This window comes from Mycolicibacterium vinylchloridicum (genome assembly GCF_013404075.1).
GTDB lineage: Bacteria > Actinomycetota > Actinomycetes > Mycobacteriales > Mycobacteriaceae > Mycobacterium > Mycobacterium vinylchloridicum.
Map to the genome: position 1 here is coordinate 54,998 of NZ_JACBJQ010000018.1, position 56,055 is coordinate 111,052.

Genomic DNA, 56,055 nt, shown 5'->3' on the forward strand with positions numbered 1-56,055 from the left:
ACCGGCCTGCATGACACAGCCCCAGATCACATCGTCGACGAGAGCCGGGTCGACACCGGCCCGCTCGACCAGGCCGTTGAGCACCTGGGCCGACAACTCGGCGGGGTGCACCCCGGACAGTGCGCCATTGCGCTTACCGACTGGCGAACGTACCGCTTCGACAATTACCGCTTCAGCCATCGGCCTAACTCCTTTACGACGGGGTGATCTTTGGATCAAAACACACGTCGTTCGACGACCATCAAGCGGGTCAACCAACCGTTCGGTCAGTCGCGCCCCGACGTGACGTGCACCGGCAGAGTGTCGTCCCACGGCTGCCGGTTCACCATGTCGGCGACATTGACATAGCCGGACTCGAACTCGCCGGTCGCGGCGTCGACGAGGCGGTACTCCTGGCGCTGCTTGTGCAGGGGCTGGCCGTCGAGCAGCACCACCCGCACCTCGCCCGGTTCGAATCCGCAGCGCTTGTGCATCGCGGCGATCAGCTGTTCGTTGTGCATGTGCCCGTCGCCGAAGTTCCAGCCGATCGCCATGCTGCAGATCCGCTCGCCGTCGGTGATCGAGTAGTCGTCCTCGTTCTCGCCTGCCATCGCCCGGTGCGCCAGGGTGAACAGGGCCTTGCCGTGGGTGTTGAACGCGCGGAATGCGTATCCCATGAACAGCGGGATCTGCGCGGCTTCCTTGCTGCCATAGAACTTTTCGAGCTGGGCGGCCGGCATGTTGGCGATCGTCACCAGGTTCTGCTCGATCTTGGCCTCGGCCGACGGCTTGACACACCACAGCGTGGTGTCCCAGTTCCCGGCGTAATAGCGCATACCGGGCAGGAAGGACACCTTGCGCGGCACCGTGTTTCCGAGAAAGACGGTGGTCGCCAATGCCAGGAACAGCAGGATCGGCCACGGCGTGGTGAGGTCGGTGATCCCGATCTGGGCGTGCGCAACGAACAGCGACAGCACCGAGAAGATCATGAAGACGTTCCACTCCAGCGGCACACCCATCGGGATGGCCGACAGGATGCCGAGATGGAAGCAGACCATCACGATTGCTGCGATCGTGGTCGGCCACCCGCCGTGAGAAAAGAACAGCGCCAACGGAATCAGCATCTCGATGGCCGTGCTGATGTGCGCCAGTATGTGCGACATCGGGCCGGGCCGAAGGTCGTCGGGGAACTTCTTGAAGAACATCCGCTTGAGGAACCGGGGCCGCACCACCGGGCTGTTGGACATCATCGTGGAGATGACGAACGGGAAGTGCCGGGTCAGCTTGGAGGTCGCCGCACCGATCCAGATCGCCATGCAGACCAGCTTGGCGGCGATGATGATGTCGACACCCGAGAACAGGAAGGCCACCGCGAACGCGCCGTACACCTCGCCGCGGGCGGCCAGGAAGATCACCTTGTCGCGCAGCCCGGCAAGCGCCAGCAGCGCCACGATCGTCGCAATCTGCCATGTCGGCAGCAGACCGACTTCGGTGCCCAGCTCCGGAATCGGGCCGGTGCCGTCGGAGAACAACGCGACGAGAATCATCACGATCAACGCCGCATAGAGCGCGATGTCGACCGGTCCGCGGTTGTCCCCCTTTGTCAGCGGCACCAGGTTGGGCCACGGTGGCAGCCGGATCGTGTTGGGGCGCAACCAGTAGATGATCGAACCCATCGGCGGCCAGAAGCGGTTGTTCAACGGGCCGAAGCCGCAACCGAGACCGACGACCTCGAAGAGCATCGTGTAGAGCACGGCCTTCTCGTAGACGATCGGCTCCGACCACCACGACCCGATGTCGCCCAGCCCGCCGATGCCCGCGGTGGCCCAGCCGAACAGTGCGCCGACCACGACGTAGAGCAGGATTTTGATGACGTAGAACAGGTGCAGAGCGATCGGCGTGCCGAAGCCGACCTCGGCCCAGTGCCGTGCCATCGGTTTGATCTTCTCCGCGCGGGTGCCTTTGCTCCACGTCTCGAAGTCGATGACGGGCACTTCCTGCTTCAGAAATCCCATGGCAAAAGACTAGAACGTGTTCTAGTCAGATGGGTGCGAATTCCCGCGCTGCGGGACTTGCCCCGCGATGTCGCCGTTCCGGCGACTCGGCAACCTGGTCAGCAGCTTCGCGACTCCCGTTCAACTGGCACATGTTTCGTGCAACGTTCACCAGTGATCTGCTGGCCGGCCTCGATCGTCACGGCTGCCGAATCGAAACCGACGAAGCTCCAACGGTCTCATCGAGCAGGTCTAGCACCGCCTGCCACGCCCGTGTCGCGTGCAAAGCGTGATGGCCCACGCCGGGCACGGTTGCCAGGACGTGGGTGGTGCCGCCGGTCGATGAGCCGTCAGGATGCGTCGGTGCGGCCCAAAAAGCGTGCTGCGCTCCACCGTAAACGTTGACGCGCCAATCAACTCCGGCCGCCTGAAGCGCACTGGTGAACGCGAACAGTTGATCGGGAGTGCAAATTGGATCTTCGGAGCCGGTGCACAGTAAGTAGGCTCCGCCTACGTTGATCCAGTCTTCGGCGTGGGCGGCCGGCAACCCCGGATGGATCGCGGCGAGCGCCTTGAAGGGCACTCTCGCGCGGGCGAGTTCCAGCACGATCCGGCCACCGGCACCGTATCCGAGCGCTGCGAGCCGGTCGTGGTCGGCGCCGGGGACAGCAAGCAGAACGTCGAGCGCAGCACGGCCAATGGCGTGCATACGGGTGGGGTCAGCCATCAGGGGCATGATCCGCGCCAACATCGCGTCCGGCTCGCCGAAGTACGTCCGGCCGGCGTGGTAATCCATCGCGAGCGCGATGTAGCCGTGCTTGGCGAGGTCGTCGGCGCGGCCGCGTTGGTAGTCATCGAGACCGATTCCGTCGTGTCCGACGAGCACTGCCGGCCAGGGACCGTCGCCGTCCGGCCGTGCCAGGTGAGCCACCATCGTCAGTCCGTCGACGTCGTAGGTGACTTCGCGCGTGGAGATCATGCGGTCCACGCTAGCCATGCCGGTTTGGGCGAAGGTGTCGATCAGCCTTTGGCCGGTGGGCGGTAGAAGATCGCCAGCTGCCCGATGCCACCGCCCAGGCCGAGCACCAGCGCGACGAGCAGTCCGCACCAGCCGTGCAGCCACGGGTAGATCCCGGTGTCTGAGAACAGCGCGTAGTCCAGGCTGTACTTGCCGGCTCCGGTCGCGGCGAGCGCCACGGCCGCCGCCGCCAGCACCAGGTTGTACTCCCAGCCTTCCTTGACGATGAAGAAGCCGTTGTGGCGGTGCACGGTCCAGGCCGCCACCAGCATCAGCGCCACGAAACCGGCGGCCGGGACCGGCGTCAGCAGCCCCACGGCCAGCCCGATGCCGGCAGCCATCTCGGTGCTCGCCGCCACCCGCGCGTGGAAGGTGCCCGGCTTCATTCCGATGCTCTCGAACCACCCGGCGGTGCCCTTGATCCGGCCGCCGCCGAAGAACTTGTTGTAGCCGTGGGCGGCCATGGTCAGGCCGAGCACCACACGCAGGATGAGAAGTCCGACATCGTAGGCAGCAGTCATGGGAGTAAACCTAGAGCATCAACCCCAGCGCTGGGCAGGTGCTCAGCCCACGTAGCCGATGACCGGGTTGGTGTAGCTCAGCGCGCCGCTCTCCATCCAGTGCATCAGCGGCTGGTAGTCGCTGTTGGGCGGCTGCGGCATGTAGCCCCGGCTGGTGGCGCCCTCGACCGGCTGATTGAACTGACGCATCCGAAGTACGTTGGCCCACAAGTAATCCTGGATCTGCGACATGCTCGTCAGATCCTTTTCCTTCTTGAAGATCTTCATGATCTTGTCTTTGTCGTCACCACTGTCGATCAGGTCTTCGACGATGTCGTCGAACTCGTCTTTGCCGATCGTGTACAGGTTGTCGCCGGTGACGGTCTGCGCACTGAGGTAGCCCTGCTCGGCGACGATCGCGACCTGGGTCTCCTTCAGCGCTTCCTGCGCGTTCGGGACGTAGCCCAGGTCGATCGAGCTGAGCTGCGAGTAGGGATTGATGACGTAGAGGCCGCCCCAGCGGTGGTGGCCGTCGACGATCCACACTCCGTTGTCCGCGGTGAGGATCACGCTCTTGGCCAGCACGGTGCCGCCGGCCAGATAGTCCTCGAGCAAATCGGGGTCCTGAAGCGGATCCTCCAGCGCCTTCTGCGCGTCGATCTCGTTCTGCGTCGGGATCAGACTGCTCACCGCCGCGGTGATCGGGGTGACGGTGATGGCCTCGTTCGGGATTCCACGGGTCGATCCGCCGGTGGTGATCAGATTCAAAAGCGGTGTGTTGCAGGTCGATTGGCACTGATCACCGGTGACCGGGTCGGTCTTGAGGTAGGTGTTGAACAGGTTGACGAAGCCGTCCTGATCCTCGGTGTAGGCGGCGATCAGGATCTGCTGCAGCTGGCCGACGGCGACCATATCGGGCAGCGGAACCCCGTCGGTCGTCATCCGCTCGGTGTTCTCGGCGCTGTTCAGGATCTTCTTGGCCGTGCCGGCCAGCCCGCCGTTGCTCATCCAGTTGTTGACGTAATACGCGATCTCGTCGGCGGTGGCTTCGCGGCCGAGCGCCACCTGGACGATCTCCTGGACCTTCACCGAGCGGAAGGCGTTGGCCTTGATGAACTGCACGGCGATCATCTGAGTGGGCTGGCCGGACTGCAGCCGCTGGACATAGATGGCCGCCTGTGCGGCGTCGGTGGGGGTGCCCAGGATGCTGCGGTACAGCAATTGGACGTAGGTGCCGGCGGTGCCGCCGGCCTCCCGATAGAACTCCCGGGTGCTGGCGATCTGCGCGACCACCAGTGGCTCGGGCAGACCCATTCGGAGTTCCATGGTGCCCATCGCCAATTCGCGGTCGGTGGGCGCACGTCCGAGCAGTTCGAGGTAGTAGCTCGTGACCTGCTGCCGGCGGAAGGCCGTCGACCGGTAGAGGCTACCGACCACCGCGGCCTGCCCCTTCGCGTCGAACAGGGCGGTGTAGCGCTGCAACTGATCGGCAGTCGGGTCGGCACGCAGGATCTCGCGGAACAGGCCGGTGACGATCTCGGTGGACGTGCCGGGGTCCGACGCGGCAACCACTCGCACGACCCGTCGTGATGACGCCACGGGCCGAGCTGTCACCGCCACCCGCTGCCGGGTGGCCGTGGGACGCACAGAAGCCCGCGGCCGCCCCGCGGCCGGGTGATGCGTGGTGCCACGCGCCGACGACGCGGTGGATGTGGCCGATCCGCTGCCCTCGTCGGCCGAGGCGATCGCCGGTACCGCAAGCATCGCCGCACCGACACCGGCGGCCACCGCACCGGCCTGGAGCAGGCGAACCATCGTCCATTCGGTCATGGCAAAAGAACTATCACCCAGGGCAATTAGACGTACCAGGTGTCAACTGGGCTTCATATGGGCGACAGCACATGTTCAGCCCGGCAGTGCGGCGCACAGCCGGGCCCAGTAGTCGTCGACGTCGACGTTGTCCGGATCGGCATGCACGCTGAGCGTGATGACGTCGCCGAGACCGTGCACGCCGTGGGTCAGGCTCATCATCGGCGACAGCCCCGAGAAGCCGGCGGCGAGCAAGACCGGGAAGCCGCCGAAGGACAGATCCGCGGGCCCGCGGTTCACGCTGGAGACCACGGTATTGCCGGTGACGGTCGCGCCGCGCGCCTCGGGGTCGAAGTGCCCCACCCCCCAACGCAATAGCGCCGCGGGGATGGCCGCGGACGCGGCGGCCGACGCCCGCATCGCAGGGTGGTCGCCGCGGCGGCGTTGCGCGGCCAGCTCGGCGCCGATCAGCTCGGCCCGCCGGGCTGGGTCCACATCCGGGTGCAAGCCGATGCCGACATTGCGAAAGTTGTTGTGTGCACCGGAATCCTGTGCACCGGCCATCGTGACTTCGGCGCCCAGCGTCGACGTATCCTCGCCGCGTGCGGCGAGATACCCGGCCAGCGCGTCGGAGACCGCCACCAGCACTCCGATCGTGACGGTGGGCACCAGCTGGTCGCGCCGCAGCACCACGGTGCGCACCACCGATGTGGCTCGGGGCCGCTGGTTGATGCTGAGCAACGGGCGCCCCGGCGGCGGTGGCGGCACCCGCCCGGCCTCGGTGTCGCGCACCAGCATGCGATGGGCGCGCGCCGCGGCCAGTCCGCGCAGGGGCAGGAACCCGCGCCGAGCGGCAACCGGCACCGGCACCGGTTTCTGGCGGCCCAGCAGCGCACCCCCCAACGCCGTGCCCCGGCTCCCGTCGGCGAATGCGTGGCCGGTCTGCACCACCACCACCGAGCCGACCCCGCTGCAGCCGGGAATGCCGGTCACCCGCGGGAAAATATGTGCGCGCCAGGTCATTCGGCGAAGATCGAGGGTGTCGTCGCGGAGCCGAGCCGCGGCGTCCAGGCAGGCCTGCCAGGCCAGTCCCCCGCCGTGGTGAATGGCGAGCTGGTCGGCATCCACCTCGGCGGGGCACCACCGGGGATATCGCCATGCGCCGGTATCCACCGCCCGCAATCGCAACTCGTCGCACGCCAGCGCCCGGCGTCGCAACTCGTCGAGTGCGGCGTCCAGCGAATCGGGCGCGCCGTCGAAGGCATACAGCACGAGTTGATCGTTGGGCACAACGGCCGACATCCAGAACATCTGCGCGTCAACCGCGGTCATCGATCTGCTGGCAGCCATGCCGACCATTGTCCTAGGCTGGCGTGGTGCTGCCGCCTCCTGGTCCCCACCGCGCCGCGCTGATCACCGGAGCCTCGTCGGGCATCGGCGCCGAGATCGCCAGGCAGCTCTCCCGCCGCGGTCATCACGTCGTGCTGGTGGCCCGCCGCACAGAACAGCTGGCGGAGCTGGCCGAACAGCTCAACGGCCCCAGTTCGGTTGTCGGAGCGGATCTTTCGAACCCGGCTGACCGAGCGGCGCTGCCCGACCGGGTGTCCGCCCTCGGACTCGAGATCGACATCCTGGTCAACAATGCCGGAGTTGCCACCGCGGGCCCGGTGGCCGCGGCGGACCCGGCCGCCGAGGTGACCGTGGTCGAGGTGGATGTGGCCGCGGTGGTGGATCTGTGCACCCGGTTCGTGGCAGGCATGGTGGCCCGCCGGCGCGGAGCGGTGCTCAACGTCGCATCGGTCGGCGCCTACGGGCCACTGCCGGGTCAGGCTGTCTACGGCGCGGCCAAGGCCTTCGTCCTGTCCTATACCTGGGCGTTGCGTGAAGAACTCAAGCCCAGCGGCATAACCGTCACCGCCGTGTGCCCAGGCCCGGTCGACACCGGCTTCGCCGACGCCCTCGGGTTGTCCATGGCGGAAGTCGGGGCCGCGCTGCCCAAACCGTTGTGGCTGCCTGCCGATGCCGTCGCCAAGATCGCCGTGGACGGACTGGCCGCCGGCAAGCCCGTCGTGGTGCCGGGCCGGCTCAACCGTGCCGCTGCGGTCGCCAACTACCTGACGCCGCGGCGGCTGCTGCTACCGGTGCTGGCCCGCAGCCACCCCAGCCTCAAGAAGAAGTAGCCGCCAGAAAGTCCACGATCCGCTTGCCGACCGCGTCGGGCTGTTCGAGTTGCAGAAAATGCCCGGCGTGCTCGACGACCGCCACCTCGCTTCCCGGCGGCAGGACGTCGCGTACCCATGGCGTGAATTCCGCTGTCATACAACCGTCGTCGTTGCCGTGCAGGTACAGCGTCGGGAGCACCGGCGGCTCGAGCCACAACGGCTGCAATGCGGCGTAGCGGGCCGGCGGGCGGGTATTGCGGATCATGGCCCGATAGGTCCCCAGCGCGGCGCGCCAGCGGTCCGGGGAGCCGATCGCGGCGTCGACGTGACGCAGATCCTCGGCCGCGTTGTAGCCCGGCGACCATCGCCGCCACAACAGCGGCACGATCCACGACGACGAGCGTTCGGGCAGGACCGGCAGCTGGAAGTAACTGATGTACCAGCTGCGCAGGAACTGCCTCGCCCCGAGCCGCGCCAGGCGGCCCTTGTTGGCCAGCGGCCTGCCGGCCCGCGGCCGCATCGCCGCCGACGGTGGCACCGACATGACGACGGCCTTGACGAACGGGGTGTCCGGCATCGCGGCCAGGCCGGTGGCGGCGATCGCACCCCAGTCGTGGCCGATCACGACGTCGGCATCGGTAGGCCCGCACGCGGCGCGCACCTGCAGTGCGTCGTCCATGACCGCGCCGATGTGATAACTGCCGTCGGCGGGGATCGACGACGGCACATAGCCGCGCATGAACGGGGCGATGACGCGGTAGCCCGCGGCCACCAGGTGCGGCGCGAGTTTCCGGAATCCGTAGGCGGTATCGGGAAAGCCATGCAGACACAAGGCAATCGGACCGTCGTCTGGTCCCCAGCTCAGTGCGCGCAGCTGTACCGCCGGTGCCGAGACGTCAATCCAGCGTGGCTCGCCCATCGACCCCCCTGTTCGCTAGACCGGATCGAATCCCGAGATGAGCCAGCGGCCACCGACCTTGTCCAGCGTCACCCGCACGCTGGAGGTGGTGTTGGTGGGTGGATCGGTCCCCATGACGACGGTCTGGTTCACGAACAGCAGCACCACCGCGTGTTCGCCCTTGGGCGACACCGACACCGATGCGGCCGCCGGCACCTGGGCCACCGCGGAGATCTTCTTCTCCTTGGCGCCGGGGATGACGACGTTGTTCACCAGCTGGGTGTAGGCGTCCAGGAAGCTTCCGGTCAGCCGGTCGCGCGCGGCGCCGAGATCCTTGTCGACGGTCTCGGCCTTGTAGCTCAGCAGAGCGACGGTTGAGTCCTTGGCGGTCTGCACCGATTCGGTGCGGGCACGGTCGGCATCCCGCGTCGACCAGGCCTGCCAGCCGAAGTACCCGGCCGCCGCGGCCAGAAGCACCGCGACGACCGACACGACCGCCAGGGCCACCACCGCGCCCAGCCCGCCGCGGCGCTGGGTCTCGGCTGCGGGCGCGGCTTCCGACGTCTCGTCAGCCTCACTCTTGGTGAGGTCGATCGCCGGGGCTTCCTCCGCGGAGCTCTTGGTGATGTCGACCGCAGCGGTCTCGGGTGTATCGGTCTTGTCGTCGGTCACGGTACGAACTCCACTTTCGAGACCTTCGCTTCATCGGCGCCGGTCTTCTTGACCGTCAAGCGCATCCGCCAAGCGCGAGGTGGTTGGTTGGGCGCGCCGGCATTGGAGGTCGTGACGGTGACGGCCACCAGCACCTGACCCTCGGTGCCCGACACCGACTCCAGCCCGGCCTCGGTCACCTGACCGTCAGATTTCGACTGGGCCTGCTTGACCACCTCGATGAACGGCTGAGACCGCTTGGCGAAGTCGTCGTAGAACGAATCGGTGGCCGAGTCGAGGATGCGCTGCACATCCTTGTCGGCCTCGTCGAAGTGGATGGTGGTCAGGTTGATCGCGCCCTGCCGGCCGACTCCCACCAGGAGCTCGCGCAACTGGGTGGCCTGCTTGGCCTCGTACCAGCGGTAGCCGAGCCACCCCGTCAGACCGCCGAGGATGACCGCCACGATCGTCACGGCGATCAGCGCCACGACGACGCCCTTGGACCGCCCGGACTTGGCCTCCGGTGCGACGAGCGGCACGTCCTGCGAAGTCTCGGTGGTCTCCTCGACCTCGTCCACCTCGTCTGGCGTAGCGACCTCACCCTCGGGTGCGGCAGGCTCGTCAGCCATAGTTCTCCCTCTGCGGTACTACGGGCCGAATCACCCGCACTGGGGCGAAAGGCTACCGGTAGGCCCTGTGAGGCCCGTCACGGGTTCGCTACGGCAGCCTCCAGATCGGCGATGACGATCTTGCGCATGCCGAGCATGGCGCCGGTCGCGGCGGTGGCCCGGGCCGGGTCGGGATCTCCCAGCAGCTCATAGAGCCGGGTGGGCACCACCTGCCAGCTCAGGCCGAAGCGGTCCTTGAGCCAGCCGCACTGGGATTCCTGGCCGCCGGCCACCAGAGCCTCCCAGTAGTAGTCGACTTCGGCCTGGTCGGCGCACTCGATCACAAACGACACGGCTTCGGTGAAGGAGAACACCGGCCCGCCGTTGATCCCGACGAACCGGGTGCCGTCGAGGTTGAACCCGGCCGACACCACCTCGCCGGGGGTGCCGGGACCGGCTTCGGTGTAGCGATTGACGTGTTCGACGGACGAGTTCGGAAAGACGCCGGTGTAGAAGCGCATCGCCTCCTCGAGGTCGTTGTCGAACCACAGCGACGGGGTGATGGTGGGCACGGTCGTCTCCTCATATTCCTGGGGGCACATGTCACTGCTGGGGCTGACCAGCCGGGGTGGCGAAACTCATCGCTAGCACCGCTAGGTAACGTGCTGTTCAGGTTCGGTCGAGAGGATGCCCGTGAGCAGCACGAACAATGGTCAGACAGTGGAGTTCCGCGGCGACAACGGCCTCACCCTGATAGCCGACGAATGGAACCGCGGCGCCCCGGAGGCCGCCGACCGGCCGACGATCCTGATGCTGCACGGCGGCGGCCAGAATCGGTTCTCCTGGAAGAACACCGGCCAGGTGCTGGCCGACCACGGCTTCCACGTGGTCGCGCTGGACGCTCGCGGCCACGGCGACAGTGACCGGGCGCCCAACGCCGAGTACACGGTCGACGCGCTGTCCACCGATGTTCTGCAGGTGCTCGAGCAGATCGGCCGGCCGGTGGTGTTGATCGGAGCCAGCATGGGCGGGCTGACTTCCATCCTGGTCGCCGAGCACGCCGGACCGGCCACAGTGACCAAGCTGGTGCTGGTCGATGTGGTGCCCCGCTTCGAGAAGGGCGGCAGTGCCCGGATCCGCGATTTCATGTTCAGCCATGTGCACGGCTTCGAGAACTTGGAGCAGGCCGCCGACGCCATCTCCGAGTACCTACCGCACCGCAAGCGGCCGAAGAACCTCGACGGCCTCAAGAAGAATCTGCGGCTGCGTGACGGGCGCTGGTTCTGGCATTGGGATCCGGCGTTCCTGACCGCGCCCGACGACGATCCGTTCATCCGGGTGGAGCGCATCGAGCAGGCCGCGATCGACCTCACCATCCCGATCCTGCTGATCCGCGGCAAGCTGTCCGATGTCGTCAGCGAAGAAGGGGTGCAGGACTTCCTCGCCAAGGTGCCTGCGGCGGAGTTCGTCGAGCTGGCCGATGCCGGCCACACCGCAGCCGGTGACGACAACGACGCGTTCAGCGACGCCGTCGTCGCGTTCGTCACCCGCTAAACCGGCGTGACCAGCTCACCGCTGGTCAGAAACTCCTCCAGATTGCGCATCACCAAAGTCGCCATGGCCGTTCGGGTTCGGGCGGTCGCACTGCCCACATGCGGCAGGAGCACGACGTTGTCCAGGTCCAACAGCTCGGCGGGAGATCGGCCATCGCAGCGGGGTGTGCGCCGCGGTCAGTTGCTTTTCCATTGACGGTTCGAGCTTGCCGACGACGAGGATGGCCATGGCGGGAGTCAATCAGACGGCTCGCCATCTTCGCGACGGATGATCCTGCCCAGGTCGTCGCGATCGGTCAGGTTGAGCTTGAGGTAGATCCGGTACAGGTGACCCTCCACGGTGCGCGTCGACACGACGAGACGCTCGGCGATCTGGCGGTTGGACAGGCCGCGAGCAACCAGGTGGGCGATCTCACGTTCCCGTGCACTCAACGGCAGTCGTTGCGAACTGACGCACAGCGCAGGGGTTTTCAGTCCACCACAGGCCGTGCGCAGCCGATCGGCCGCGGCGGCGGCTTCCAGCGAGTTCCGGTGCTGCCCGGCCGCCTCGAACAGGGCGGCAGCCTGGGCCGCCGCGTCGGCCGCCGACAGCATAGCCCCGATCCGCTCGAACTCCTGGGATGCCGAAAACACTTCTGCCCCATTGGCATTCATCAGTCCGGCGGCGTGCGCAGCATCGACTGCGGCCAGCGGCCCGCCGATTGCCGACGCCACCTCGACCACCCGGGGCAGACAGCTCTTGTCGCCGAAGCGGGCCGCGGCATGCAGAGCCATCAGCTCGATCGCGCGTTGGCCTGACGCGGCGGCCAGATCGGCGGCTTCCAGCGCCGCGGTGATCGCACCGGAGACATGCCCCATCGCGGCCGCCAGCCATGCCTCCGCGTTCCGGACGTGCGGTTCGAACATCGTCGCGCCCCGGCTGACGATCTCGCGCAGTTCAGTCACCAGAGGTGCGGCGGCAGCATCGTAGCCGAGGCCGCAGTAGCACTGCACCAGAAGCAATCTGGCGGGCAAATTCCACGAAGCAGCCGACTCGCCGCTCAGCGCGGCCAAGGTCTCCTCCAGCCGTGCCATCGCGACCCGCAGCTGGCCACGGCCCAGCTCCACCGTGCCGGCCAAGACATTCGCCATCGCGCGGGCGCGGTACTGGCTCGGCGAGGTGATGCGCACGACATCACCCGAACGAGCCTCTGCCGCATCGAAATCGCCGGCCATGGTCAACGCCCGGACCTCGGCCAAAGTCAGCAGGAACCGCAGCAGGGCATCGATCTTGTCGTACACCTCACGGCCTCGGGCCGCCACGCGCGCCGCATCAGCGGTACACCCTTTGAGAGCGGCCGCCATGCCGCCCCCGAAGACGGCCCATCCCACGGCCATCGGTGGTGCGGCAGGGTCGGCAAGCACCTGGTCGGCGAGCGAGGCGGCCTCCTCCAACCGGTTGTCGAGCACCATCAGCGCGGCCGCCAGTCCGTCGACGACCAGCCGGAGCTTCGGGTGGGTGATGCGCTGTTGCAGCATCCCGAGGATCTCCGCGGCGGCCTCGCTGTCTCCAATCGACCACTGCAGGTTCCAAATTCGCGAGATGCCCCAGCGCGCGAGCTCGAACTCGGTGAGGGTGTCGGGGTCGAACGAGGCCAGGATCTCCTCGGACTCCGGTGCCCTGCCCTGCCACACCAACGTTCGGGCCAGCAGTTCACTGGCCACCAGCCCGCCACCCTGCGCGACCGCGACGCGGGCCAGCCGTTCAGCCAGCGTGATGTTCATCAACGAGATCGCATCTTCTGCTGCCCGCGAAAGGAATTCGGCGTCGACCTTGGTATCGGCATGCAGGGCGAGTTCGGCACGGCGCAGCCGCCCCGCCGCCGCCTGCGGCGGGTGCAGGTCCATTGCGGCCACCACCTCGGTGCGCAGCCGCCGGCTCGCGACTTGCCCGAGGTTGCGCCGGATGACCTCACCGATCACCGAATGGGTGAAGTGAACGTCGCTGTCGTCGACGATGCGAACCAGGCCGCGCCGCTCGACACGCTCCAACGTCTCGGTGCTGACGAGTTCGGCCATCACCGCCAAGCTCGCCGGCTCGGACACCGCGAGCAGGTGCAGCGCTCGCTGTTCGTCCTGCGGCAGCCGGTCGAGCCGGCTGCTGAGCAGCGGAGCCAGCTTGGCGGCGACGGCAGCCTCACCGCGCAGCTGCCACACATCGTTGACCCGCCGCAGGGTTCCGGCCTCGAGCGCGCCCTCGACGAGGTGCCTCACGAACAGCGCGTTGCCGCTGGAGGCCTCCCACATCAGGTCGGCCGACAGCTGCTCGAGGTGCCCGCCGAGCGCGGTCTCGACGAGTTCGACCGCCTCGTCCTTGGTGAACGGAACGACATCCAGCCTGGCGAGATAGCCGTCCTTCCACAGCGCGGTGATCGTCTCGGGAATCGGTTCACCGTTCCGGGCGGTCGCCACGATGCGTACTGTTCCCTCGACCGCGAGCTGGTGCAGCAGGGTCGCCGAAAGGTGATCGACGAGGTGCACATCGTCGATCCCGATGACCGCGAGTTTGTCGCGGCGAACGGTGTGAAAGGCCGCGGCCAACATGGCCACCGGGTCGGTCGGCATCGGGCTGCCGAGCAGGTGGGCAAACACGCCCAACGGAACTTCCCGGGCGGACTCGGTGCCGGCTACCCACACCGCTCTGGTGCGCGATGCCTGGGTGGCCATCCGGGCCAGCGTGGTTTTCCCGACGCCCGCGTCGCCGAGCAGCAATGTGCCGCACGTCCCCGGCCGACCGTGCAGCGTCGCCTGGATCGCAGCAAGTTCCTTACCCCGCCTCAGGACGGGCCAGGTCCGGCTCTCCCCCACGGCCGCAGTTTACGCAGGTACCGGCCCTGAACTAGCGCATTCGGTCAACGTTTCACCACGATGGCCAGCACCGGTTCGCCGGCCACCACGGTGAACGGAACAGCGACCGGAAAGTCGTCGGTGAGCGAGCCGATCTCGCAGCGGCCGATGATGGTGGCCAGCGCCAGGGTGGCCTCCAACATGGCGAAGTGATCACCGATGCAGGATCGCGGTCCCGCCCCGAACGGCAGGTACTGGTACCGCTCGATCTGTTTGGCCCGATCCGGTCCGAAGCGCTCGGGGTCGAAGGTCAACGGATCGGGCCACAGGGCCGGATCCCGTTGCACCGCCCAGATTCCGAACGCGACGAGAGATCCCGCCTCGACCCGGTACCCGTCGACGTCGATGTCACGTATTGCGGACCGGGTGAGCGCCGCGCCGGGCGGGCACAGCCGAAGAGCTTCGTGGAGTACCTGGGTGGTGTAGGTGAGCCGGGGAACGTCCTCGGGCGTCGGGCCGTCCGGCCCCAGCGCGTACACCTCGGCGCGCACCCGATCTTGCAGGTGACGATGCCGGCCCAACTGCCACAACGCATAGGTCAGCGTCGTCGCGGTGGTGTCGTGGCCGGCCAGCATGAACACGATCAGCTCGTCACAGATCTCGTCATCCGACAGCGACCGCCCGGTGTCGGGATCGACCGCCTCCATCAACGCCCGGACCAGCGGCGCGTCGCGACCCGGGTCACGCCGGCAGGCCGTCAAAATGTCGCGGGCCAGCGCGTGCAGAGTCTTGCTGGCATTGCGGGCCCGCCGGCGCGCGGGTGTCGGCAGCCAGCTCGGCGCGCGGAGCGGACTCATGGCCCGGTCGGCGACGTAGGACAGCGCGACCTGCAGCGGTTGTGCGATCTGCTCGCTGCGCTCGTCGAGGTCGATCCCCAGAACCGAGCGGCCCAGCGCCCGAAGTGTCAGCAGCCGGCACTGGCCGTCCAGGTCGATCTGCGCGCAGTCGTCCCAACTGTCGCAGATCGCTCGGGCGGCGTCGGCCATGTGGCCGCCGAACTCGAGGACGTGCTTCTTGGTGAAGACGTGCTGCAGACTGCGCCGGCGAGGCAGCCACTCGGCGTGCGGGAGGCTGAACAGATTGCCGCCCAACAACTTACGGAGCTCCAGGTGGACGCTGGCCGTCTTGTCGACGAACGCGTCTCGCCGGCCGAGCATGTCGCGCCCGCCACGCGGAGACGCCACCACCACCATCGGCGGCATCAGCCATTTCGGCCCGAACTCCACGCGGCTCACCGGCCCACCCGCATCACGCAGCTGCTCGATGCCGGTGTGGAAGTTACGCAGCGCATGCATCTTCTGGCGATAGGACAACGGATTCTCGGGCGCCAGGGGCAAGGCGCTGACGTCGGTGGTTTCGTGGGTAGCGACCATGACGTCAGCATCCGACCGCATACGAGGCGGCTTTAGAGTGATCGGCTACTCGATGTGCGGCAGGCCCGGCTACCTGCGGGCACTCCCGCTACAGCAGAACTGGCACGCCGGCATGTCGTTGGTCGGTGAGGATCTCGAACATCGCCCGCCGCGGCGCGACGAGCTCTGTGTCAAGCCCGTTGCCGGACAGGGTGATTCGGCAGTCGGCCAGCGCGGAGTTGTAGCAGTACTTGGTGTGGGAGTTGGTGTCGGTGTAGGTCAGCCCGATGACGTCACGCGGCTGAGCGCGGATCTCACCGCTCAGCTCGAAACCGTCGGCGCGCCCGCCGAACGTCCACACGAACGGCTCGTAGGTCCCGTGGGTGCGCCGCGCCGCCAGCACCGAGCGCACCGCGATCTCCCACCCGGCGTGGCGCAGCACGAACAAGGTCGCCGCCGGCAACCGCAGCGGACCCACCGCGGCGCGGGCGGTGACCACTTCGAGGCTGGAGGTCGGGTGGTCGTCGAATCCACACACCTGGCCGAAGGCATAGGCCGGGGTGTGCTTGCTGCCCCAGTTGTGGTTGACGCTGCCCCGCCACGACTCGACCGGGACGCTGGTCTCGCCGAGTGTCAGGGTGCCGTCGAAGCGGGCCAGCGGGTGGCGCACCTGGGTCTTTGCGGTGGGGAACTTGGCCGCATACGCGCGGTCGGTGAGCAGCTTGACCTTTGGTTCGTCGCCGGGCGCGATGGCCAGGTCCCAGCTGGCGCCGGCCAGGGCGCCGCGGGCGTGCACGTCGTCGATTACGGTGTCGGCAATCCTGGCTGACCATGGATCGGACAGATAGTCGGCCTCGGTCAGCGGATGGGGCACCTTGACGGCGCGGTTGCCGGCACCGTCGGGGTCGAAGAGCATCACCCACACGTCGGCCGCCGCCTCGCCGGGCACCGGCAGCAGCAGCGTCCAGCGCAGCCAGATCGCCTGCGCACGATCCGGGTGATTGGCACGGATGAATCTGCTCTCGTAGTAGGGAGGCATCATCAGTTCAGGATTCCCGACCGGAGGGCGGCGCAGGAGTGGGTTGGACGATTGCGGCGGCGGTATTGGCGGTGCTGGCCACAGCTGAGGCCATCGCGCTGGTCGTGCTGCGCGCGCGCCTGCAGGCCAGCCAGCGCGACGCCGACGAGATGCGGGCCCGCCTGGACACCCGCACCATGCTCTGGTCGGGTGGCCGGGAGGCGGTCAAGCAGGTCTGGCAGACCGCCAACCTGGTGCGCAGCCAGGGCTTCGGCGGCGCGGTGCGGTCCTCGATCGAGGAACTCGCCGACTGGGCCGACGTCGAACGCCCGGACCTGGCCCGGCTGGCCCCCGACGGCAAGCTGGTGGTGATGTTCTCCGACATCGAAGAGTCCACCGCGCTGAACGAGCGGATCGGGGACCGGGCGTGGGTGAAGCTCATCGGCAGCCACGACCGGCTGGTCCGCCGTCTGGTCAAGGCGCACGACGGGCATGTGGTCAAGAGCCAGGGCGACGGGTTCATGGTGGCGTTCGCCGACCCCGCCGCCGCGGTGAGCTGCGCGATGGCGATGCAGAGGGCACTGGAGCGCGACGCGAAACGCGCGCGGCACAACAGTATTCGGGTGCGCATCGGGATCCACATGGGCAAGTCGGTGCTGCGCGGCGACGATGTGTTCGGCCGCAACGTGGCGATGGCGGCCCGGGTCGCCAGCCAGGCTGACGGCGGCGAGATCCTGGTCAGCGAGTCGGTGCGCACCGCCGTGGGCGATCGGCAGTCCTTCGACGAAGGTCGTGACGCTGAACTCAAGGGGTTCAGCGGAACCCACCGGCTGTACGCGGTGGCTTAGCTGCCGGTGGCCTCGGCGTGGCGCTGACGCAGCCGGGCGCGGATCTCGTCAGGGGTGTAGGCCTTGCGGCGCCGCTGGTCCCGAGCAACAAGAACACCGCCGGCGACGACGCCGGCCGCACCGGCCAGCCCGATCCACTTCCAGATACCGCGCATGCGATCACACTATGCTGCGCTGGTGACCGAGCACACCGTGTCGCTGACACAGGCGCTGAACGAGACCCGCACCGGTGACGTCTGGCTGTTTCGCGGCGGCTCCGGCCCGGACCGCGCGATCCAGACCCTCACCAACGCACCCGTCAACCACGTCGGCATGACGGTGGCCATCGACGATCTGCCGCCGTTGATCTGGCACGCCGAGCTCGGCCACAAGTTGCTGGACCTGTGGACGGGCACCAATCATCGCGGGGTGCAACTCAACGACGCGCGCGAGGCCATCGAGCAATGGCTGCATCACTACGGCCAGCGCTGCTGGCTGCGCCAGCTCACCCCGCACGTCACCCGCGACCAGGAAGACCGGCTGCTGGAGGTGATCGCCCGGATGGACGGCACCCCGTTTCCGTCCACCGCGCGGCTGACCGGACGCTGGCTGCGCGGCAGGATCCCCACAGTCAGCGACTGGACCCGTGGTATCCCGTTCGTACACAAGAAGGTTCGCGAATCCGCCGAGCGGCGCAAACTCGCCGAGCGGGAAGTCGGCTTGCAGACGGCCTACTGCGCCGAGACCGTCGCCATCACCTACGAGGAAATGGGTCTGCTGACCACCGAGAAGAACGAGAACTGGTTCGACCCGGGACGATTCTGGAGCGGCGATACGCTGCCGCTGATCGACACCTACCGGCTCGGTGACGAAATCCAGGTCATCGCAGATTGATTGACCGAAAGCCTCAACCGAGCCCGAACCCGACACCGACGGGCGCCTGCTGACGCGGGCACGACAGGTCGATGTAGACGGTGGTCGCACTCGACGCCGCACCGGGCGCGCTGTCCGGATTGTGTACGGCCACTACCCGACACGATGACGGCGGGGCTCCGGTGTTGCCGTCCACCCAGTTGATCGCGACGATATAACCCTGGGCCTGCAGCTGGTCGATGGTGTATTGCGCGGAATCAGCGGAGGCCGCTGGCGCGAACACCAATGGCAGCGCGACCGCACCGACGAATGCCGCCGCCGATCGCCTCATGCCGCCCACACCGCGAGCAGTTTGCCCTTCGGATCGCGGAACATGATCCCGGTGATCGTCTTGCCCTTCGGGACGTCGTAGGCAAGGTGCGCGGCGATCTGTTGGCCCTGCGGAAGCTGTCCTGAGGTGATGCCCGGTTGGACGGCACCGACGGCGGGTGCGACGTTCGACCCGTCGGAGGCGCGCGCCACGAACCAGAAGCCGTTGTAGGCAATCGTTCCGGTCTTGGCGACGATGGTCACATCGACGGCGAACATCGTTCCCTTGGCCGGGACGATCTGAGCGTCGGCCGGTACCGGAGCCAGGTTGTCGATCGTATAGGTCGCCGTTCCGCCGTCCGAGGCGATGTCGACCGCGGTGCCGAACGGGACCGCTTGCTTGGCGGACGCCGTCGATGTGGCCGGCGCTGCGGGTTTCTGGGCATCCGAGCCCGACCCGCCGCAGCCCGCGATGAGAAGTGCGACGGCGATCATGCCGAGAAATACCTTGGGCGAGCGTGTTCCGCGCATTCGCGGATACTAGCGCGACCCGGCCAGGCCGAATTTTGCCCGGGCCTCATCGGTGACCGGGGTGAACAGGTTGACGAGGTTGCCGTCGGGGTCGCGAAACAGCAGCGCGCGGTTGCCCCACGGCATCGTCGTCGGCTCGGTGACGATCTCCTCGAGATGCTCGCGGAGGCGCTGAAAATCGGCATCCACGTCGTCGACGATGAACTCCAGAATCGCGCTCCGGTTGGCTGCCGGCTCGGCGGATCCGGCCCCGAACAGCGGCACGGTCTTGTCGCTGCCGATGGCCAGAGTGCCGATGGCCGTCGGAATCTCGGCGAACAACTCATTGCCCCACACCGCAGCCACTCCGGTGACCAGCTCGTAAAACCCGACCAGCCGCGTGACGTCGGCCGTGATAAGACGTGTCGAAATGAAGTTCATGCCAGGAGGTTAGGCGCTACCTCCGACAACCCCGATCGGCCACACCTGGCAATGCTGACCGACATTGCCACGGCCCATAATCCGCAGCGAATTCACATTTTCGACGTTTGCAGCAAACAATCAAACCAGCCGGTCGAGCAGTGGCCGCGCCGCCGCCGTCACGCGCTGATGGTCATAGGTGATCACCATGTCGAACCGCCGCCTCTCCGCGTCGGCCGAATGCACTGCCGGACTGAGCCGCTCGCGAGCGATCAATCCGCAGGCGGTTTCGGGCCCGAGCACCAGAAGCGTCGACTCACGCAACAGCGGGTCGTCACGGTGCAGTGTCACCCCGCGAACCCTGGGCCCGAGACCGTTCCACCCGTTCTGACCGAACACCGCCACCAGCGGCGACCTTTCGGCGATCGCCGAATACATCTGTTCGGTGTGCGGGTCCATCTGCTCGTCGGGATGCACGGTGGCAAGGACGATCGGGGCATTCTGCGCGGTCGCGGCGATACCACCGATGTGGTGGGACAGGGCGGTCAGGGTCTGCTTGCGTACCGTCCGGGTGGGTAGGCCCGCGATGGCCGACTCCATAGTCGGCTGATGCTCGGTCGGCGCGCAGGGAGTGCGCCGCGCCGGCCAGTCGAAAGGCTCCGCTGCGCTGGTGACCTCGCCCGGAGCGCCGAACCAGTTGCCCTGGCCGAGGGTCGCGCCATAGGCCAGGGCAACTTCCAGGTGCTCGGCAGTCTCGATGCCTTCGGCGCAGATGACTGCGCCGGTGCGCTCGTGGTGGGCGATGACCGCTGCCACAGTGCGGGCATGCATCCGATCCGGCTGGCGCTGAATCAGGTTCATATCGAGTTTGAGGATGTCGGGCGCGACGACGTCGAGCAACACCAGCGAATCGGGGTGGGAACCGATGTCGTCCAACGCGATCGCGAAGCCCAGCGACCGCAGAGCCGCGACCTTGCGCAGCAACGCCCTGGGATTGGCAAGTAGCCCGCGTTCGGTTATCTCGAACGTCAGCCGAAACGCGCCGGCGGCGCGCACGACATCGGCGTTGACGGCCGGATCGACAGCGGGCGTACCGGGCTCGCAATTGACCAGCAACAGCGTGCCCGGGGTGAAGTCGCTCTGGACCGCACCCCGGGTTGCGGCGCGAACGCAGAGCTCGTCGAGGCGATCCAGACGCCCGGTCTTCGCGGCGCGATCGAAGATGTCGATCGGGGACGGATTGTCCAACGAGGGCCAGCGGGCCAGCGCCTCATGGCCGACGACGACCTCGCTGGGCAACTGCACGACCTGCTGAAACGCTGCGACCAAGCCCTCACCTGCAATGGCCCGGTCGATGAAGTCCGTCATGACGTCCTTGGGATGATGTGGCGGCCCATCTACGCCCGCACGGCTGTCGCCGTTGAGGTCAAGTTAACTGCGAGGATGCGTTTTGACCGGGTCGCCACCCGTTTTGCTCACCGGGACTACCCGAACCACAGCAAAGCACCTCAATGCTTAGGTGAGGCTTCGCTGAGCGAAGATATCTGACATCATCAAATTCCGACCGGCACGCGGAACAGCGGCCGGATCCAGAGGCCACAAGGGGAGGCTAGGCGGATGCAGCCCAGGAGGCAGCCCGCTCCGGTCGTGTCGACCAGGCTGCGGGCGCCGGCCTTGAGCGACGGGCTCATCGCCCGTGAACGCCTCATCGATCTGCTGCGGGCAGGCAGCACCAAACGGCTGGTACTGATCCACGCCCCAGCCGGTTTCGGCAAGACAACGTTGGCCGCCCAATGGCAGCGGGTGTTGAGCTCCGAGAGCGTGCCGGTTGCCTGGCTCACGCTCGGCCGCGACGACAACGACAGCGGCTCGTTCCTCGGGCATCTCGTCGAGGCGGTGCGCCGCGTGGAACCCACCGTCGGTGCCGGACTCGTCGGCCTGCTGGAACAGCAGTCCGACGATGCGCAGCGTTACGTACTGGCTGAATTCGTCAACCAATGCACCGACTACGGCCGGCCGTTGGCGATCGTGCTGGACGACTGGCACCTCGTCGAAGGTCAAGGCACCACAGCGATATTGGAGTTTCTACTCGACGCCGGCCCCGACAATCTGCACCTGATCGTGACGAGCCGGACCCGTGCGCCGGCGATCGGGCGACTCCAAGTCGGCAAGCAGGTCCATGAGATCGATGCCACCCAACTTCGTTTCGACCAGAACGAGTCTGCGGCGTTCCTGGTCGAGCTCAACTCGCTGGACCTCAACGGCGACGACGTGCACACGCTGTGGGCCAGCACCGAGGGGTGGGTGGCCGCGTTGCAACTGGCCACCCTGTCATTGCGCAACAGCCCGGATCCGTCGGCACTGATCCGTGATTTCTCCGGGCGCCACCACTCCATCGGTGACTACCTGGCCGAGAATGTCCTCGACACGCTGCCGCCCGATCTACTGGATTTCCTTCTGACCACCTCGATCTGCGAACGGCTATCCGGTGGACTCGCCGCCGCGGTCAGCGGCCGGCCTCGAGGGCAAGCCATCCTCGAGGACCTCGAACGGCTGGATCTGTTCCTGCGGCCCCTCGACGACAACCGCGAATGGTTTCGCTACCACCACCTGTTCGCCGGATACCTCCGCCAGCGGCTGGAACGCGACCATGGCGAGAAGATCGTCGATTTGCATCGCACCGCCTCAGCCTGGTTCGCAGATCACGGTCTCTACAGCGAGGCCGTCACCCATGCCCTCAACGCCGGCGACGGCCCTGAAGCGGTCGACCTGGTGGAGAGCCAGGCCATGTCGCTCGTAGAACACAGCCGGATGGGAACCCTGCTCGCGCTGGTGAACAAGCTGCCGAAGCCGCTTCTCGCCGACCGGCCGAACCTGCACATCGCAATCGCGTGGGCCAACTGCCTGTTACAACGCAGCACGCAAGCACAGGTCTCGCTCGACCTTGCCCGGGCCGCCGTGGGCTCGGCACCCCAGAGTGCAACCGCCGATGTCTTGGGAGAAGCCAACGTCGTGCAGGCGTGCATCGACGTCTACGGTGACCGCATCGACCGGGCCGCAGATCTGGTCGCCCCCTACCTCGTCGAGAACTCCGGATTCCGGCCCTTCCTGGTCGCGGTCTCGGCCAATATCAGCAGCTTCGTCGACATTCACAACTTCGCCTACGACTCGGCTGAAGCCCGGCAGCGCTGGGCCACCCCGTATCACGAGACCGCCGCCGGGCCCTTCGCCGGCGTGTATGGCCGTTGTTTCGCCGGCCTGGCCGCGTTCGCCCGCCTCGATCTGATCAGCGCCGAGAGTCGCTACGCCGAGGCCCGGGCCGTGGCCGAACGCCTGGCCGGCCGGCACTCACACGCCGCCCGGCTTGCCGGCGCTCTACTGGGTCGCGTGCATTACGAGCACGGCGACATCGACACGGCGGAAACCCTTTTGGAGGAGTGCCACGAGCTGGGGGCAGAAAGCGGCGTCGCCGATTTCATGATCGCGACCTACAGCACGCTTGCCCGGATCCGAGTCCTGCGCGGCGACATCGATGACGGCCTGGCGCTTCTCGAAGAGGGAATCCATACCGCGCAACATCTTTCGATGCCTCGGCTCTCGGCTGCCCTCTACAGCGACTGCCTGCGCCTGCATCTCGCCGTCGGCGACATCCCTCGTGCCAAGGACGCGCTCGCCCGAAGCGCCGATGACGTGGCGACGGGGCAGGACGGTATCGCCTTCGCCGTGCGGTATTACCAGCGGGGCATGCGGGCTCGGATCATGCGCGCCAACCGGGACTTCGAGGGCGCTTGCCGCATCCTTTCCGCGATGCGCGACGAAAGCAGGGCGGTCGGCTGGCGCTACGGTGACACCGCCACCAGCATCAAGCTGGCGAAAGTGCTTTACCTGAGCGGAGATACGGCCACTGCAACCGAGGTCCTGGTGCCTGCGCTGGTGGCGGCCGCCCGAGCCGGACTGGTTCGCACGGTCATCGACGCCGGCCCGGAGATCCTCACGATGGCCGCCCAGCTCCGCGAGGCCAGCCGGACCAGCCGACGGCCCGGCGGCATCCCCGAGGTGCCCGCCAACTATCTGTCCAGAGTGCTCGCCACCGCGCACGCCGATGCCCGCAGCGCAGCAATTCCGGTCATCGCCCGCGTCGGTGATCGCTCACCGCTGCCCGAAGAACCGCTCAACGCACGGGAAATCGACATCCTGCGACTGCTGGAGCGGGGCCTGTCGAACAAGCAGATCGCCCGCAATCTCGGTGTGACGATCAATACCGTGAAGTGGTACCTCAAGAGCATCTACATCAAGCTCGGCGTCGGCAAGCGCGGCGATTCGATAACCGAGGCGCGTCGCAGACATATCCTGTGATTGCCTGATCGGCAAAATTCCTTGCCCGCTGCGCATCCGCGTCGGCACCATCGCGGAGTGACCGTAATTCGCAACCCCTTCGACGACGCCGGCCATGTCGCGATGTATGCCGAGCGCGCCGCGCAGATGGTGCCCGCATACCGGGACATTCACCGCCTGGCCACCGTGCTCATCGCCGAACACGCGCCACCCGATGCCAGGATTCTGGTCCTCGGGGCAGGTGGCGGAATGGAAACCAGGGCGTTTGCGGAGGCCCAGCCAGGCTGGGCGTTCGATGCCGTGGACCCGTCTGCTGCGATGTTGGAACTCGCCGCACAGCATCTCGGGCCGCACGCGGCGCGGGTGCGTATGCACTGCGGGTACATCGACGATGCCCCGCCCGGGCCGTTCGCCGCCGCCACCAGCCTGCTGACGCTGCACTTCCTCCCCTACGACCAGCGTCGCCACACCGCGGCGCAGGTACGGCAACGGCTGGCCCCGGGGGCCCCGTTCGTCGTTGCGCACCTGAGCTTTCCGCAGCACGACGACGCCGAACGGCAGTTGTGGATGGAACGCCACGCCGCGAATCTTGTCGCAGCGGGCATCGATGCCTCGGACGTCGAAAAGGCGCGGACCGCCATCTCGACGCAGGTTCCCGTCCTGTCACCCGAACAGGACCGCGCGGTCCTTCGCGAGGCAGGTTTCACCGACATCACCGAGTTCTTCTCGGCGTTCACGTTCCGCGGCTGGGTCGGCTACGCCTGACGGGTGAACAGCGACAGTTCGTCGCCCCGCGCACCTCACTTGACGGATCTTGGGGCCGTCCCTGCTATTCGTCCGGGTAGGATCACCGAACTGGCCGATGCTGCGGGCATAAATGGAGACGATTGCGGTGGCGCTTATTGGACGGAAGCGGCCGGCGCTGCAATCCCCACCATCTGAGCCGGACTGGTTCCTGGCCGCGTTGGCGCACAATGCCGAGCATTCCGACATTGAGGTTGACGATTGCCGGATACACCTGCGCACGTGGGGAAGCCGCGATCTACCCCCACTGGTGCTCGTTCATGGCGGAGCCGCCCACTCGGGGTGGTGGGACCACATCGCACCGTTCTTCTCGAAGACCCACCGGGTCATCGCACCGGACCTGAGCGGACACGGCGACAGCGGGACTCGCGCGGAGTATCGCCCGCACACCTGGGCCCGCGAGGTGCTGGCAGCCGCGCATGCCGAAGGACCGGCCGGTCGGCCCAGCATCGTCGGCCACAGCATGGGTGGCTCGGTCGCGTCGGCCGCGGCCGGCCGCTATGGCGAGCAGATCGACAGCATCATCGTCATCGATTCACCACTACGAGATGAGGCGCCGGAGGAAGCGCGGCTTCGCGATCGCAAACGGCACTCCAGCGGATACCAGTCGAAGGAGGAGATCCTCGAACGATTCACACCGGTACCCGCGCAGAGCACCGTGCTCCCCTACATCTGGAGCCACATAGCCGACCAGTCCGTACGCCGCACGCCGGAAGGGTGGTTCTGGAAGTTCGATCCGGCGATCTTTGAGGTCCGCATGGGCCGGGTACCCGCGGACGAGGAGAAGCTCGAACGATCGATGGCCGAAATGCCTTGCCGTATCGGATATATCCGATCCGAAGCCGGTTTGGTATCAGACGATATGGCCGACCGTATCCGAAGCATGCTACAACTGCGCGGCCCGTTCATCGAGCTCGCGGAAGCCGGCCACCACCCTATGCTCGATCAACCGCTGGCCCTGGTGGCAACCATCCGCACGCTGCTCGAGATGTGGTCCATCACCTAGTGCACGAGCTTGAGCCCCACCACGCCGGCGATGATCATCACCAGGAACACCGTCTTGAGTACTGACGCCGGCTCGTCCCCGTTAGCCATCGCGTAGCCGACCGTCAGCACCGCACCGATACCCACCCAGACCGCGTAAGCAGTGCCAAGGGGCAAATCCCGCATGGCGTAGCCCAACCCGCCCATGCTGGCGGCGAGCGCCACCAAGAAGACGATGCTTGGCGCCAGCTTGCTGAAGCCTTCGGACTTGCCCATTGCTGTCGCCCAAACCGCTTCGAGCACACCGGATATGACGAGAATGAACCACGACATGACGTTGCTCCCGGGCCGTCTTGTCGCACACCGGGTACGGCACCCATCGTCCGGAAGCCACTAGTCAGGGCTCTGGGTACCAAGCTCTCACAGCCCCAGACCAGATGGCAACGTCAGATCAGTCACCACGCACGTAGCGCAACTGGGTGGTGCCGTTGTCGAACACGCGGTGGTCGACGAGCTTCAGCTCGAGACGCACGTCGTTGGGTAGGGCGCGCAGCCCGCCGCCTACCACTTTCGGGACGACGAAGAACTGGAACTCTTCGACCAGGCCCGCGCGGATCGCCGGGGCCGCAGTGGTGGGCCCGAAGATCTCGACGTCGCCGGTGGCGCCGTCGACGATGCGACGCAGCTCGTCCAGGCTCAGGTCGGACACGAGGCGGACCCGGTCTGACTCGACGTCACGCGAAAGCGTCGATGACACCACCACCTTGTCGATGCCCCGCCAGCGCCTGGCGAACTCGTGCTCTGCCGGCGTCCAGACCTCGTCGACGGGATCGGTCTCCCAGTACCGCATCAACTCGAACGTCTTGCGGCCCAACACCTCGGTCGTCACGTTCGCCATGCGTTCGACATGGACGTCGAACACCGAGCAATTCGGTGCCGACCACTGGAAGTCACCGTCGGCGTCAGCCGCGTAGCCATCGATGGACACCGTCGCGTCGTAACTCAGTTTTCCCATGCCATACAGACTCGCGCGTCAGGCTGAACTCATCGCGCGCTACACGTAGGAGCGGGCGTTCAGTGAGTCCTCCCGCAGACAAAATGTGAGTGTTCCCCGCAAGGTTTCTCACTCAACGCGATTGACCTACGGCTCCACCGGGCATCTCATTGCTTCGTGAGGAAGTGTCACACTGCGGCGACGGTAGTCGCGGCGTTGGCCGTCGGCGGTTGCGTCAGTTTGACTGACGGGTCCGCCCAGGTCGCAACTGGCATTGTTCCCAATGTGGTGGGGATGGCCGAGGACGACGCCACGCTCAGGCTGTACAGCGCTGGAAATTGGCCGCAAATCGTCAGGTCAGTCCCTAGCAGCACCGTGCGGCCGAGTCGCGTCGTATCCGTCACCCCCGAGCCCGGAACGCGATTGCCGTTGAACAGAATCATCGTCGTGGTCATATCCAGCGGCCCGATCCTGAACTAGCTACAGCTACACGTTGAATCTGAACTCGACGACGTCTCCGTCGGCCATGACGTAGTCCTTGCCCTCCATACGCACCTTGCCCGCGGCCTTGGCCGCCGCCATGTTGCCGGCTTCCACCAGGTCGTCGAACGAGACGACTTCGGCCTTGATGAAGCCCTTCTCGAAGTCGGTGTGGATCACCCCGGCGGCCTTGGGTGCGGTATCGCCCTGGTGAATCACCCACGCACGCGCCTCTTTTGGCCCGGCCGTCAGATAGGTCTGCAGCTTCAAAGTGTGAAAACCTGCCCGCGCCAACGCATCCAGCCCGCGTTCGGTCTGCCCGATCGACTCCAGCAGTTCGGCCGCCGACTCGTCGTCGAGCTCTTGGAGCTCTTCCTCGATCTTGGCGTCCAGGAACACCGCATCAGCCGGCGCGACCATCTCCCGCAATGAGGCAACCCGCTCGGGATCGGTGAGCACCGACTCGTCGCAGTTGAACACGTACAGGAACGGCTTGGTGGTCAACAGGTTCAGCTCACGCAACAGCTCCGAGTCGACCCTCTTACCCGCGGCGAACAGCGTGGTGCCGTCGTTCAGCACCTGCTGGGCGGCCACCGCCGCCTCGTGCACGGGCTTGCGGTCCTTGTTGTTACGGGCTTCCTTCTCCAACCGCGGCACCGCCTTCTCCAGCGTCTGCAGATCGGCCAGGATCAGCTCGGTGTCGATGACCTCGATATCGGATTTCGGATCCACCTTGCCGTCGACGTGGACAACGTCGTCGTCGGCGAACACCCGGACCACCTGACAGATCGCGTCGCACTCACGGATGTTCGCCAGGAACTTGTTGCCGAGGCCCGCCCCCTCAGAAGCGCCCTTCACGATGCCGGCGATGTCGACGAAGGTGACCGGCGCCGGCAGGATCCGCTCGGAACCGAAGATCTCGGCCAGTTTTCCCAGCCGCGGATCGGGCAGCGGAACCACACCCTCGTTGGGCTCGATCGTGGCGAATGGATAGTTGGCTGCCAGCACGTTATTGCGGGTCAACGCATTGAACAGGGTGGATTTCCCCACATTGGGCAGACCGACGATTCCGAGGCTGAGGCTCACAGGGAACACAGTCTAGGAGAAAGCTGCGGCACACCCCTCGGCTCGCCGTCCCGCTGTCGGTCCTCATTCAGTCAGAACCGGTACGGTCTACGTGTGTCAGCACAGCGAGCCAGGTCGTCAGTTGCGGCCGGGAATCGCTCGGCGCATCCGAATCTTCCCGGCGTGCCCTGGTGGGGTGCGGTCCTGATTGCTGTGATCGCCACCACAATTGGATTTGCCTTCGACGCCGGCTCGGGCAACAAGGATCTCGGAAACGTCTTCGCCGCGATGTACGCCGTGGGCTGCGTGGCCGCGGTGCTGGCCGTCCGGCAGTCGAGCATCTTCACCGCCGTCATCCAACCGCCGCTGATCCTGTTCGTGGCCGTGCCCAGTGCCTACTTCGTGTTCCACGGTGCCGAGTTCACCGGCATCAAAGACACCCTGATCAACTTCGGCTACCCGCTGATCGAGCGCTTCCCGCTGATGCTGTTCACCTCGGCCGGCGTGCTGCTCATCGGATTGGTGCGCTGGTATTTCGCGATGTCGGGTCACTCGGCGCCTGCCGCCCCCACCGACGCCAACGACGACGGAGCACCCGGACTGTTCGCCGGCCTGGCCGCCAAGTTCACGTCGGCCTTCCAGCGCAGTACCGCCGACGAGGACGCCGAAGAACCGCCCAAGCACGGCATCGAGCGCCCCGCCACCGCCAGGAGACAGGCCCGTTCGGGCCGGCCAGACAAGCGGCCCGCACCGACTCGCTCCCGGCACGCCCGTCCCCCGCTGGAGGACATCACCGAAGCGCCGGAGCGTTCCCGCCGGACCTCGTCGGCCGACACCCCGCGACGCCGGCGCCAGCCGCGCGACCCGAACCGCGTGCCCCCGTCGTCGCGTCGCGAACCCCGCGAACCCCGCGAATCGCGGATGCCGCGCGAACGCCGCGACCAGTACGGCGAACCCCCGCAGCGCAGCAGCCGGTTCGAGCCGTACGAGGCGTACCCGTCCTATGAGCCGTACCCGCCCTACGAGCCGCCGCCACGCCAGCGCCCGCCCGGCCGGGCCAACGGAGACAGCGGCTCCCACCATCCGGTGTCACGGGTGCGGTATCGCGGCGACGGCGAGGATGGCCAGAGCCAACGGCCCCGGCGCCGCAGGAGTGAATGGGACTCCGAGTCCTGGCCCTCCGACCGCTGACGGCCTAGCCGCGGGCGGGACGGATCTCCCGGGGCAGTGCGAACACCAGGGTCTCGTTGGCGGTGGTCACCGATTGCACAGTGCCGTACCCGTATTCGGCCAACCGGTCCAGCACTCCGCGCACCAACACCTCGGGAACGGACGCGCCTGACGTCACGCCGACCGTGGTGACCCCGGACAGCCAGGCTGAGTCGATGTCCTCGGCGTAGTCGACCAGTTTGGCCGCGGTCGAGCCGGCATTCAGCGCGACCTCGACCAGGCGCACCGAGTTCGACGAGTTGCGCGAGCCGACCACGATCACCAGGTCGCACTCCGGGGCCATCGCCTTGACCGCACCCTGGCGGTTCTGGGTGGCGTAGCAGATGTCGTCGCTGGGCGGGTCCTGCAGCGTGGGGAACTTCTCGCGCAGGCGGCGCACCGTCTCCATGGTCTCGTCGACGCTCAGTGTCGTCTGGGACAGCCAGATGACCTTGTTGGGGTCACGCACCGTGACCTTGTCGACGGCGTCCGGGTTGTCGACGACCTGCACGTGGTCGGGTGCCTCACCGGCGGTCCCGACGACCTCTTCGTGGCCCTCATGGCCGACGAGCAGGATGTCGTAGTCGTCGCGGGCGAACCGCTTGGCCTCGTTGTGCACCTTGGTGACCAGCGGGCAGGTGGCGTCGATGGTCTTGAGATTGCGCGCCGCGGCCTCCTCGTGGACCGTCGGCGCGACACCGTGGGCGGAGAACACGACGATGGCGCCCTCGGGCACCTCATCGGTCTGCTCGACGAACACCGCACCGGCCTTGGCCAGGGTCTCCACCACGTAGCGGTTGTGCACGATCTCGTGGCGCACGTACACCGGCGCCCCGTGCTTCTCCAATGCCCGCTCGACGGTTTCGACGGCACGGTCGACACCGGCGCAGTAACCGCGCGGCTCGGCCAGCAGTACCCGCTTGCCGCCAGTTCCCGGGTCGCTTCGCTCCTGCCCTCCGGAGACACCACCGACCACCGAGCTCGCGACACCAGGAATCCCCATGTTGACGGTAGGCGGCATGGTTTCCAGGGTACGTTCCCGCAACGTCGCCGGGCCAGCCGTAGGCTGTGGGCCATGGCAACAGCACCATATGGGGTTCGTCTGCTGGTCGGCGCCGCCGTGACGGCGCTGGAGGAAACCCGCAAACTGCCCCAGACCATCCTGATGTACCCGATGACGGTCGCCAGCAACATCGCGCACATCGTCATGAAGGTGCAGCAAGACCTCGCTGACCTCGTCATCAAGGGTGACTCCGCCCTGGAGAACATCTTCCCGCCGAAGGACGAGCAGCCCGAGTGGGCGACCTTCGACGAAGACGAAGCCGACGACGGGCCCGTGCTGGACGGCGAGCGGCTCACCGAAGGCCGTTTCGCGCTGTACACGGTGACCGACGGCGTCGAGACCAAGGCCGAGACCAGGTCCCCGGCCGCCACGACGACGGCGACCGCGCCGGAGATCGTCGAGGAGCTCGACTACGAGTCGCTGACGCTGGCTCAGCTGCGCGCCCGCCTGCAGTCGTTGAGCGTCGCCGATCTCGAAGCACTGCTGGCCTACGAGGAAGCCTCCAAGGCCCGCGCACCGTTCCAGACTCTGCTGGCCAACAGGATCACCCGCGCGTCCGCCAAGTGACCAGCGCCCAGGGCAACTCTGCGGAGAACCCGTACCCGGTCCGTGCGGTGGCCATCCGCGTGGCCGGCTGGATCGAGAAGCTGGGCACCGTGTGGGTCGAGGGTCAGCTGACCCAGATCAACGTGCGCAGCTCGACGGCGTTCATGGTGTTGCGCGATCCCGCGGCGAACATGTCGCTGGACATCAGCTGCCCGCGCGATCTGGTCCTCGCGGCCCCGGTGAAACTCACCGAGGGCACTCAGGTCGTGGTCTGCGGCAAACCCACCTTCTACACCGTGCGGGGCTCATTTTCGTTGCGCGTCAGCGACATTCGTGCAGTCGGCGTCGGTGAGCTGCTGGCCCGCATCGAACGGTTGCGCAAGCTGCTGGAAGCCGAGGGCTTGTTCGACCCGCGCCTGAAACGCAGGCTGCCGTTCCTGCCGTCGACCGTCGGGCTGATCACCGGGCGGGCCAGCGCGGCCGAGCACGACGTGACGACGGTGGCGGCAGCCCGCTGGCCGGCGGTGCGTTTCGCGATCCGCAACACCGCCGTGCAGGGCGTCAACGCGGTGGCGCAGATCGTGGAAGCTTTAGCGGCGCTGGATTCCGATCCCGAGGTCGACGTCATCGTGATCGCCCGCGGCGGCGGCAGCGTGGAAGACCTGCTGCCGTTCTCCGACGAGACCTTGTGCCGCGCGATCGCCGCCTGCACCACGCCGGTGGTCAGCGCGGTCGGCCACGAGCCCGACAACCCGCTCTGCGACCTGGTCGCCGACCTGCGTGCGGCCACCCCCACCGATGCCGCCAAGAAGGTGGTGCCGGACACCGCCGCCGAGCTGGCCCTGGTCAAGGAGTTGCGGCAGCGCAGCGCGCAGGCGCTGCGCAACTGGGTGGGCCGTGAGCAGCGCAACCTGACCCATCTGCGCAGCCGCCCGGTGCTGGCCGATCCACTGCGCGGGCTGGCCCAGCGCGGCGAGGAGATCGAACGCGCCCGCGCCGCGGTGCGCCGCGACGTCAAGCGGCTGGTCGCGGTCGAATCCGACCGGATCGGCCACCTGGCCGCGCGGCTGGCCACGCTGGGCCCGGCCGCGACGCTGGCGCGTGGCTACGCCGTGGTCCAGACGGCAGACTTCAACATTCTTCGCACCACCGCCGACGCACCGGCCGGGACCCGGCTGCGGATCCGGGTCGGTGACGGCGCGATCGGCGCCACCAGTACGGGCCCGACGGATGGAGCCGCATGAGTAGGTCTGACGAAATGAAGCCCATTAGTGAGCTTGGCTATGAAGAGTGTCGCGACGAGCTGATCGACGTCGTTCGGGTGCTCGAGCAGGGCGGGCTCGATCTCGATTCGTCGCTGAAACTGTGGGAACGAGGCGAGGAACTGGCACGACGCTGCGAACAACACTTAGCCGGAGCCCGCAAACGCATTGAGGATGCGCTGGGCGCACGCGACGACGAAGAGGACTGATCGGTCCGGGCCGATTACCTGCGACATTGGAAAACTGGAACGTGTTTCAGTTATCCTCGCGGCCATGGGTGACTCCGCGATGACGACTGACCTCGGCCGCGTCCTGGTGACCGGCGGCGCCGGTTTCGTCGGCAGCAATCTGGTGACCGAGCTGCTCGAGCGCGGACACTTCGTCCGCGCCTTCGACCGGGCCGCCTCGGCGCTGCCGCCGCATGAGCGCCTCGAGGTGCTGCAGGGCGACATTTGTGACACCGCGACCGTGGCCGCTGCGGTCGACGGGATCGACACGATCTTCCACACCGCCGCGATCATCGACCTGATGGGCGGGGCGTCGGTCACCGACGAGTACCGCAAGCGCAGCTTCGACGTCAACGTCGGCGGCACCAAGAACCTGATCCACGCGGGGCAGGCGGCCGGCGTCAAGCGCTTCGTCTACACCGCGTCCAACAGTGTGGTCATGGGCGGGCAGACGATCGTCAACGGCGACGAAACCATGCCGTACACATCGCGATTCAATGACCTCTACACCGAGACCAAGGTCGTCGCCGAAAAGTTCGTGCTGAGCCAGAACGGGGTGGCCGGCCTGCTGACCTGTTCGATCCGCCCCAGCGGTATCTGGGGCCATGGCGATCAGACCATGTTCCGCAAGCTGTTCGAGAGTGTGATCGCCGGCCACGTCAAGGTTTTGGTCGGCAACAAGGACGCCAAGCTGGACAACTCCTACGTGCACAACCTGGTGCACGGGTTCATCTTGGCCGCAGAGCATTTGGTGCCCGGAGGCACCGCGCCAGGGCAGGCGTATTTCATCAACGACGGCGAGCCGATCAATATGTTCGACTTCTCCCGGCCGGTGGTGGAGGCGTGCGGCGAGAAGTGGCCGACCTTCTGGATCCCCGGCGGCTTCGTCCACGCACTCTTGACGGGCTGGCAATGGCTGCACTTCAAGTTCGGGCTTCCCAAGCCGCCGCTGGAACCGCTTGCGGTGGAACGGGTGTCCATCGACAACTATTTCTCCATCGACAAGGCCCGCCGCGACCTTGGCTACCAGCCGCTGTTCACCACCGAGCAAGCGCTGAAGGAATGCCTGCCGTACTACACCGGGCTCTACGCCGAGATGAAGGGCTAAGACGGCAGTTCGGTCGGCAACTATGGCTGGGCCGGAGTCAACATCGCTTTCGTGACGACCTGCCCGTAGGCGGTCTTCTGCTCGCGGGTCAGTGTCGGGGCGAACACCACGACGATGTCTTCGACCTGCAACATGTCCGGCACCCCGGCGGCGTAGATCTCCGCACGGCCGGTGCTGGGGAATTTCAGGATCGACACCGTGTCGGTGTCGGTCGCCACCACGCAGCCTGCCTCCGGACAGCGCGTCGACGTGGTGTCGCGCGGATTGAGCGCGGGCAGCTTCGCCTTGGTGATGGCGCCCAGCACGGTCGCCACAGAGACGTCGTTGAGCATCACCGGGACCCGCGCCGCATTCACCGCCGTGCCATGCGAATCGTGGTGACCACAGCCCACAAGCACCACAACCGGCAGGAGCACCGCCAGGCCACATCGCCTCCGCATCCCACCGAGAGTAGCGATTGCGGGAGTTCGTGCATTGTTGGCCAGAAGCGGAGCCCCACCCGCCGATCGCGCCTAACCTCGAAACATGCCTGGAGGAAAACCGAACATCTTGGTCATTTGGGGCGACGACATCGGGATCACGAACCTCAGCTGCTACAGCGACGGAGTGATGGGCTACCGCACGCCCAATATCGATCGCATCGCCAACGAAGGCATGCGCTTCACCGACTCCTACGGCGAGCAGAGCTGCACAGCCGGCAGAGCGGCGTTCATCAGCGGCCAGAGCGTGTACCGCACCGGGATGAGCAAGGTCGGCATTCCCGGCGTCGACATCGGGTGGGCCGCCGAGGACCCGACGATCGCCGAACTGCTCAAGCCGCTGGGCTACGCCACCGGCCAGTTCGGCAAGAACCACTTCGGCGACCTGAACAAGTACCTGCCGACGGTGCACGGCTTCGACGAGTTCTACGGCAATCTCTATCACCTCAACGCCGAAGAAGAACCCGAGCAGTTCGACTATCCGCACAAGGATCAGTTCCCCAGGCTCTACGAGAAGGCACTGCCGCGGGGGGTGATGGACTGCAAAGCGACCGCCGAGGTCTCGACAGAACCCGACGACGAAAAATTCGGTCCGATCGGCAAGCAGACCATCGTGGACACCGGGCCGCTGACTGCCAAGCGGATGGAAACCATCGACGACGACATCGCCGATCGCACTGTCGATTACATCCGTCGCCAGCACGACGCGGGTAACCCGTTCTTCGTGTGGTGCAACTTCACCCACATGCACCTGTACACCCATCTCAAACCCGGCAGCAAGGGGCAGGCCGGGCTGTGGCAGTCGGAGTACCACGACGCGATGATCGACCACGACAAGAACGTGGGCACGGTGCTGGACGTCCTCGACGAACTGGGCATCGCCGACGACACCATCGTCATCTATTCGACCGACAACGGCCCGCATCGCAATTCGTGGCCCGATGCCGGCACGACGCCGTTCCGCAGCGAGAAGAACACCAACTGGGAAGGCGCCTACCGGGTGCCGGAGATGATCCGCTGGCCGGCAAAGATCAAGGCGGGCAGCATTTCCAACGACATCATCCAGCACCACGACTGGCTGCCAACCCTGCTGGCCGCCGCCGGCGATCCCGACGTCAGCGAGAAGCTGAAGAAGGGCTATCGGATCGGCGACGTCGAATACAAGGTGCACATCGACGGTTTCAACCTGCTGCCGTACCTGATGGGCGAAGTGGAGCACAGCCCGCGCCGGGGATTCTTCTATTTCAACGACGACGCCCAGTTGGTGGCGATGCGCTTCGAGAACTGGAAGATCGTGTTCGCCGAACAGCGTTGCCAGGGCACGCTGCAGATCTGGGCGGAGCCGTTCACCGAACTGCGGGTGCCCAAGCTGTTCAACCTGCGTACCGATCCGTTCGAATACGCCGACATCACGTCGAACACGTACTACGAGTGGTTCTTGCGCCGGGACTTCTTCGCCTTCTACGCAACGGCGATGGCGGCGGCGTTCCTCGACACGTTCAAGGAGTTTCCGCCCCGGCATCCACCGGCCAGCTTCAGCATCGACCAGATCGTCAAGAAGCTCGACGAGTTCTTGGCGGCCGACTAGATGCTGCAGTCGTGGACCGACGGGCCCACAAAGTCGGCACTTGTCGAGTTCGTCGCCCGTGCGGTCGATTCGGTGGCCCCCGAGGGACGTGTCGCCGTCTTCGACAACGACGGCACGTTGTGGTGTGAGAAACCGGCCTACATCCAGCTCGACTTCCTGGTGCGCCGGATCGCCGAGCAGGTGGCCGCCGATCCCGCGCTGGGCGCCGAGCAGCCCTATACCGCCGCGGCCGCAGGAGATCTGGCGTGGTTCGGGGATGCCGTCACCAAGCATTACAACGGTGACGACTCCGATCTGAAACTGCTTGCCGGTGCTGTCCTTTCGGCCAACGCGACGATCACCACCGAGGAGCACGCCGCGCGGGTGCAGGCGTTCTTTGCCGACGCGAAGCATCCGACGCTGGGGCGGGCGTACACGGCCTGCGGATATGCGCCGATGGTCGAATTGTTGCGCTATCTCGAGTCGTTCGGCTTCACCAACTACATCGTCTCCGGCGGTGGCCGCGACTTCATGCGGCCGGTCACGACGGCGATGTACGGCGTGCCCCCGGAGCGGGTGATCGGCAGTTCAGTGGGGTTGATTTTCGACGACGGTGAATTGCTCACCACGGCGCAGCCGGAATTCCTCAACGACGGCCCGGTCAAGCCGGTCCGGATCTGGGGACGGGTGGGCCGGCGGCCGATCCTCGCGGTGGGTAACTCGAATGGTGATATCGAGATGCTGCAGTACACCGCGGCCGGAGCCGGGCCGTCGCTGGCGATGCTGGTCTGCCACGACGACGCCGACCGCGAATTCGCTTACACCGCAGGCGCAGAGAAGGCCCTCGATCATGCCGGGGCGCTCGGCTGGGTCCGGGCCAGCATGCGCGACGACTGGCGAACCGTCTTCGGTGACTGACGCCAACCTGGTCTGGATCCCCGGGCAGACCGCCGTGTTGGGATCCGACCGGCACTACCCGGAAGAAGCACCGTCCCGCCCGGTCACCGTCGACGGCTTCTCGATTCAGGACCGTCAGGTCACCAACGCCGCTTTCACCGAATTCGTCTCGGCGACCGGCTATCTCACCGTGGCCGAGCGTCCGCTGAATCCCGCTGACTATCCTGGTGCGCCCGCCGTCAACCTGCAACCGGGCTCGATGGTGTTCCGCCGCACCAGCGAACCCGTCGACCTGCGCCACCTCAGCCAGTGGTGGACCTGGACACCCGGCGCCTCGTGGCGGCATCCGCTGGGCCCGAACTCGTCGATCGACAAACGCGCCGCACATCCTGTCGTCCACGTCGCCTATGAGGACGCCGAGGCGTACGCGGCCTGGGCAGGGCTGGCCTTGCCGACCGAGGCCGAATGGGAGATCGCCGCTCGTGGTGGCCTGGACCAGGCCGACTACACCTGGGGCGAACACCCCGAATTCCCCGGCCAGCGGCTGGCGAACTATTGGCACGGCGAGTTCCCGTGGCGTCCCGAACCCGGCTACGGCCGCACCACCGAAGCCGGGGCCTTCCCACCCAACGACTACGGACTGTTCGATATGGCCGGCAACGTGTGGGAGTGGACGACCGACTGGTACGGCGGGACCGAGGCCGCCAGCTACGACCCGGCGCAGCCGCAGTTCACCGTCCCGCGCAAAGTCGTCAAGGGCGGGTCGTTCCTGTGCGCGGACAGCTACTGCAAGCGCTACCGCCCCGCCGCGCGCCGGCCGCAGATGATCGACACCGGGATGAGTCATATCGGCTTCCGCTGCGTGAAGCGTTCAGACAGCACTTAGAGAGACATTTCCGAAGATTTTTCGCTCTGAGTACTGCCTCAACGGGACGCGTGGTCGAATGTGGGCATGACAGATCATGATTCGGAGTTCGACTGCGAACAGCGCCAGCGCAACGTTCACGCCGTTCGTGCCGGGATCGAAGCGTGGGGCAGCGGAACTGGCTCGCCGTTTGCCCTGTTGGCGGACGACGTCAGTTGGGAGATAACCGGCAACTCCGACGTAGCCGGCATCTACTCCAGCAAGGCAGAGCTCATGACTCGGGTCATCGTCCCGCTCGCAGCCCGGATGTCTGCTCCGCTGATTCCGGCCATCCGCGCGTTGTTCTCCGACGGCGACACCGTTATCGCGCTGTTCGATGCGGAGGGCACGGCGCGCGATGGCCGCCCGTACTGCAACAGCTACGCGTGGTTCATGCAGTTTCGCGGCGACCGCGTCGCCAAAGTGACGGCCTTCTACGACAGCATCGCGTTCAACGACCTGTGGCGACGAGTCACTCCCGTGGTTGACTAGAACGCGTTCCAGATCCTGGGAGGGAGTTCGATGTCCGACGCTGTGCTGGTAACCGGCGCGTTCGGCTTGGTGGGAAGTGCCACGGTCAAGCAGTTGGCGGCCGCGGGCCGTCATGTGGTCGCCACCGACCTCGAGACCGAGGCGACTCGCAAGGCCGCCGCCGATCTGCCCTCGGGTGTGCAGGTCCGCTGGGCCGACCTCACCGACCCGGCCGCGGTCGAGAAACTGCTGGCCGAGGTCTCCCCGACCGCGGTGATCCACCTGGCCGCGGTGATCCCGCCGCTGTGCTACGCCAAGCCCGCACTGGCCTACAAGGTCAACGTGGGGGCGACCGCGAACCTGGTGAAAGCCGCTGCGGCACAGGACAAACCACCGCGGCTGGTGCAAGCGTCCAGCATCGCCGTCTACGGGCCGCGCAATCCGTACCGCATCACCGATGTACTCACCGCACAGACACCGGTCAATCCGTACGACAATTACGGCAAGCACAAGGTCGAGGCCGAGGCGATAGTGCGGGCGAGCAGCCTGGACTGGGTGATCCTGCGCCTGGGCGGCGTGCTGACCACCGAACCCAACCTGGGCATGGATCCCAACCTGATCTTCTTCGAAGGCGTGTTGCCGACCGACGGGCGGCTGCAGACCGTCGACGTCCGCGACGTGGCGTTCGCGTTCGCCGCGGCGACCACCGCCGATGTGCTGGGCCAGACACTGCTGATCGGCGGCGACGACAGCCACCGGCTGCGGCAGGGTGACATCGGATCGGCGACGACGGCGGCGATGGGCTTGGTCGGCGCGCTGCCGCCGGGGCGCAAGGGCGACCCGAACGACGACGGCGGCTGGTTCGCCACCGACTGGATGGATTCGGCGACCGCCCAGCAGGTGCTCAAGCATCAGCACTACTCCTGGCCGGACATGCTGACCGAGACCGCCAACAAGGTGGGCTGGAAGCGTTACGTGTTCCGGGTCATCGCGCCGGTGGCCCGCGAGTTCCTCAAGCGCCAGTCGCCGTACCACGGCCGGCCGCCGGGTTATGGCAACCCGTGGGAGGCGGTGCGGCGCAAGTGGGGTGCTCCGGAGAACGACGGGAAGGTGTCATGAGCGAGCGGGTAGCAGTCATCATCGGCGGTGCCTCCGGGATCGGCTGGGCGACGGCGCAGACGCTGGCCGCGCAGGGCGCGCGGGTGACGATCGCCGACCGAAACACCGATTTGGCGCAGGAGCGTGCGGCGACGCTGGGCGAGCCGCACACCTGGGTGGCCGTGGAGGTGACCGACGAGGCCTCCGTGGCAAAGCTTTTCGACGATGTGGTGGCCCGCGAGGGTGGGCTGCACGTGGTGGTGAACTGCGCGGGGTTCAGCGGGTTCGGGGTCATCACCGAGCTGGATGTCGAGCAGTTCCGGTCAGTGGTGGACGTTTGCCTGGTCGGTGCGTTCCTGGTGATCAAGCACGCCGGACGTCACCTCGGCGAGGGCGGCGCCCTGGTGTCGCTGACGTCGCTGAACGCTCGCCAGCCGGCGATCGGGATGAGCGCCTATTGTTCGGCCAAGGCCGGGCTGTCGATGCTGACACAGGTGGCGGCACTGGAGTTGGGACCGCGCGGGATCCGGGTCAACGCCGTCGCACCGGGGTTCGTGCACACGCCGCTGACGGAGGGCGCGGCCGTGGTGCCCGGGGTCGTAGACGAGTACGTGGAGAACACCGCGCTGGGCCGGGCGGGAACGCCGCAAGACATCGCCGATGCGGTGGCGTTCTTGTGTTCACCGCAATCGTCGTGGCTGACCGGGGAGATCCTCGATCTCAATGGTGGGGCGCATCTGAAGCGCTACCCCAACATTGCCGAACATCTGACCCGGCTGATGAATCAGTAGTTCGGTGAACACCGAATTCACCCTGACCCAGAAGCGCGCGCTGGCCATCATCACGCTGCTCGCCTTGGTGTTGGGGGCGTACTTCCTGCGTCACTACTTCATCCTCGTGGTGATCGCGGCGATCGTCGCGTATCTGTTCACCCCGCTGTACAACCGGTGCAGGAGCCGATTCGGGTCCGGGCTGTCGGCAACGCTGACGGTGCTGGCCGCACTGGCGACCGTCATCATCCCGGTCGGCGCGCTGTTGACGCTTGCGGTGCTTCAGATTTCGCACATGGTGGTGCATGTGGCGGAGTGGGTCGAGACCGCCGACATGTCGACGGTCGGCAATCAGGCGCTCGAGTATGTCAATCAGGCGTTGGGCCGACTGCCGTTCGGGCACTTCTCCGTCTCGACGGACTCGTTGCGCGACACGATGATCAGCGTCTCCCAGAACCTCGGGCGGTGGGCGCTGCACGCGCTGCAGGGTGCCGCGGGCGGCGTGATCGGCGTTGTCACGTCGGCGATCATCTTCTTGTACGTGCTGGTGTCACTGCTGACCAACTCCGAGCAGCTGCTCCTGCTGATCCGCCGGCTCAATCCGCTCGGCGAGGAGGTCACCGACCTCTATCTGGCGAAGATGGGCGCCATGGTGAAGGGAACTGTCAAGGGCCAGTTCATCATCGCGCTGGTTCAGGGCGTGCTCGGTGCGGCGTCGATCTACATCGGCGGGTTCCACGACGGGTTCTTCATCTTCGCGATCTTCCTGACCGCGCTGTCCGTCATTCCACTGGGCAGCGGCATCGTCACCATCCCATTCGGCATCGGGATGATGCTCTTCGGGAACATCGGCGGCGGGCTGTTCGTGGTGCTGTTCCACATCATCGGCGTCACGAACGTCGACAACTTCCTGCGGCCGATTCTGGTGCCGCGCGAGGCTCGGCTGGATCCGGCCTTGATGCTGCTGGCGGTGTTCTCGGGTATCGCGATGTTCGGCTTCTGGGGCATCGTGCTCGGGCCGGTGCTGATGATCATCATCGTCACGACGATCTCGGTGTACCTGGCCGTGTACAAGGGTGTGGAGATGACGTCACACGAACCACCAGAAAAGCGCCGCCGGATGTTCCGGCGGCGCCTTCGGGCCGAAGCTGAAACTACTGCGGCTGCCGCGGACGGCGAGCCGGCACAGGACTAGTCGACCTGTTTGAACCAGGAGATCACGACCATCACCATCGCGGCGACCAGAGCCACGATCACCCATAGCACCAGGGCCATGTCGATCCAGGCGCCAGGCGGCGGAGCGCCGGGCAGGATATTTCGCAGCGGCACGATGGCGAACAGCATTGCGGCATACCACGTTGCGAACGGCATCTGGAACTGCTTGCGCCGGGTGATCACCAGCACCGAGGTGAAGATGGCGATGGACGGCAGGGTGAGCAGAACAACGACGATGCCGAGGTCGAAGGCCAGCGGACCGAGCGCGCGGCTGAACGTGACCTCGGTGGCGTCGCCGTCACCCTTGGCGGCCGGTGCCGGGGCGACCTGCTCGCTGGACAGGTCCCAACCCTGCAGGGCACCCGCGATTTCGACCTTGGCCGGAACGATCTTGCGCTCATCGCCCTCGCCGACCAGAAGGTCGGCGCTGATGCCCTGGGTCCGGTAGTGGTCGAACGGCCAGGTGTTCACATCGCCGTCGACGTCGATCGTGGTTGTCACCTCGGCCGGTGCCGCACCTGCAGGGAACTTCAAGTCCCCCAGGGAGTTCCACGGGTGCAACCGCACTGCAATGTCTTCCTTGAGAGTGTCCAGATTCTCGTCGACCAGCGAGTCCGCTGGGATGACAAGCACTTTGGCGTCCACCTTGTAGTCGACGGTACGCAGAGACTGCAGCGTGATCAGGACCGTCGTCTCTGAACCGTTGCCTTCCCCGGACGCTTCGAGCTCCTTGGCGGAACCGGACAGCCACCAGTAGCCGAACAACGTGACGATGTAGGCGAGCACCACCACCAACACGGCGAGGATGGCGACAGTCTTGCCGCGCTTGGCGGCGGGAGCCGAGGCCTGCGGCTCAGCGGGGGTGGTGGTCACGCCCGGAATGGTATATGGAGCCGTTCAAAACCACAGCCCTTTGCCAAGGCGCCTAAAACGGCGGTGGGTCCGGGTCATTTGCTGGTGGTTTCGAGCCAAGTAGCACGCCGTGACGGACCCTCCGCTCAGTGCGATTGCGGCAACGTTCGGCGGTGATGTATTTGGCCCGGTTCTGCGCCCTGGTGGTCTTGCGCCGGGGCATCTTGACGGTGCGCTCACCGCTCGACTCGGCAACCTGCCGCCCGCTTGGAGCCGGCGTCGGAGCCATCAGAGCCGGGAACAGCACAGCGCTACCCGGCGTGGTGACATACGTTTGCCCACCGGGCAGCGTCCAAATGATTGTGCCGTCGGCCAATTGCCTGTCGCGCCAGCCCCAGAACGTCTTCAGGAGGTGGCAGCGCCGGCAGAGGCACTTGAGATTTCCGGCGTGCGTGGGGCCGTACGGGTGCGGGATCGTATGGTCCAGGTCGCACTGGGTGGCCGGCTTGTCACAGCCCGGGCCGCGGCACGTGAGATCGCGGGCACGCACGAATTCGGCCAGCGCACGGGATGGCCGGTAGCCGGATTCCGGCGATAGGTCGGCGGGGTGGATCAGCGGGCTCAGCCGCGCCTGCTTGGCCAGTTCGATCAGCAGCTCGCCGGGAATCAATGCGTCGGTGCCCAGTACGTATCCCGGGTTGTCGGACCGACCCTGCAAGGTGGCTTCCTCGGCGACGACGTGGATGACGACAGGGCCGGGCACCGGCTTGTCTGCCGCAGGGCAGTTCGGATCACCGCACTGGCAGGCCAGCCGGTCTGCGCGGGCGGCCAGGGCACCATAAGCGTCGGCACGGCGCTGCTCGAATGTCCGAGGGTCACCGTCGCACACCGTCTTGGCCAGCACATCAAGTCGTTGATCGAACGCCTGGGCATCGGTTGAGAACAGTCGCGCGATGACTTCGGTGCAGCCTTCCATGTCATCCCCGACGATCACTTCACGGTCGGCGGCGCGGCTGCGACGGCGCCGCACGGCGTCGGGGTCGTGCTTGATCACGATGCGATCGATTTCCGAAGCCAACTTTCCATCGGTCATCGCCGGCCACCGGGCCGCTCGCGCAGCGAGCTTGCGGTCGACCTCGGCCAGGACCGCTTCATCGGTAATGAGGCCGGTGCGAAACACGACCGTCTGAAACATCTGCATATCGATATCACCGGCGATGAAGACAGCCGCGACTTCGGGAAGCTGCCTCATCGCCAGCCCGTAGGTCATGTAGCTGCCGGCCTTACCGAGCCTTATGCGCAGCGCGGCAGACACTTCCGAGCCGACTGCTGCCCAGGTGTCGACCGCCCAGTCTTCACGCTCACCCCGTTCGTGACGACGTAGTTCAAAAAGCTCGGCGATCGAGGCCAGCATCCGGGCATCGTCCTGGTTCGCCGCCCGCGCGGACGCGGAGATGCTCGCCAGCAGCGCACGGGATTGCGCCGTATCCGAGGGCTCGAAATACTCGTGATACGGGCTGCGTACGAACATGTGTTCGATACTACTCGCGAACCCCGACAAGTCCGTCGATGCTGGTCAAGGGCTAGAATTCCCGGATCATGACGACGTGGCGGGAAGTCGAAGCGGCCGTGCCCGGATTCGCCGAGCGGGTGCAGGCGCTATTCGATGCGCACAAGCACAAGACCATCGCCACGCTGCGCGCCGACGGCTCGCCCCGCATCTCCGGAATCGAGACGACGTTCGTAGACGGTGAACTGACGTTCGGCTCGATGCCCAACGCCCGCAAGGGCGCCGACCTACGGCGCGATCCCCGCTTCGCCCTGCACAGCGCGACGGTCGACCCGGTCGAGGGGCGCGAAGCGCAGTGGCCGGGTGAGGCGAAGATCGCTGGACGGGCCGTCCTCACCCAGGGCCCCGACGGTGATGCCTTGCGCGCCGACATCGCCGAGGTCGTCCTCACCCACCTCAACGACGACGCCACGCTGCTGGTCATCGAATGGTGGACGCCCGCACACGGACTCAGGTCGGTCGAGCGCGAATAGCTATGTCAGCCGTTCCTTGAGGAACTGCACGACCCGCTTGCGCGCCTCATAGGCCGGCTGGTTCTCCACCTCGCGGACCTCGAGGGTCAACACCGCGTGCGCCATCCGTTTGAACCCGGCCGGGTTGCCCTTCGACGAGTCCAGCTCGATGACCTCGAAGGCATCCCCCAGCCGATCTTTGAGCGTCTTGAACCGTTCGGCCGGCGCCATCGGATCTCCGCTGAATCGCAGACCCAGCGCGCACAGCCCGTCTTCGGTGGCGCGCTTCTCGACGACCTGCAACTCGCCCTCGGACAGCCCGGGGTCACGCTTCTGCTTGGCGGTGAGCGCTATCGGCACCGACGGCTGGCTGAGCACCGAGGCCAGCACACTGTCGTCGACGGCGGCCGCCAGGGCGAACCCGCCGGTGAAGCACTGCCCGATCACACCGACGCCCTTGCCGCCGGCCTTCTCCTTCAGGTCGCGAGCCAGCGCCCGCAGGTAGTTGGTCACCGGGCGATCCTTGTTCGTCGCGAACGCCGCGAACTCCTTGGACACACACGCGCGGGCGAGCACCGGCAGCATCGCCGGGGTCATCGCCGGCGCCTCGGGCGTCCCGAACAGCGACGGGATCGCGACCGAGAAGCCGTTGTCCACCAGGTAGTTTCCCAACGCCAGCACGCCGGGATGAATACCGGGGATCTCCGGGATCAGCAGGACACCGGGTCCCGAGCCCTTGCGATAGACGTCATGGGTGAATCCGGCCGCGCTGAACGGCGCCCCGACCCAGCCGGTGAGGTCGGCGGCCGGAGCCGCCTGGCCGGTGACATTGGATTCAGCTCCGGGCATGGAGGTCTCCTCTTCAGGCAGGCGGCAGCGGCTTCTGAGTCTGTGTGCCAACGGCAAGCGTACGGAAGTCGGAGCTGCTGCCGGCGCCCGTGATCGCCACCTGAGCGGGACCGTCCGAGCTGTCCAGGCGGGTGGTCCACACCGGCTCGGTGCCCTCGCCGCCCTCGTAGACGATCCACTTCACGCCGTCGACGTCCTGAACGCCGGTCGGATACACCGAGGAATGGATCGAGCCGACCAGCGCCTGCTCATCGGCGTTGCTCTGGGTCAGGCTGACAAACATCTTGGACGCGGCCAGGTAGCCGACGGTCGAGAAGACCGCACGCTGGCGCTGCCCCTTCCCGTCGGTGCGGCCGGCCTCGATGCCGCCACGCTTTCCGGAATTGGCCACCCAGCCGGTGGGCAGCTGCGGCAGCCGGATCGGAATCCCCAGCGCCTCGGCGTCGGCCTTCAGCGCGGCGGGGGCGTCATACGGCGGCGGCGCCCCGTCCCGCGGGTTGCTCGGACGGACAGAACACATCCCCACCAGGCCCGCCAGCACGATGCAGGCCAGGATCAGCGGGGCCAGTGACCAGAACATGTCGCGACCGTCCTGGAGCAGCCTGGGCTTGGGTTCCTTCGGCGGGACGCCTGCCTCGGGGGGGATCGGAGCCGCTGGGCCGGCGACATCGGGTGGCGTCACGCCAGCCAGTATCCCAGGTCTGGACTGCCGACCGGCTTCTGGGACAATCTCAGCCATGCCAGAAGCCCGCCGTCGTGAAGCGCCCGATCGCAACCTCGCCCTCGAATTGGTTCGGGTGACCGAAGCAGGCGCAATGGCCGCCGGCCGCTGGGTCGGCCGGGGCGATAAGGAGGGCGGCGACGGGGCAGCCGTCGACGCCATGCGCGAGCTGGTCAACTCGGTGTCCATGCGTGGTGTGGTGGTCATCGGCGAGGGCGAGAAGGACCACGCCCCGATGCTCTACAACGGCGAAGAGGTCGGCAACGGCGACGGACCGGACTGCGACTTCGCCGTCGATCCGGTGGACGGCACCACTCTGATGAGCAAGGGCATGCCCAACGCCATCTCGGTGCTCGCGGTCGCCGAGCGCGGCGCGATGTTCGACCCGTCCGCGGTGTTCTACATGCACAAGATCGCCGTCGGGCCCGACGCCGCCGACGTCATCGACATCACCGCCCCGATCGCCGAGAACATCAAGCGCGTCGCCAAGGTGAAGAACTCCAGCGTCGCCGACTTGACCGTATGCATCCTGGACCGGCCGCGGCACGCCCAGCTGATCGCCGACGTCCGCGACGCGGGCGCCCGCATCCGGCTGATCTCCGACGGTGACGTCGCAGGCGCCATCTCGGCCTGCCGCCCGAACTCGGGCACCGACCTGCTCGCCGGTATCGGCGGCACCCCTGAGGGCATCATCGCCGCGGCCGCGATCCGCTGCATGGGCGGCGCCATCCAGGCCAAGCTGGCGCCCACCGACGACGACGAGCGTCAACGGGCCATCGACCGCGGTTACGACCTTGACCGCGTGCTGCTCACCGAAGACCTGGTCTCCGGCGAGAACGTCTTCTTCTCCGCCACCGGTGTCACCGACGGCGACCTGCTCAAGGGCGTCCAGTACTCCGGCGGCGGCGCCACCACTCAGTCGATCGTCATGCGCTCGAAGTCCGGCACTGTCCGGATGATCGAGGCGTACCACCGGCTTTCGAAACTCAACGAATACTCCGCGGTGGATTTCACCGGGGACAAGTCCGCTGCATATCCACTTCCGTAACCGACAAAAAAGGGAGCACATGAGCACCGACAGTGTGGTCGAGGGCGAATACCGCATCGAGCACGACACCATGGGCGAGGTCCGGGTGCCGATCAACGCTTTGTGGCGGGCCCAGACCCAGCGCGCCGTCGAGAACTTTCCGATCTCGTTCCGCGGGCTCGAGCGCACCCAGATCCGTGCGCTCGGCTTGCTGAAAGCTGCTTGCGCACAGGTGAACAAGGATCTGGGCAAGCTGTCGGCGGAGAAGGCCGACGCGATCATCGCCGCCGCAGGCGAGATCGCCGACGGCCTGCACGACGACCAGTTCCCCATCGACGTGTTCCAGACCGGCTCGGGCACCAGCTCGAACATGAACGCCAACGAGGTGATCGCCTCGATCGCAGAGCGCAACGGCGTGACGGTGCACCCGAACGACGACGTGAACATGTCACAGAGCTCCAACGACACCTTCCCCACCGCCACCCATATCGCGGCGACGGAAGCCGCAGTGCGCCACCTGATCCCGGCGCTCGAGGTACTGCATGAGTCGCTTGCCAACAAGGCCCGTCAGTGGCGCACGGTCGTGAAGTCCGGTCGCACCCACCTGATGGACGCCGTCCCGGTCACCCTGGGCCAGGAGTTCGGCGGCTACGCCCGCCAGGTCGAGGCCGGCATCGAACGGGTCAAGGCCACACTGCCCCGCCTCGGTGAGCTGGCGATCGGCGGCACCGCGGTAGGCACCGGCCTGAATGCACCGGACGGCTTCGGCGCCAAGGTCGTCGAGGTCCTCGTCGCGCAGACCGGCCTGGCCGAATTGCGCACGGCGAAGGACTCTTTCGAAGCCCAGGCCGCCCGCGACGGGCTGGTCGAGGCATCCGGCGCGCTGAAGACCATCGCCGCGTCGTTCACCAAGATCGCCAACGACATCCGCTGGATGGGCTCGGGCCCGCTGACCGGGCTTGGCGAGCTTGCGCTCCCCGACCTGCAGCCAGGCAGCTCGATCATGCCCGGCAAGGTCAACCCCGTCATCCCCGAGGCCGTCACCCAGGTGGCCGCCCAGGTCATCGGCAATGACGCCGCGATCACCGTCGGCGGACTGTCGGGCGCGTTCGAGCTGAACGTCTACATCCCGATGATGGCGCGCAACCTGCTCGAGTCGTTCACGCTGCTGTCCAACGTGTCGAAGTTGTTCGCCACCAAGTGCATCGACGGCCTGATCGCCAACGAGGAGCACCTGCGCGAGCTCGCCGAGTCGTCCCCCTCGATCGTGACGCCGCTGAACTCGGCCATCGGCTACGAGGAGGCCGCCAAGGTCGCCAAGCAGGCACTGAAGGAGAAGAAGACGATCCGTCAGACGGTCATCGACCGCGGGCTGATCGGCGACAAGCTCTCCGAAGCCGAACTCGACAAGCGCCTCGACGTCCTGGCGATGGCGAAGGTCAAAGACGGCGACTGAGCGGCGGTGACGCCGCGCCGGGCCGCGCTGGCCAGTTTCGCCGGGACGACAGTCGAGTTCTACGACTTTCGTCTACGGAACTGCTGCTGCACTGGTGTTTCCGAAGCTGTTCTTCCCCAGCGCGTCCCCGGCGACCGGCGTCCAGCTCTCGTTCGCCACCTTCGGGGTCGGGTTCGTCGCCCGGCCGCTGGGCGGCGTTGTGTTCGGCCACTTCGGTGACCGTGTCGGCCGCAAGCATGCTGGTGTATTCGCTTCTGCTGATGGGTATTTCGACGGTCGCGATGGGCCTGCTGCTGGCCTGCGCCCAACTCGGGGTGGCGGCGCCGATCCTGTTGACCCTGCTGCCCCGACCCGCAGTTCCTGTCCTGGGGGTGACGAATCCCGTTCCTGGCCAGCGCGATTCTGATCGCGATCGGTCCGGCGATCCGGCTGTCACTGACCGAGAGCCCGGATTTCACTGCGATACAACAACGTTCGGCGCAGCAGCGGTAACCGATCGCCGAGGCGGTCCGCCGGCACTGGCGCCAGATCTTGCTGGTTGCCGGGGCTTACCTGTCCCAGGGTGTGTTCGCCTACATCTGCGTGGCCTATCTGATCTCCTACCGCACCACCGTCGCCAAGATCCCCCGAACCGACCCGCTATTGGGGATTTTCGTGGCCGCGGTCGTGGCCGTCATGGCCTATCCCCTCTTCGGCGCGCTGTCCGACCGGGTAGGCCGAAAGCCGGTGTTCGTCGGTGGTGCGGTGGCCATGGGCCCACTGGTCCTCATCTTCGGCCTGGCGATGGCGCCTGCCGCGGGCGTGACGGGGTCGCTGTTCAGCCTGATGTTCGACGCCGACGTCCGCTACAGCGCGGTGTCCGTCCCCGTAGCTAACCCCGGACCCTACCATTCCCATATTTGGGAAAGCTGTGCCGAAATTGCGAACTGGGCCGGTATCAACCCGCTTGGTAGACGAAATTTGCTGTAAGCACGTCAATTTCAACGAGACGCCGCTGAGAGCTTTCGATCTCAAATTTTCCATGACCGATGCCGTTGAAAAGTCTTGACCGCCTGATCAGCAAACGCCTACATTGAGCCATCCGCTGTCAGCAAACACTCGGCCATTGCACGGCGGTTCGCCAAAAGGGGGATTCACATGTCCACGTATCGGACGATCATCGCCGCCGGGCTCGGCGGAACCGCGATGGTGAGCATCGGCGTTGCGCTTGCGATGTCTCCGAGCCCATTGCCTCCCCCGACGGTGCAACTGGCGTCGTTCGACACCCCCCTCGCACCCGTGACGGACCTGTGGTTCCTCGACAACAACTCTTTCATCGGCAGTGCTTTCACTCCCACCACGCTCGCGGCCGCCCGCAACGTCAACGGTTTCGACCTCTTCCGCCCCTTCGGCACGGGTGGCTGGCTGATCGGTGACGGAGTCAACGCCCAAGCCGGCTGCACGGGCACCGCGTGCAACGGCGGCAACGCCGGCATCCTGTTCGGCCGCGGCGGCGACGGCTTCAACGGTGGAAACGGCGGCAACGGCGGACTCTTCTTCGGTGCCGGCGGTACCGGTGGCGCTGGGCTGCCCGGCGGAGGCGGCGGTCGTGGCGGCAACGGCGGACTCTTCTTCGGTGCCGGCGGAACGGGCGGCCAGGGCGGAACCGGCGCCACGGGCACCGCCTCATCGGTCACCGGCGGCAAGGGCGGGAACGGCGGCCAGGGCGGGAACGGCGGATTCTTCGGCGGCGCGGGCGGCGTCGGCGGTCAGGGCGGTACCGGCGGCGCCGGCTACGGCAATCCGTTGGACGTCGTCCCGCCCGGTGTCGGCGGAGACGGCGGTGACGCGGGCGCAGGCGGCAGCGGCGGAGTGTTCGGCGCCAACGGGGCGACCGGCAACGGCGGCGACGGCGGAACCGGCGGAGGTGGGGTCAACAGCAGCGATTCCACGATTCCGGGCGGCAACGGTGCCGACGGTGGCAATGGCGGCGCCGGGGTGGTCGGCGGCACGGGCGGCACGGGCGGTCAAGGTGGCACGGGCGGCGCGAACCCGGGCACGAACGGTGTGGGCGGACCCGGCGGTGGCGGCGGCAAGGGCGGCAAGGGCGGCACCGGCAGCACGGCCGGCGGCACCGGCGGCACCGGTGGTCAGGGCGGCACCGGTGGTCAGGGCGGCACCGGCGCGGGCGCCACCGGAGGTGGCGCTGGCACCGGCGGGCAGGGTGGCCAGGGCGGAACGAGCTCAACGGGAGCGGGCGGCAAGGGCGGCACCGGTGGTGTCGGCGGCACCGGCGGATCGACGGGCGCTGGAGGGACCGGCGCGAACGGGGGCACCGGCGGCACCGGCGGCGGAGGCGGTGCGGGCAGCAGCGGCGCAACTCCCGGCAATGGCGGTAACGGCACGAACCCGGGCAACAACCACAATGGCGCCAACGGCGGCGCAGGCGGTGCGGGCGGTAGCGGAGGCAACGGCGCCGACGCCGCCTAAGCGCTGGCCTTGTCTCCGAAGCGGGCAATCCCCAGCGGCGCGGTGATGCTGTGCACCACCAGGCTCAGCGTCACCGCGATCACTCCGGCCTGGGTGAGCAAGTCGGCGTGCTCGATGTCACCCCGCTCGATCACCAAGAGCCCCAACACCACTGTCCCGATCCCCCGCGGACCGAACCAGCCGATGAACACCCGGCTGTAGCCAGGCATATCCGTTCGGATCAACGCCACCAGGACCGCGACCATCCGCACTCCGAACAGCGCCACGACACAGAACAGCACCACCTGCCAACCGGCGTGCCGCCAGGAGTCGATCACCGCGAACGCGCCGAACATCGCGAAGACCAACAACTCCAGCAGTTGCCCGGTCGCATCCGAAACCTGGGTCGACACTTGGGTATTGCTGCGCCGCGCCACCACTGCGAACGCCAGCCCGCCGGTGAACGCGGCGACAAATCCGCTGGCGTGCACGCGCTCACCGAACTCGAAACAGATCAACGCGACAGCCAAGGTGGCCAACTGCGCCCACGTGTCGCTCATCCAGTCGCGATGTCGCGACCATGCGATCAGCGCCGCGCCACCGAGCCCGATCACCGCACCGATGACCAAGGACACCAGCTCGGTGCGCACCAAAAACCACGTCCAGTCGCTGGGCCGCTGGTCAGTATGCGCCGAGGCCAGCGCCAACGCGGCGAGCAGCGCCGCCAATGCGAAGCCGTCGTAGAAACCGCTCTCCACCGACAGCGCGTTGCGCACCCGATCGGGAATTCGGTTGTCCTCCAACAGCGCATCGATGAGCGCGACCTCGGTGGGTGCGACGATCGCGGCCAGACACACTGCTTCCCACCACGGCAGCACCGGCAACAACACCGCTGCGGTCAGTGTCCCGAGAACAAGCGTCAGCGGGATCCCGATCACCAAAAGCCGGAACGTCACGTGTCCGCGGCGCAGCACCTTCGCAGGATCCAGCTTGGCCGCCTGGTTGAACAGGATCACCGTCAGCGCCAGCTGCGCCAGAACCGTGTAGCCGTCAGTGCCCGGACCGGCCGCCAGTACGTTGAAACCGAAGGGGCCGAACACCATTCCGAGCCCGACGAAGATCAGCGCGGGTGCGACATACCAGCGGTTCACCAGACCGGACACCACGGCATAGCCCAAGACCAGCAGGGTCAGGACGAACGAGGTGGCGGTATGCACTAAGCGCCGTTATTGGAACCGCCGGAATTGGCCCCGGGGATGTCGGTGATCGGAATGTTCGGCATCGGCTTGGGCGACGGGGTTGCCGGCAGCGCCGGGATATCGGCGGCCGGGATGTCGGCCAACATGTTGGCCGGCGGGCCGTTGTCCCGCGAGCCGTACATGCTGCCCGGCGCGCGCGGGCCCAGCATCTGCGTGACGGTGACCAGGTGGTAGCCGTTGGCCTTGAGCACCGGGATGAACTGCTCGACGAGATCGACGGTCGACGAATAGGTGTCGTGGAAGAGCACCACCGACCCGGGCTTGATCTGCGTCATCAGCATGTAGCGGGTGGCGGCGGTGTTCGAGTCGTTCATCCAGTCGAACGGGATCACATCCCACAGGATGGCGGCCAGCCCGTACTGGGCGGCCACCTTGTTGACGGCGTCATTGGTGAGCCCGCCGGCCGGCCGCCACAGCACCGGGGTCTGCCCGGTGGCGGCCTTGATCGCGTCGTTGGCCTTGCTGAACTGGGCAGGCACGTCCTCGGGCGGGATCGTCGTCATGTTCGGGTGTTCCCAGGTGTGGCTGCCGATCTCCATGCCGGCGTCGGCCACTCGCTTGGCACCGGCCGGGTTGGCGGCCACCTTGTTGCCGATCATGAAGAACGTCGCCTTGGCGTCCGCGTCGTTCAGGATGCCCAGAAGCCGGTCGGTGAACGGCGAGGGCCCGTCATCGAAGGTCAGCGCCACGCACTTGACCACCGAGCAGTCGACTGCGTCGGCCTTGGCCACCTTGACGTGCCCGGTGAATCCGCCGATGACGACGACGGCCACACCGGCGCAGACACCGACCGCGGTCCGCAGATAGGACCAGGACAGGCTGTCGGGTGGGCGCCGCACCCGGCTGAGTTTACCGGCCACCGCTGGCCGGTCCCTGTACCCGCGTGGCACTGGGGGCTAGCACCACCGCCAGAAGAACCGCTAGCAGCATGGTGGCCGTAGGGCGCTGCGCGGAATGCTGAGGACACCGAAGGAATCCGGTTGCAGACAAGGAGCGGTTCATGAGTTCGAAGGTTCACGACGAATTGGTTCTCTCGCACGTGGTTGTCACCGCCGAGGTGCAGGCGCCGTTCGACCTCGTCGATATCGAGCAATGGCTGAAAACCCTTCCCACACACGAATATCAACGATGCGCCCCAGGCGATCACAAGGCGGCGGGATACACCGTCGACGACGACGGCACACCGATGTCGATCAACGTGGAGATGATCGGAACCGGCTTGGTGGTGCAACAGTATCGGTTCGAGATCGCGGGTCCGCACTACTGCAAAATGGTGTCGCTGTCCGATGTGCTGACCCCACTGGGTTGGACGTCCACGCAGGTCATCTGGGAGCTGCAGATGGAACGTCTCGAGGGTGACCACTGCCGATACACCAACACCGTGACCTCACACCCCACCGATCATTTCCTGGACTTCATCGCCGAACACGGACAAACGTTCGCCGAGGCCGCCGCCGCCCGCCAGGACGCCTCGGGACGGCACTGTGAGATCGAGACGCCGCGGTATGCGCAGAGCATTGCCCGCTGGGCGAACGACCACGCCGCTGCCGCATAACCGCCAACCGTTCGTCAGGAGTATGGACATGCCTTCAGCAGTGTTGTTCGAGCACCCCGGGGATCCCGACGTCCTGCAATGGCGCCCGGTGGATCCGTTGCGGCCGGGTGCGGATCAAGTGGTGATCGACATCGCGGCGGCCGGGGTCAACAACGCCGACCTGCTGCAGCGACGTGGACGATACCCGGTTCCTGCCGGTGCGCCCCGACCGCTGGGCTTGGAGTGTGCGGGCACCATCGCCGCCGTCGGACGCGATGTCACCGACTGGTCGCCTGGCGACGCGGTGTGCGCACTGCTCGACGGTGGCGGCTACGCCGACCAGGTAGCCGTGCGGGCCACCCAGGTGATGCCGGTCCCAGCCGGGCTGAGCATCGTCGAGGCCGCGGCCGTCCCGGAAGTGGCCTGCACGGTCTACTCCAACCTGGGCATGATTGCCGGACTCACCGCCGGCCAGACCGTACTGATCCACGGCGCGGGCGGGGGAATCGGGACATTCGCCATCCAATGGGCCGCCGCGATCGGTGCGCATGTCATCACCACCGCGGGCAGCGATGCCAAGGCGCGGGCCGGCAGGGAACTCGGCGCGCGAGTTGCGATCAATTACCGCACTGAGGATTTCGTGACCGCCGCTCTGGCCGCCACCGGCGGTCGCGGTGTCGACGCGATCCTGGATGTGGTCGGCTCGGATTACCTGGCGCGAAACGTCGAATGCCTTGCCCCAGACGGACACCTGGTGATCATCGGTGGCTCCACGGAGCCGACCGTCCTGGATCTCGGCCTCCTGATGGCCAAGCGGGCCAGCATCACCGCCACGATGCTGCGGGCCCGTCCGGCCGATCAGAAAGCCGCGATAGTCGCCGGAGTGATCCGCGATGTGTTACCCCTGTTCGAAACGGGGGCCATCCGCGCGGTCGTAGACACCATCGTCCCACTGCCCGACGCCGCCCAGGCTCACCGCCTATTGGAGTCCAAGCAGACGGTCGGCAAAGTCATCCTCGACAACCGCATCACGGCAGGGCGCCGGGACTGATCTCCTCGAGCATCTCGGTGACCAGTGCGGCGATCGGCGAGCGTTCGCTGCGCATCAAGGTGATGTGCGCGAACAGCGGGTGGCCCTTGAGCTTCTCGATGACCGCCGCGACGCCGTCATGGCGTCCGACCCGAAGGTTGTCACGCTGCGCGACATCGTGAGTCAGCACCACCCGAGATCCGCTGCCCAGCCGCGAGAGCACGGTCAGCAGCACGTTGCGCTCCAGCGACTGCGCCTCGTCGACGATCACGAACGAGTCGTGTAGCGAACGACCCCGGATGTGCGTCAGCGGCAACACCTCGAGCATCCCGCGGGAGAGCACCTCCTCCAGAACAGCCGGTGACGCCAGCCCCTCCAGGGTGTCGAAGACGGCCTGCGCCCAGGGGCCCATCTTGTCGCTCTCGCTGCCCGGCAGATAGCCCAGGTCCTGCCCGCCGACCGCATAGAGCGGCCGGAACACCACGACCTTGCGCTGGGTGCGCCGCTCCAGGACCGCCTCGAGACCCGCGCACAGCGCCAGTGCCGACTTGCCGGTACCGGCCTTGCCGCCCAGCGACACGATGCCCACCGACTCGTCTTGCAGCAGATCAAGCGCGACGCGCTGTTCGGCGGACCTTCCCCGGAGGCCGAACACCTCGCGATCACCGCGAACCAGCTGAACCTTCTTATCCGCGTTTACCCGGCCCAGCGCGCTCTGGCTCGCGCCGAGAAGCCGAACACCGGTGTGGCACGGCAGATTACGCGCATCCTCGAGATCGATCTCACCCTCGGAGAAGATCGTGTCGATATCCTCGCCCGCCACGTCGAGCTCGGTCATCCCCGTCCAGCCGGAAGTGATCACATCCTGGGCGTGATACTCGTCAGCCAGCAGGCCGACCGCGCCGGCCTTCACCCGCAGCGGAATGTCCTTGCTGACCAACGTGACTCGCTTGCCCTCGGCCGCCAGGTTGGCTGCGACCGTCAGGATCCGGGTGTCGTTGCTCTCGGTGCGGAACCCGGACGGCAGCACCATCGGGTCGCTGTGGTTGAGCTCGACATTCAGTGTTCCGCCTTCTGTCCCAATGGGAATCGGCTGATCGAGACGACCGTGTTCCAGACGAAGATCGTCGAACAACCGCAGCGCCTGCCGGGCGAACCAACCCAACTCGTGGTGGTGGCGTTTGGCTTCCAGTTCGCTGATGACCACGAGCGGTACCACCACTTCGTGTTCGGCGAACCGGGTGCACGCCCACGGGTCGGACAACAGAACTGAGGTGTCGAGCACATACGTCCGAACGGGCGACTGCGAATCGGTCACTGGGCGCTCCTCAGGTTCACGCGGTCCCCGCAAACCTCTCGGCGGACACTGCGGCACCAGGACCGGGACCGGTCCTGTCGTAGTCGAAACGATAGGTGCCGCCCGGACAGCAGAGCATGTCGCTAGCCATCGACAGCGACGCTACTCCCGTCTGCGCCCGCGCGCCGATCGGCGCGCCGCCACGCTAGGAGCGAACGAACTTCTTCAGCACCGACTCGTCGCCGAGACCCCATGCCTCGATGCGATCGGAGACCACCTGCCGCGAGGCTTCGATGTCGAAGATCCCGGCCTTCGCGACGTTCTGCAGCTTGTCCTGGTACTCGACAATGTCGCCGCCGACGACACCGAAACCGACCGCACGACGCGCGATCGAGTTGATCGTCGAATCGCGATGAGTTTGCAGGCAATGCGCAACGAGGTTGGCAAAGAACTCTTCGTGCCGCTCCTCATCGCGGGCGATCCGGCCGACCAGACCCTTGAGCGCCGGCTCGTCGACCTTGGCCTCGAGGTTGCGGGTGAACACGGCGTGCGCCCGCTCGTAGAGCGCCATGAACACCAGCGTCTCGATCTGGGTGAAGTGGTCGGCCCGGTACCCGCGCATGACGTGCGCGACGCGGACATCCTCGTTGGCGGTCGGGTCGAAGTTGCGGGTGACCACCAGGTAGTTCCGCAACGCGATCGCGTGCAGGTTCTC

At 66.7% G+C, this 56,055-nt stretch carries 57 protein-coding genes, 2 pseudogenes and 1 riboswitch (2 of these 60 only partly in view); of the genes and pseudogenes, 27 read left to right on the forward strand and 32 right to left on the reverse strand.

Annotated elements, in window-relative coordinates; genetic code table 11:
• The 6 genes from HPC46_RS16675 to HPC46_RS16700 all read right to left on the reverse strand — a co-directional run.
• Window positions 1-180 carry the 5' portion of a thiolase family protein gene (locus HPC46_RS16675; RefSeq protein WP_179471785.1) on the reverse strand. Its footprint begins 978 nt before the window's first position, so 180 of the gene's 1,158 nt are visible here — the first part of the coding sequence; the start codon lies at window positions 178-180; its stop codon lies off the left edge, out of view.
• Between the two features lie 86 nt (window positions 181-266).
• On the reverse strand, window positions 267-1,994 hold the full coding sequence (locus tag HPC46_RS16680) for a DUF3556 domain-containing protein (protein WP_179471786.1): 1,728 nt from the start codon (window positions 1,992-1,994) through the stop codon (window positions 267-269).
• Window positions 1,995-2,172: 178 nt separating this feature from the next.
• Window positions 2,173-2,952, reverse strand: coding sequence for a dienelactone hydrolase family protein (locus HPC46_RS16685; RefSeq protein WP_179471788.1), 780 nt, complete (start codon window positions 2,950-2,952; stop codon window positions 2,173-2,175).
• Between the two features lie 41 nt (window positions 2,953-2,993).
• On the reverse strand, window positions 2,994-3,512 hold the full coding sequence (locus HPC46_RS16690; protein ID WP_179471790.1) for a DoxX family protein: 519 nt from the start codon (window positions 3,510-3,512) through the stop codon (window positions 2,994-2,996).
• Between the two features lie 42 nt (window positions 3,513-3,554).
• A complete protein-coding gene (locus HPC46_RS16695; protein ID WP_179471792.1) occupies window positions 3,555-5,321 on the reverse strand; it encodes a hypothetical protein in 1,767 nt (588 codons plus the stop codon).
• Window positions 5,322-5,396: 75 nt separating this feature from the next.
• Window positions 5,397-6,650 carry a DUF1298 domain-containing protein gene (locus HPC46_RS16700; protein ID WP_233716467.1) on the reverse strand — a complete coding sequence of 418 codons (1,254 nt, stop codon included), beginning with the start codon at window positions 6,648-6,650 and terminating at the stop codon, window positions 5,397-5,399.
• Between the two features lie 23 nt (window positions 6,651-6,673).
• On the opposite strand from HPC46_RS16700, the gene HPC46_RS16705 reads away from it, so the two are divergent.
• Complete coding sequence (locus HPC46_RS16705; protein ID WP_179471794.1) at window positions 6,674-7,480, forward strand: SDR family NAD(P)-dependent oxidoreductase; 807 nt, start codon at window positions 6,674-6,676, stop codon at window positions 7,478-7,480.
• Here HPC46_RS16705 and HPC46_RS16710 read toward each other — a convergent pair.
• The 4 genes from HPC46_RS16710 to HPC46_RS16725 form a co-directional block, all read right to left on the reverse strand.
• Window positions 7,467-8,381: an alpha/beta fold hydrolase gene (locus HPC46_RS16710; protein ID WP_179471796.1), complete on the reverse strand. Its 915-nt coding sequence runs from the start codon at window positions 8,379-8,381 to the stop codon at window positions 7,467-7,469. The genes HPC46_RS16705 and HPC46_RS16710 overlap by 14 nt on opposite strands.
• A 15-nt stretch (window positions 8,382-8,396) precedes the next feature.
• Window positions 8,397-9,032 carry an Rv1363c family protein gene (locus tag HPC46_RS16715; protein WP_179471798.1) on the reverse strand — a complete coding sequence of 212 codons (636 nt, stop codon included), beginning with the start codon at window positions 9,030-9,032 and terminating at the stop codon, window positions 8,397-8,399.
• Window positions 9,029-9,640 (reverse strand): Rv1363c family protein, encoded by a 612-nt coding sequence (locus HPC46_RS16720; RefSeq protein ID WP_179471800.1) that lies wholly within the window; start codon window positions 9,638-9,640, stop codon window positions 9,029-9,031. The genes HPC46_RS16715 and HPC46_RS16720 overlap by 4 nt, the downstream gene beginning before the upstream one ends.
• A 77-nt stretch (window positions 9,641-9,717) precedes the next feature.
• Entirely contained in the window at window positions 9,718-10,191 is a 474-nt protein-coding gene (locus HPC46_RS16725) for a VOC family protein (RefSeq protein ID WP_179471802.1), read from the reverse strand.
• 115 nt (window positions 10,192-10,306) lie between these two features.
• On the opposite strand from HPC46_RS16725, the gene HPC46_RS16730 reads away from it, so the two are divergent.
• Entirely contained in the window at window positions 10,307-11,173 is an 867-nt protein-coding gene (locus HPC46_RS16730) for an alpha/beta fold hydrolase (RefSeq protein ID WP_218894268.1), read from the forward strand.
• Here HPC46_RS16730 and HPC46_RS35010 read toward each other — a convergent pair.
• The 4 genes and pseudogenes from HPC46_RS35010 to HPC46_RS16745 all read right to left on the reverse strand — a co-directional run.
• Window positions 11,170-11,316: pseudogene (locus HPC46_RS35010) on the reverse strand (2-hydroxyacid dehydrogenase); the annotation flags it as partial. The gene HPC46_RS16730 and the pseudogene HPC46_RS35010 sit on opposite strands and share 4 nt — an antisense overlap.
• Window positions 11,317-11,409: 93 nt before the next feature.
• Entirely contained in the window at window positions 11,410-14,019 is a 2,610-nt protein-coding gene (locus tag HPC46_RS16735) for a helix-turn-helix transcriptional regulator (RefSeq protein WP_179471806.1), read from the reverse strand.
• A 44-nt stretch (window positions 14,020-14,063) separates the two neighbouring features.
• Window positions 14,064-15,431, reverse strand: coding sequence for a cytochrome P450 (locus HPC46_RS16740; protein ID WP_179471814.1), 1,368 nt, complete (start codon window positions 15,429-15,431; stop codon window positions 14,064-14,066).
• An 88-nt stretch (window positions 15,432-15,519) separates the two neighbouring features.
• Window positions 15,520-16,452, reverse strand: coding sequence for a hypothetical protein (locus HPC46_RS16745; RefSeq protein ID WP_179471816.1), 933 nt, complete (start codon window positions 16,450-16,452; stop codon window positions 15,520-15,522).
• Window positions 16,453-16,487: 35 nt separating this feature from the next.
• On the opposite strand from HPC46_RS16745, the gene HPC46_RS16750 reads away from it, so the two are divergent.
• Complete coding sequence (locus HPC46_RS16750; RefSeq protein ID WP_179471819.1) at window positions 16,488-17,276, forward strand: adenylate/guanylate cyclase domain-containing protein; 789 nt, start codon at window positions 16,488-16,490, stop codon at window positions 17,274-17,276.
• On the opposite strand, the gene HPC46_RS16755 is transcribed toward HPC46_RS16750, so the two are convergent.
• Window positions 17,273-17,431: a hypothetical protein gene (locus tag HPC46_RS16755; protein WP_179471821.1), complete on the reverse strand. Its 159-nt coding sequence runs from the start codon at window positions 17,429-17,431 to the stop codon at window positions 17,273-17,275. The two genes, HPC46_RS16750 and HPC46_RS16755, sit on opposite strands and share 4 nt — an antisense overlap.
• Window positions 17,432-17,468: 37 nt before the next feature.
• Between HPC46_RS16755 and HPC46_RS16760 the strand changes: the two genes are divergently transcribed.
• On the forward strand, window positions 17,469-18,149 hold the full coding sequence (locus tag HPC46_RS16760; protein ID WP_179471945.1) for a guanylate cyclase: 681 nt from the start codon (window positions 17,469-17,471) through the stop codon (window positions 18,147-18,149).
• Between the two features lie 13 nt (window positions 18,150-18,162).
• On the opposite strand, the gene HPC46_RS16765 is transcribed toward HPC46_RS16760, so the two are convergent.
• The 4 genes from HPC46_RS16765 to HPC46_RS16780 all read right to left on the reverse strand — a co-directional run bounded on the left by HPC46_RS16765 (window position 18,163) and on the right by HPC46_RS16780 (window position 20,735).
• On the reverse strand, window positions 18,163-18,459 hold the full coding sequence (locus tag HPC46_RS16765; RefSeq protein WP_179471823.1) for a hypothetical protein: 297 nt from the start codon (window positions 18,457-18,459) through the stop codon (window positions 18,163-18,165).
• Window positions 18,456-18,968 (reverse strand): DUF1942 domain-containing protein, encoded by a 513-nt coding sequence (locus tag HPC46_RS16770; protein WP_179471825.1) that lies wholly within the window; start codon window positions 18,966-18,968, stop codon window positions 18,456-18,458. Before HPC46_RS16770 ends, HPC46_RS16765 begins: the two co-directional genes overlap by 4 nt.
• Window positions 18,969-18,977: 9 nt before the next feature.
• A complete protein-coding gene (locus HPC46_RS16775) occupies window positions 18,978-19,388 on the reverse strand; it encodes a VOC family protein (protein WP_179471827.1) in 411 nt (136 codons plus the stop codon).
• 120 nt (window positions 19,389-19,508) lie between these two features.
• Window positions 19,509-20,735, reverse strand: coding sequence for a sensor domain-containing phosphodiesterase (locus HPC46_RS16780; protein ID WP_179471829.1), 1,227 nt, complete (start codon window positions 20,733-20,735; stop codon window positions 19,509-19,511).
• 249 nt (window positions 20,736-20,984) lie between these two features.
• On the opposite strand from HPC46_RS16780, the gene HPC46_RS16785 reads away from it, so the two are divergent.
• From HPC46_RS16785 to HPC46_RS16795, 3 genes are all read left to right on the forward strand, one after another.
• Entirely contained in the window at window positions 20,985-23,723 is a 2,739-nt protein-coding gene (locus HPC46_RS16785; RefSeq protein WP_179471831.1) for a winged helix-turn-helix domain-containing protein, read from the forward strand.
• A 57-nt stretch (window positions 23,724-23,780) separates the two neighbouring features.
• Window positions 23,781-24,467, forward strand: coding sequence for a class I SAM-dependent methyltransferase (locus HPC46_RS16790; protein WP_179471833.1), 687 nt, complete (start codon window positions 23,781-23,783; stop codon window positions 24,465-24,467).
• Between the two features lie 112 nt (window positions 24,468-24,579).
• Window positions 24,580-25,512, forward strand: coding sequence for an alpha/beta fold hydrolase (locus tag HPC46_RS16795; protein ID WP_179471835.1), 933 nt, complete (start codon window positions 24,580-24,582; stop codon window positions 25,510-25,512).
• Here HPC46_RS16795 and HPC46_RS16800 read toward each other — a convergent pair.
• Window positions 25,509-25,823 carry a DMT family transporter gene (locus tag HPC46_RS16800; RefSeq protein WP_179471837.1) on the reverse strand — a complete coding sequence of 105 codons (315 nt, stop codon included), beginning with the start codon at window positions 25,821-25,823 and terminating at the stop codon, window positions 25,509-25,511. The two genes, HPC46_RS16795 and HPC46_RS16800, sit on opposite strands and share 4 nt — an antisense overlap.
• A 9-nt stretch (window positions 25,824-25,832) precedes the next feature.
• Window positions 25,833-25,899: riboswitch (guanidine-III (ykkC-III) riboswitch) on the reverse strand.
• Between the two features lie 42 nt (window positions 25,900-25,941).
• Window positions 25,942-26,505, reverse strand: coding sequence for a dihydrofolate reductase family protein (locus tag HPC46_RS16805; RefSeq protein WP_179471839.1), 564 nt, complete (start codon window positions 26,503-26,505; stop codon window positions 25,942-25,944).
• A gap of 273 nt (window positions 26,506-26,778) precedes the next feature.
• On the opposite strand from HPC46_RS16805, the gene HPC46_RS35960 reads away from it, so the two are divergent.
• Window positions 26,779-26,964: a PASTA domain-containing protein gene (locus HPC46_RS35960; RefSeq protein ID WP_179471841.1), complete on the forward strand. Its 186-nt coding sequence runs from the start codon at window positions 26,779-26,781 to the stop codon at window positions 26,962-26,964.
• 6 nt (window positions 26,965-26,970) lie between these two features.
• Here HPC46_RS35960 and ychF read toward each other — a convergent pair whose 3' ends face one another.
• A complete protein-coding gene (gene ychF, locus HPC46_RS16815; RefSeq protein WP_179471843.1) occupies window positions 26,971-28,050 on the reverse strand; it encodes a redox-regulated ATPase YchF in 1,080 nt (359 codons plus the stop codon).
• 93 nt (window positions 28,051-28,143) lie between these two features.
• Between ychF and HPC46_RS16820 the strand changes: the two genes are divergently transcribed.
• Window positions 28,144-29,220 (forward strand): DMT family transporter, encoded by a 1,077-nt coding sequence (locus HPC46_RS16820; RefSeq protein ID WP_179471845.1) that lies wholly within the window; start codon window positions 28,144-28,146, stop codon window positions 29,218-29,220.
• A 4-nt stretch (window positions 29,221-29,224) separates the two neighbouring features.
• Here HPC46_RS16820 and HPC46_RS16825 read toward each other — a convergent pair whose 3' ends face one another.
• A complete protein-coding gene (locus tag HPC46_RS16825) occupies window positions 29,225-30,259 on the reverse strand; it encodes a 4-hydroxy-3-methylbut-2-enyl diphosphate reductase (protein WP_179471847.1) in 1,035 nt (344 codons plus the stop codon).
• A 54-nt stretch (window positions 30,260-30,313) separates the two neighbouring features.
• Here HPC46_RS16825 and HPC46_RS16830 point away from each other — a divergent pair, with 54 nt between their 5' ends.
• From HPC46_RS16830 to HPC46_RS16845, 4 genes are read left to right on the forward strand one after another with little or no spacing between them, the layout of a single operon-like run.
• Window positions 30,314-30,868, forward strand: a complete 555-nt coding sequence (locus HPC46_RS16830; RefSeq protein WP_179471849.1) for a lipid droplet-associated protein — start codon at window positions 30,314-30,316, stop codon at window positions 30,866-30,868.
• Window positions 30,865-32,091 (forward strand): exodeoxyribonuclease VII large subunit, encoded by a 1,227-nt coding sequence (gene xseA, locus HPC46_RS16835; protein ID WP_179471851.1) that lies wholly within the window; start codon window positions 30,865-30,867, stop codon window positions 32,089-32,091. Before HPC46_RS16830 ends, xseA begins: the two co-directional genes overlap by 4 nt.
• A gap of 14 nt (window positions 32,092-32,105) precedes the next feature.
• On the forward strand, window positions 32,106-32,318 hold the full coding sequence (locus HPC46_RS16840) for an exodeoxyribonuclease VII small subunit (protein ID WP_179471947.1): 213 nt from the start codon (window positions 32,106-32,108) through the stop codon (window positions 32,316-32,318).
• A 52-nt stretch (window positions 32,319-32,370) separates the two neighbouring features.
• Window positions 32,371-33,444 carry a 3-beta-hydroxysteroid dehydrogenase gene (locus tag HPC46_RS16845; RefSeq protein ID WP_179471949.1) on the forward strand — a complete coding sequence of 358 codons (1,074 nt, stop codon included), beginning with the start codon at window positions 32,371-32,373 and terminating at the stop codon, window positions 33,442-33,444.
• Window positions 33,445-33,464: 20 nt separating this feature from the next.
• On the opposite strand, the gene HPC46_RS16850 is transcribed toward HPC46_RS16845, so the two are convergent.
• Window positions 33,465-33,884: a hypothetical protein gene (locus HPC46_RS16850; RefSeq protein WP_179471853.1), complete on the reverse strand. Its 420-nt coding sequence runs from the start codon at window positions 33,882-33,884 to the stop codon at window positions 33,465-33,467.
• 85 nt (window positions 33,885-33,969) lie between these two features.
• Between HPC46_RS16850 and HPC46_RS16855 the strand changes: the two genes are divergently transcribed.
• The 7 genes from HPC46_RS16855 (at window position 33,970) to HPC46_RS16885 (ending at window position 40,825) form a co-directional block, all read left to right on the forward strand.
• Window positions 33,970-35,511, forward strand: coding sequence for an arylsulfatase (locus HPC46_RS16855; RefSeq protein WP_179471855.1), 1,542 nt, complete (start codon window positions 33,970-33,972; stop codon window positions 35,509-35,511).
• Window positions 35,512-36,408 carry an HAD family hydrolase gene (locus HPC46_RS16860; protein WP_179471857.1) on the forward strand — a complete coding sequence of 299 codons (897 nt, stop codon included), beginning with the start codon at window positions 35,512-35,514 and terminating at the stop codon, window positions 36,406-36,408. It abuts the gene before it with no gap.
• A complete protein-coding gene (locus tag HPC46_RS16865) occupies window positions 36,401-37,273 on the forward strand; it encodes a formylglycine-generating enzyme family protein (RefSeq protein ID WP_179471859.1) in 873 nt (290 codons plus the stop codon). The genes HPC46_RS16860 and HPC46_RS16865 overlap by 8 nt, the downstream gene beginning before the upstream one ends.
• Window positions 37,274-37,339: 66 nt before the next feature.
• Window positions 37,340-37,783, forward strand: a complete 444-nt coding sequence (locus HPC46_RS16870; RefSeq protein WP_179471861.1) for a nuclear transport factor 2 family protein — start codon at window positions 37,340-37,342, stop codon at window positions 37,781-37,783.
• A gap of 30 nt (window positions 37,784-37,813) precedes the next feature.
• A complete protein-coding gene (locus HPC46_RS16875) occupies window positions 37,814-38,881 on the forward strand; it encodes an NAD-dependent epimerase/dehydratase family protein (RefSeq protein WP_179471863.1) in 1,068 nt (355 codons plus the stop codon).
• Window positions 38,878-39,651, forward strand: a complete 774-nt coding sequence (locus HPC46_RS16880; RefSeq protein WP_179471865.1) for an SDR family NAD(P)-dependent oxidoreductase — start codon at window positions 38,878-38,880, stop codon at window positions 39,649-39,651. Before HPC46_RS16875 ends, HPC46_RS16880 begins: the two co-directional genes overlap by 4 nt.
• Window positions 39,652-39,655: 4 nt before the next feature.
• On the forward strand, window positions 39,656-40,825 hold the full coding sequence (locus tag HPC46_RS16885; RefSeq protein ID WP_179471867.1) for an AI-2E family transporter: 1,170 nt from the start codon (window positions 39,656-39,658) through the stop codon (window positions 40,823-40,825).
• Here HPC46_RS16885 and HPC46_RS16890 read toward each other — a convergent pair.
• On the reverse strand, window positions 40,822-41,718 hold the full coding sequence (locus HPC46_RS16890) for a DUF4436 domain-containing protein (RefSeq protein WP_179471869.1): 897 nt from the start codon (window positions 41,716-41,718) through the stop codon (window positions 40,822-40,824). The genes HPC46_RS16885 and HPC46_RS16890 overlap by 4 nt on opposite strands.
• A gap of 52 nt (window positions 41,719-41,770) precedes the next feature.
• The gene (locus HPC46_RS16895) at window positions 41,771-43,228 is read right to left on the reverse strand and encodes an HNH endonuclease signature motif containing protein (RefSeq protein WP_179471951.1); all 1,458 of its coding nucleotides are present in this window, start codon (window positions 43,226-43,228) and stop codon (window positions 41,771-41,773) included.
• Window positions 43,229-43,296: 68 nt separating this feature from the next.
• Between HPC46_RS16895 and HPC46_RS16900 the strand changes: the two genes are divergently transcribed.
• Complete coding sequence (locus HPC46_RS16900; protein WP_179471871.1) at window positions 43,297-43,740, forward strand: pyridoxamine 5'-phosphate oxidase family protein; 444 nt, start codon at window positions 43,297-43,299, stop codon at window positions 43,738-43,740.
• Here HPC46_RS16900 and HPC46_RS16905 read toward each other — a convergent pair whose 3' ends face one another.
• Window positions 43,741-44,568 (reverse strand): dienelactone hydrolase family protein, encoded by an 828-nt coding sequence (locus HPC46_RS16905; RefSeq protein ID WP_179471873.1) that lies wholly within the window; start codon window positions 44,566-44,568, stop codon window positions 43,741-43,743.
• Between the two features lie 13 nt (window positions 44,569-44,581).
• Window positions 44,582-45,250, reverse strand: a complete 669-nt coding sequence (locus HPC46_RS16910) for a DUF4245 domain-containing protein (RefSeq protein ID WP_325096692.1) — start codon at window positions 45,248-45,250, stop codon at window positions 44,582-44,584.
• Between the two features lie 55 nt (window positions 45,251-45,305).
• Here HPC46_RS16910 and glpX point away from each other — a divergent pair, with 55 nt between their 5' ends.
• From glpX to HPC46_RS16930, 4 genes and pseudogenes are all read left to right on the forward strand, one after another.
• Window positions 45,306-46,337 carry a class II fructose-bisphosphatase gene (glpX, locus tag HPC46_RS16915; RefSeq protein ID WP_179471877.1) on the forward strand — a complete coding sequence of 344 codons (1,032 nt, stop codon included), beginning with the start codon at window positions 45,306-45,308 and terminating at the stop codon, window positions 46,335-46,337.
• Window positions 46,338-46,356: 19 nt separating this feature from the next.
• Window positions 46,357-47,772, forward strand: a complete 1,416-nt coding sequence (locus HPC46_RS16920) for a class II fumarate hydratase (protein ID WP_179471879.1) — start codon at window positions 46,357-46,359, stop codon at window positions 47,770-47,772.
• A gap of 6 nt (window positions 47,773-47,778) precedes the next feature.
• Window positions 47,779-48,636, forward strand: a pseudogene (locus tag HPC46_RS16925) (MFS transporter); the annotation flags it as partial.
• A 273-nt stretch (window positions 48,637-48,909) separates the two neighbouring features.
• Window positions 48,910-50,241: a hypothetical protein gene (locus tag HPC46_RS16930; protein ID WP_179471881.1), complete on the forward strand. Its 1,332-nt coding sequence runs from the start codon at window positions 48,910-48,912 to the stop codon at window positions 50,239-50,241.
• Here the strand turns inward: HPC46_RS16930 and HPC46_RS16935 are convergent.
• Together HPC46_RS16935 and HPC46_RS16940 are read right to left on the reverse strand one after the other, a co-directional pair.
• Entirely contained in the window at window positions 50,238-51,437 is a 1,200-nt protein-coding gene (locus HPC46_RS16935) for a cation:proton antiporter (RefSeq protein ID WP_179471883.1), read from the reverse strand. The genes HPC46_RS16930 and HPC46_RS16935 overlap by 4 nt on opposite strands.
• Complete coding sequence (locus HPC46_RS16940) at window positions 51,437-52,318, reverse strand: polysaccharide deacetylase family protein (RefSeq protein WP_179471885.1); 882 nt, start codon at window positions 52,316-52,318, stop codon at window positions 51,437-51,439. The genes HPC46_RS16935 and HPC46_RS16940 overlap by 1 nt, the downstream gene beginning before the upstream one ends.
• Window positions 52,319-52,479: 161 nt before the next feature.
• Here HPC46_RS16940 and HPC46_RS16945 point away from each other — a divergent pair, with 161 nt between their 5' ends.
• Together HPC46_RS16945 and HPC46_RS16950 are read left to right on the forward strand one after the other, a co-directional pair.
• Window positions 52,480-53,034, forward strand: a complete 555-nt coding sequence (locus tag HPC46_RS16945) for a hypothetical protein (protein ID WP_179471887.1) — start codon at window positions 52,480-52,482, stop codon at window positions 53,032-53,034.
• A 28-nt stretch (window positions 53,035-53,062) separates the two neighbouring features.
• On the forward strand, window positions 53,063-54,064 hold the full coding sequence (locus HPC46_RS16950; RefSeq protein WP_179471889.1) for an NAD(P)H-quinone oxidoreductase: 1,002 nt from the start codon (window positions 53,063-53,065) through the stop codon (window positions 54,062-54,064).
• Here the strand turns inward: HPC46_RS16950 and HPC46_RS16955 are convergent.
• A complete protein-coding gene (locus HPC46_RS16955) occupies window positions 54,042-55,328 on the reverse strand; it encodes an RNA 5'-3' helicase PhoH2 (protein ID WP_407665517.1) in 1,287 nt (428 codons plus the stop codon). The genes HPC46_RS16950 and HPC46_RS16955 overlap by 23 nt on opposite strands.
• Before the next feature lie 217 nt (window positions 55,329-55,545).
• Window positions 55,546-56,055, reverse strand: the 3' portion of a protein-coding gene (locus HPC46_RS16960; protein WP_179471893.1) for an acyl-ACP desaturase. 318 nt of this gene lie beyond the right edge of the window; 510 of the gene's 828 nt are visible here — the last part of the coding sequence; the start codon falls outside the window, past its right edge; it ends in the stop codon at window positions 55,546-55,548.

Excerpts from the sequence above, each read along its gene's own strand:
- HPC46_RS16680 (WP_179471786.1), bottom strand. The coding sequence starts at position 1,994 with ATGGGATTTCTGAAGCAGGAAGTGCCCGTCATCGACTTCGAGACGTGG.
- HPC46_RS16685 (WP_179471788.1), bottom strand. The coding sequence starts at position 2,952 with ATGATCTCCACGCGCGAAGTCACCTACGACGTCGACGGACTGACGATG.
- HPC46_RS16690 (WP_179471790.1), bottom strand. The coding sequence starts at position 3,512 with ATGACTGCTGCCTACGATGTCGGACTTCTCATCCTGCGTGTGGTGCTC.
- HPC46_RS16695 (WP_179471792.1), bottom strand. The coding sequence starts at position 5,321 with ATGACCGAATGGACGATGGTTCGCCTGCTCCAGGCCGGTGCGGTGGCC.
- HPC46_RS16700 (WP_233716467.1), bottom strand. The coding sequence starts at position 6,650 with ATGGCTGCCAGCAGATCGATGACCGCGGTTGACGCGCAGATGTTCTGG.
- HPC46_RS16710 (WP_179471796.1), bottom strand. The coding sequence starts at position 8,381 with ATGGGCGAGCCACGCTGGATTGACGTCTCGGCACCGGCGGTACAGCTG.
- HPC46_RS16720 (WP_179471800.1), bottom strand. The coding sequence starts at position 9,640 with ATGGCTGACGAGCCTGCCGCACCCGAGGGTGAGGTCGCTACGCCAGAC.
- HPC46_RS16730 (WP_218894268.1), top strand. The coding sequence starts at position 10,307 with ATGCCCGTGAGCAGCACGAACAATGGTCAGACAGTGGAGTTCCGCGGC.
- HPC46_RS16740 (WP_179471814.1), bottom strand. The coding sequence starts at position 15,431 with ATGGTCGCTACCCACGAAACCACCGACGTCAGCGCCTTGCCCCTGGCG.
- HPC46_RS16745 (WP_179471816.1), bottom strand. The coding sequence starts at position 16,452 with ATGATGCCTCCCTACTACGAGAGCAGATTCATCCGTGCCAATCACCCG.
- HPC46_RS16755 (WP_179471821.1), bottom strand. The coding sequence starts at position 17,431 with ATGCGCGGTATCTGGAAGTGGATCGGGCTGGCCGGTGCGGCCGGCGTC.
- HPC46_RS16765 (WP_179471823.1), bottom strand. The coding sequence starts at position 18,459 with ATGAGGCGATCGGCGGCGGCATTCGTCGGTGCGGTCGCGCTGCCATTG.
- HPC46_RS16770 (WP_179471825.1), bottom strand. The coding sequence starts at position 18,968 with ATGCGCGGAACACGCTCGCCCAAGGTATTTCTCGGCATGATCGCCGTC.
- HPC46_RS16775 (WP_179471827.1), bottom strand. The coding sequence starts at position 19,388 with ATGAACTTCATTTCGACACGTCTTATCACGGCCGACGTCACGCGGCTG.
- HPC46_RS16780 (WP_179471829.1), bottom strand. The coding sequence starts at position 20,735 with ATGACGGACTTCATCGACCGGGCCATTGCAGGTGAGGGCTTGGTCGCA.
- HPC46_RS16785 (WP_179471831.1), top strand. The coding sequence starts at position 20,985 with ATGCAGCCCAGGAGGCAGCCCGCTCCGGTCGTGTCGACCAGGCTGCGG.
- HPC46_RS16795 (WP_179471835.1), top strand. The coding sequence starts at position 24,580 with ATGGAGACGATTGCGGTGGCGCTTATTGGACGGAAGCGGCCGGCGCTG.
- HPC46_RS16800 (WP_179471837.1), bottom strand. The coding sequence starts at position 25,823 with ATGTCGTGGTTCATTCTCGTCATATCCGGTGTGCTCGAAGCGGTTTGG.
- HPC46_RS16805 (WP_179471839.1), bottom strand. The coding sequence starts at position 26,505 with ATGGGAAAACTGAGTTACGACGCGACGGTGTCCATCGATGGCTACGCG.
- HPC46_RS35960 (WP_179471841.1), top strand. The coding sequence starts at position 26,779 with ATGGCCGAGGACGACGCCACGCTCAGGCTGTACAGCGCTGGAAATTGG.
- HPC46_RS16825 (WP_179471847.1), bottom strand. The coding sequence starts at position 30,259 with ATGCCGCCTACCGTCAACATGGGGATTCCTGGTGTCGCGAGCTCGGTG.
- HPC46_RS16830 (WP_179471849.1), top strand. The coding sequence starts at position 30,314 with ATGGCAACAGCACCATATGGGGTTCGTCTGCTGGTCGGCGCCGCCGTG.
- HPC46_RS16840 (WP_179471947.1), top strand. The coding sequence starts at position 32,106 with ATGAAGCCCATTAGTGAGCTTGGCTATGAAGAGTGTCGCGACGAGCTG.
- HPC46_RS16850 (WP_179471853.1), bottom strand. The coding sequence starts at position 33,884 with ATGCGGAGGCGATGTGGCCTGGCGGTGCTCCTGCCGGTTGTGGTGCTT.
- HPC46_RS16855 (WP_179471855.1), top strand. The coding sequence starts at position 33,970 with ATGCCTGGAGGAAAACCGAACATCTTGGTCATTTGGGGCGACGACATC.
- HPC46_RS16860 (WP_179471857.1), top strand. The coding sequence starts at position 35,512 with ATGCTGCAGTCGTGGACCGACGGGCCCACAAAGTCGGCACTTGTCGAG.
- HPC46_RS16870 (WP_179471861.1), top strand. The coding sequence starts at position 37,340 with ATGACAGATCATGATTCGGAGTTCGACTGCGAACAGCGCCAGCGCAAC.
- HPC46_RS16875 (WP_179471863.1), top strand. The coding sequence starts at position 37,814 with ATGTCCGACGCTGTGCTGGTAACCGGCGCGTTCGGCTTGGTGGGAAGT.
- HPC46_RS16880 (WP_179471865.1), top strand. The coding sequence starts at position 38,878 with ATGAGCGAGCGGGTAGCAGTCATCATCGGCGGTGCCTCCGGGATCGGC.
- HPC46_RS16895 (WP_179471951.1), bottom strand. The coding sequence starts at position 43,228 with ATGTTCGTACGCAGCCCGTATCACGAGTATTTCGAGCCCTCGGATACG.
- HPC46_RS16900 (WP_179471871.1), top strand. The coding sequence starts at position 43,297 with ATGACGACGTGGCGGGAAGTCGAAGCGGCCGTGCCCGGATTCGCCGAG.
- HPC46_RS16905 (WP_179471873.1), bottom strand. The coding sequence starts at position 44,568 with ATGCCCGGAGCTGAATCCAATGTCACCGGCCAGGCGGCTCCGGCCGCC.
- glpX (WP_179471877.1), top strand. The coding sequence starts at position 45,306 with ATGCCAGAAGCCCGCCGTCGTGAAGCGCCCGATCGCAACCTCGCCCTC.
- HPC46_RS16920 (WP_179471879.1), top strand. The coding sequence starts at position 46,357 with ATGAGCACCGACAGTGTGGTCGAGGGCGAATACCGCATCGAGCACGAC.
- HPC46_RS16930 (WP_179471881.1), top strand. The coding sequence starts at position 48,910 with ATGTCCACGTATCGGACGATCATCGCCGCCGGGCTCGGCGGAACCGCG.
- HPC46_RS16945 (WP_179471887.1), top strand. The coding sequence starts at position 52,480 with ATGAGTTCGAAGGTTCACGACGAATTGGTTCTCTCGCACGTGGTTGTC.
- HPC46_RS16950 (WP_179471889.1), top strand. The coding sequence starts at position 53,063 with ATGCCTTCAGCAGTGTTGTTCGAGCACCCCGGGGATCCCGACGTCCTG.